We start from the raw sequence: 56605 nt of genomic DNA, 5'->3' as shown, positions 1-56605 counted from the left end.
CCGAGCCACCCCGCGAGCCAGGTGGCCCATCGGGTCAAGGAGGACCTGACAGCCTTCTTCCGCGCCGAGGCCGAACAGGGCGGGGCGAGCGACCCGGACCTGCTGGCCCGACAGCTGATCCTGGTCTTCGACGGCGCCAGCGCCCGCGCGGGAATCAAAGCCGACACACAGGCCGGGCTCATCGCCCCCACCGTGGCCACCCTGCTTGATGCGGCACGCATGCGCTGACGCATCGCGTGACGAGCAGCTGCGGCGAGTGCTGATCGACAGGCCGAAGGAGAGGCTCGGCGCCTGGGCTTGCGCGTTGGGCTTGCGCGAGAAAACCGATCGGTTTACGGTGGTGAAACTGATCGGTTTCTCGCCGTGGTGGCGAGTCTCGCACCCGAGTCACGAAGGAGAACGGATGACTGCCGCGCGCGATGCCGAGGGGCCCCCGACGGATCCCAGGCTTCCGGCGAAGCTGGCCGCCCACCCGTCGGTACAGGCCGTACTCGCCCGGCGCGCGGCCGGTGACGTCGTGCGCCCGCCGGCGGTGATCGACGCGGCCTGGCTGCGCGAACTGTGCCTGACGGCCGGGGCGGACGACGTCGCCGCGGTCAGCCTGGACCACCCCGACCTGGCCAGTGAGCGCGAGCACGTACAGTCCGCGCTGCCCGGCACCCGCACCCTGATCGCGATGGCGGTCCGGATGAACCGCGACAACTGCCGCTCCCCCGCCCGCAGCGTGGCCAACCAGGAGTTCCACCAGGCCGACGAGCAGGCCAACCACGCCGCCCGCAGCGTCACCCAGGCCCTCCAGGACGCCGGTTACCGTGCGCTCAATCCGTCCGTCGGCTTCCCCCAGGAGATGGACCGCTTCCCCAGTGAGCGGATCTGGGTGGTGGCGCACAAGACGGTCGCGGTGGCCGCCGGGCTCGGCGTGATGGGCCTGCACCGCAATGTCATCCACCCGAAGTTCGGCAGCTTCATCCTGCTCGTGACCGTCCTGGTGGACGCGGAGGTGAGCGAGTACGGGCAGGCGCTGGACTACAACCCCTGTATCGACTGCAAGTTGTGCGTCGCCGCCTGCCCGGTCGGCGCCATCGCCAAGGACGGCGCCTTCGACGCGCTGGCCTGCACCACGCACAACTACCGCGAGTTCATGAGCGGGTTCACCGACTGGGCGCAGACCGTGGCCGACAGCGAGGACGCCGCCGACTACCGCTCCCGGGTCAGCGACTCCGAGAACGCCTCGATGTGGCAGAGCCTGTCCTCGCCCCCCGGCTACAAGTCCGGCTACTGCCTTGCCGTCTGCCCCGCCGGCGAGGACGTTCTGGGCCCGTACCTGGACGACCGCAAGACGTTCATGGACACCGTGCTGCGACCACTCCAGGACAAGAAGGAAACCCTGTACGTCCTGCCGGGCTCCCACGCGCAGGAGTACGCCCAACGCCGCTTCCCCCACAAGCCCGTCAAGGAAGTCACCGGCGGCTGGCATCCCCCGGCGAGGCGCTCCGCGTCCACCGACCGAGAGACGCGCACATCATGAGCGGCAGTCATCCCCTCTACGACCCCAGAAACCGATCGGTTTTCATTTCGTCCATTTCGGGTTAACCTCGCGGTATGACCACCGAAGTGAAACTGAGCCCCAGGGAGCGGCTGCTGGAGGCAGCGGCCACGCTCACCTACCGCGACGGCGTGAGCATCGGCGTCGAGGCGCTGTGCAAGGCGGCGGGGGTGTCGAAGCGCTCCATGTACCAGCTGTTCGAGAGCAAGGACGAACTCCTGGCAGTGAGCCTGAAGGAGCGCGCCTCCGCCTACGTGGCAACTCTCCTGCCCGCGGCGGACGACGGCCGGTCACCTCGCGAGCGGATCCTGCACGTCTTCGAGCAGGTGGAATCGCACGCAGGGGCGCCCGAGTTCCGAGGCTGCCGGTACCTGGCCGTGCAGATCGAGCTCAAGGATCAGAGTCACCCCGCGAGCCAGGTCGCCCATCAGGTCAAGGCGAACCTGACCGCCTTCTTCCGCGCCGAGGCCGAGCAGGGCGAGGCAAGCGACCCCGATCTACTGGCCCGGCAGCTCAGCCTGGTCTTCGACGGCGCCAGCGCCCGCGCGGGAATCGGAGCCGACAAACTTCCGGGGCTTGTCGCACCCACGGTGACCACGCTGCTCGACGCGGCGGGCGTGCGCTGACGCGTCACCCGTCCAGAACACTCGCGCTTGCACTTGCACCTTGAAACCGATCGGTTTACGGTAGAGGAAACCGATCGGTTTCGAGCGAGCGCGGGAGTCCATGATGACGACAGATCGGCCGGTGGCACTCGTGACAGGTGCGTCATCCGGCATCGGGAAGGAAACCGCGCTCGCCCTGGTTGCAGCGGGTTTCGATGTGGTCGGCACAAGCCGTGACACCGCTCGCGTCACCCCGTTCGGCGGTGTGACCTTCCTCGACCTCGACGTGGCCAGTGACGCCTCGGCCGCCGCGGCGGTCCAGGAGGTGAGCGAGCGGTTCGGGAGGATCGACGTCCTGGTCAACAACGCCGGCGTCGGCTCGATGGGGGCGGCGGAGGAGACCTCTGTCGAGCAGGCCCAGTCCGTCTTCGACACCAACGTCTTCGGGGTCATGCGCATGGTGAACGAGGTCCTGCCGCACATGCGCGCTCAGCGACGCGGGCGCATCATCAACATCTCGTCCGTGCTCGGGTTCCTGCCCCAGCCCTATATGGCCGCGTACGCCGCCTCCAAGCACGCGATCGAGGGCTACACCGAGTCCCTGGACCATGAGATCCGTGACCACGGCGTCCGGGCACTCATCGTCGAACCCGCCTACACCAGGACCGGGTTCGAGGCCAACAGCGCGAAGCCCGACACCCCCCTGCACGCGTACGCCAAGCAGCGGCAGACCGTCGACCGCGTCATGGCGCAGGCCGTCAGGAGCGGCGACGCCCCCGCCGTCGTCGCCAAGGCGATCGTGGCGGCAGCGACCGACACGAAGCCGAGGCCGCGCTACACCGCCGGCCCCCTGGCCGGACGCGCACGCGTACTGCGCCGCCTCGCTCCCGCCGCGGTCTTCGACAAGCAGATCCGCAAGATGAACCAGCTGGCCGACTGACGCAGGCCTCCGGACAGCGAAAGGGCCCACCGACTCCGTCGGCGGGCCCTCACGAATGATCGAGGCTAAGGCTTGAGCACCGCCAGTACATCGTCGAGCGAAACGTCGGCGGGGTCACTCATATCGGAACCATCGAACGTCTGCCAGATATAGGACGCCGTCCCGCTCTCCCGCAGCGGATGCAGGTCGGCCAATTCCGGATCGTCCCGGAAGCTGTTGAACGCCTCTTCGGACTCCCATTCAACGAGGAACAGGACCTGCCGTGGCGTGAGGTCACCGGCCACGTTGTCCCGGAAGCGGCCGAACGCCACCATTCGGCCACCATACCGCGGAGCCGCTTCGGGCAAGCGGCTGAAATACGCAAGGTATTTCTCCACGTCGACCACGTCGAACATATTCAGGGCGTAAAACTTCTTCTTCTCTGCATTCTCACTCATTGCCAATACCCTCTCCGGTCTCAGAAAACTGGTGTTCACTGCTACTTGGCGAGCTGGGGGTACAGCCCTGACAGGTCGCCGGCCAGGCCCGCCTTGACCTGGCGGGAGATCTCGTCGGCGAGCACCTCGTGGGCGCCGGTCTCGACGCCGTCGAGGGCCAGGGAGGCGACGTCACGCGGGTCGGACTTGGGTGCGTCGACGTCGGCCGCGAGGTCCGTGTCGACGTAGCCGACATGCAGTCCGGTCACCGCGATGCCACGCGGCTGGAGTTCGAGGCGCAGGGAGTTGGTCTGCGACCACAGGGCGGCCTTGGACGCGCTGTAGGAGCCGCCGAGCGCGATCCAGGACAGCACGGAATGCACGTTGAGGAGGTGGCCGCCGCCGTTGCGCTCGATGACCGGCACGAAGGCCCGGGCGGCCAGGAGCGGGCCGTAGAAGTTGGCCTCAAACTCCCGGCGCACGTCGTCGACCGGGGAGTCGAGGAAGGACGCGCCGACCGACGCGCCGGCGTTGTTGATCAGCACGGTCACGTCCTGCGCCTGTGCGGCGGCGGCCGCCACCGAGGCCGGGTCGGTGACCTCCAGCGCCACCGGGACCGCGTCCGGGTGCGTCACGGTGCGCGGGTCGCGGGCGGTGGCGTAGACCTTGCCGGCACCGCGCGCGTACAGCTCTTCCACCAGCGCCTTGCCGATGCCGCGGCTGCCGCCGGTGACGAAGACGTTCGCGCCCTTCAAAACAGTCATGACTCTCTCCGGAGAATGAGAAACCGATCGGTTTTCAGAATGGTAAACCGATCGGTTTCACGACGCAAGCTCAACGAATGAAGAGTGGGCCCGGCTGAAGGTGCGTCTGCCGAAGGAGCCAGCTATCCATGAAACCCAGGTCAGCGGCCTGGGTTTGTTTATTGCCTTGGGGCGCTCCGGTCAGCGCCTCCGGACCGTTTGGCGCCGCACGTCGCCAAGCTGCACCATCTGCGCCGCCCGCTCGCGTCGAGGAACAGCCAGCCGCAGTCCTCGCTAGGGCAGCTGCGGACCGTGAAGTGCCGTGGATCCGCGAGCAGTTCGCCCGCGCTGCGGGCCACCGCCAAGAGGGGCAGCCGTAAGCCCGCGGAGGGTGAGGGCTGCCAGTGTCCGAGGCCGTCCTCGCCACGGGTGAAGACCGAGTGCCTGGCAGCGTCCTCCACCGTGCCTGCCACCACCTTGAAGGCACGGGCGTCCTCCGGGTCGGTCAGGCAGGCGTACAGGTTCGTACGAAAGTGGCGAGCATCGGTGAGCGCGGCGGCGGCCTCGTCGGGATGTCGTAGCGCCTGTTCACGGAGGCGGGTGACCGATCGCTCGTCGATCAGGTCGATATGGCCGGCCCATACGGCGAGGGTGGCGTAGCCGCGCAGCCACTCCGATCCCGGCAGCCGGTCCCCGCCCCGGCCCCAGCCCGCGTAGGTGTTGCAGAACTCCAGTGCGGGGTGTCCGCTCGTGCTCCATGGCAGCCATTGGTCGTCGACCCGCACGGCGTACACGGGTCCAGGAGGCCGGTCCAGCCGGTGGTCGCCACGCAACATGCGGTCGTGCAGCGTCTGCAGTTCTGCGCCCGGTTCGATGCCGAACTCGGTTACCAGCGCCTTATGCGTGCCGCGGTACAGCGTGAGGGCATCGGCCTGGCGGCCCCCGCGGTAGAGAGCGGTCATCTGGGCGGCGACCAGCCGTTCCCGCCCTGGATGCTCCTCGACCAGCGGTGTCAGATCCGCCACGACGCGGTCGTGAAGACCCATGATCAGCTGTGCCTCCGCTCGCGACTCCACGGCGGAAAGGCGCAGTTCGTCCAGGGAACCGCCGAGGCGAGTGCGCAGCCGGTCGTCGGCCACGTCGGCGAGCAGCGGGCCCCGCCACAGCCCGAGGGCCTGGTCGTAGAGGCGGACTCGCTCCGCGGGATCACCGGCATCCGCCGCCTGCCGGACGAGGAAGGTGAACTCCTGGGCGTCGATCGTATGGGGGCCCTGCTCGACGGCGTAGCCGTCATGCCGGGTCTCGACCGGCACTCCGTACGGCCTGAGAGCAGCACGCAGTCGACCTATGTAGGTGTGGAGGGTGCCGCGGGCAGAAGCGGGCGCGTCGCCGTTCCACAGCAGGTCGATGAGGCGCTCGGTCGTCACGGCACGGCCGGCGTGCAGCAGCAGCACCGACAGCAGGCACCGCTCCTGGCGGCGGCTGCCCACCAGCACCTGTCGTCCCTCGTGGCGGGCGGCGAACGGACCGAGCAACTGGAACTCCATGGCGCTCGGCAGCCTAGGCCAAGCCTCGGCCCTGTCGGGCCGGGTGTGCGCGGTCCGTGCCGGTGGTGGTCAGGGTTTGGTCAGAGACCGACGCGAGACTGGCAACCGCCTCTTCGGCGGAACCTTCCCATCAACCGTCTGACCAGGGAGAGAGTCATGCGACGAACCGTTCGTCTCGCACCGCTGGTGCTTGCCGCCGTGCTGCTCGGAGCACAGCCCGCGTCCGCCGGTGCCGGCACCGGCACCGGGTGGGAACCCGCACCTTCCGCACCCTGGGACGTGGATGCCGGGCTGCGGTGCGACTTCCCTGTTCACGGCGAGCCCGTCATCGACGAGGTGATGAAGCGTGTGCTGGACACCTACCCCGACGGTGCCGCAAAGCGCGTCGCGTACAAGGGCGATCTGGTCGTACGGGTCACGAACACCGGGACGGGTGCCTTCTACGACGCCGACGTGAGCGGCTCGGCCATCGTCGAGCAGCGAACCGACGGCTCCCAGTTCTGGGCCGTGCACGGACCGGTGCTCGTCGGCATCGGCGAGGGCAAGGGCAACCTGCCGCGCGGCCTCTACATCATCGACGGGGTGTACACCATCGACATCAGCTCCGCCGGGTACAGGACCGTGAGCCTGGCGCATGGGACGAAGGACGACCTCTGCTCCCGCGTCGACTGACGTCTGCCCGACGATGCCGCCGACCGACCTTCGGTTGCCGGCGGACGTGTGGCCGGTTCGGTTCCGAGGGCTGCGTTTCCCCGTCGGGCTCCTTGGCGTTTCTCTGCCGTAGACCTCTATCCAAGGAAGTCCGGTTATGCCCCGTTCTGCACATATCGCCATGGTCGGCACGCCTCTGATCGACCATGTGCTGCCAAGCCTGGAGATCATCCGTGAGCTGGTGGCCCGCGGTCATCGGGTGACGTACGCCACCGCCACCCCCGTCGCCGAGCTGATCACCCCCACCGGCGCCGAGCTGGTCGGCATCACGTCCACTCTTCCGGTCGCCGGCCGTGACTGGCCGCAGGATCCCATCGCCTCCGCCTCCCTCCTCCTTGACGAGGCGATGGCCGTACTGCCACAGCTGCACGCCGCGTACGACGACGATCCCGCTGACCTGTACCTCTACGACGTCGGCGCCTACGCGGGCCGCGCGCTGGCCGAGTCGCAAGGCCGCCGCCTCGTCCAGCTGTCTCCGACGCATGTGGCCTGGGAGGGTGCCCAGGAGGAGATCGGCGCGGCATTCGCCCAGCTGCCCGGAGGGCCCGCGTACCGAGCGCGGTTCGCTGACTGGCTGGTCCGGTGCGGCGCGATGACGACCAACGTGGAGGAGTTCACCGGCCGCCCGCAGCGCGTGCTGGCCATGATCCCGCGCGCCATGCAGCCGCATGTGGAGCGGGTCGACACCGACGCGGTGACGTTCGTCGGCCCGTGCTTCGGCGCCGGTCAGCAGCAGGGCGGCTGGCTGCGGCCTGCCGGTGTGCACAAGGTGCTGCTGGTGTCGCTGGCCGGCTCGGCCCACCCCGGGCCGCGGGAGATCTACCACCAGTGTGTGGCAGCCTTCGCTGATCTCCCGGGGTGGCATGTGGTGTTGCAGACCGTCAGTGGCGGCGATATCGCCGAGCGGGTTCCCCGCAACTTCGAAGTGCGGCCGTGGGGGGCGCCGTTGGCGATTCTCGAGCAGGCGGACGTATGGGTGACGCACACCAGTGTGCGCAGCAGCAGTGAGGGCCTGTACGCCGGCGTGCCGATGATCGCGGTACCGAACGGGCCCGACCAGCGCCTCTACGCCGACCGGCTCGTCGAACTGGGCGTCGCCCGCCGTATCGACACGGCGGACATCACGGCGGAGACGCTGCGTACCGTCCTGATGGAACTCATCGGCGACCCCCAGGTCGCCACGCGCTCGGCATGGCTGTGGTCCGAGGTGCGCACCGAGGGCGGTACCCGTCGGGCCGCAGATCTGATCGAAGAGCAGCTCGCTGAGAAAGAGGAAAGGGTGGGCCGATAGCGCGGGGCAGGTGCATCAAGGCAGCCGGGGGCGCTGTCCTCCCCCTCGGCGAGCGACCGGTGTTCGGGGTCGGGGTCGACGTACAACACGTCGGAGAGACCGCGCCGGCGACCCGTCACGGACCTCGGCGGTGCTGTATCCAGCAGGGCAGGGGCCCCTCAGCATCGCCCAGAGGCCCCTGCTGTTTTCCTCAGCTCATCACTTGGCGGGCTTGTAGAAGGTGTAGGTGGCGGAGTAGCGGACGCTGGTCTGGTCGGTGCCGGTGCAGGCGGTGGTGGGGGCGACGCCGCCATGGGTGTCGAGGCGCTGGATGTAGGAGACGTCGGCGAATATCCCGGTGCCGCGGGTGGCGGTGGACTGCAGGAGGAGTTCGGGGATGGTGCCGTCCTTGGGGGAGCTGGCGACGGCGGCGGCGTTGACGGCGCTGCCGTCCACCGTGGACACCCAGACAGGGCCGCGGGAGTGGAGGGCGACAGGGCGACGGGAGCGGTCGTTCTTGGCCCAGAGGGTGGCGGCGGGCTCCAGCAGCTTCCAGGCGCCGTCGGTGCAGGTGTAGGTCTGGACGCCCTCGGCGGAGAAGACGCCGGTGAGCCGGTTGCCGTCGGGGACCTTCAGGGCGGGGGGAGCGTCGACGCCGGTGCGGGCGGGCTGCGGAGTCGCGGCCTGGCCGGCCGTCGCGCCCATGAGCGTGCCGGCGGTCACGGCGGCGAGAGCTGTGGTGGTGAGGACGAGACGCTTGGTGAGCTTCATCAGGTGGGTCTCCAGAGAGGTTTCTGAACCAGCTTCGCGGCGTAGCCCTCCGCGTGGCCCCGCCAGGTCGGGGTGGCAGATCGCGGTCGGGTGCATGGACAGAGTGCTCGGAGGCCGTCCTGGTTCCACAGGAGCGCTACCGCTCTCCCCAACCTCCGCTGTCACACACCTTGTTGAGCGCCACTCGCGCCCCTAGCATTTCACCGCAAGAGCGGATTGAATCGTTTCAAGACGCAAAATTCAACGCACATTCCAAAGCGCCACAGCACAGCTTCGTTGTCCGCAACTTCGTTGTCCGCAGCGACACAGTGAGCGAGGAACACGCATGGGCCGACCATGGAACCGGAGACTCTTCCTGAGAGGTACGACGGCGGGAGCGGGTGCCGGAATCACCGCGTTGTCCGCCGGTCAGGCGACGGCCGCCGGGCCACCGGCGCGGGGCCCGGAGGGCGACGACCACACCGGAGCACTCCGCACCGGAGCACTCCGCATCGAGCGCACCACCGTCGAGTACGCCGAGCGAGCCCTCGGTACCGACGTCGAACACCCCCGCCTCAGCTGGGAGTTGTCCGCTCCGGGGCACGGCGCCCGGCAGAGCGCGTACCAGGTGCAGGTGGCCCTCACCCCCGGGGAGCTGACGGTTGGCACCGGGGTGGCGGCCAGGCTGGTCTGGGACTCGGGGAAGGTGACGTCCGACCGCAGCGTGGGTGTCCCCTACGAAGGGCCCGCACTGCGTCCCCGTACCCGCTACCACTGGCGGGTACGGGCCTGGGACAGTGCCGGGCGCCCCTCCCGCTGGAGCGAGCCCGGCTGGTGGGAGACAACGTTGTCGGAAGCCGACTGGCAGGCCCGCTGGATCGGCGCCGACGCGCCGCCGGAGCCGCCCTCCCTCTCCGGTGCCTCGTGGATCTGGTCGCCGGGCGCCACGTCCTCCGACGCTCCTGTGGGGCCCTGTTGGTTCCGTGCGGCACTGCGTCTGCCGGACGACGGCACGCGGGTGCGGCGGGCCACCGTGGTCGCCACCGCCGACGACGACTTCACTCTCCATCTGGACGGCCGGCAGGTGCTGCACGCGCCGCAGCAGCAGGACGGCTGGCGCACCGGCCGTGCGGTCGATGTCACCGGGCTCACCGAGGAGGCCCGCGCCGCCGGCCGCCCGGTGGTGCTCGCCGCCCGTGCCACCAACCGCCCCGGCCCTTCCGTGAACCCCGCCGGCCTGCTGGTCCGGCTGATCGTCGAGACGGAGGACGGCGACGTCGGATCGTACGAACTGGTCACCGGGCCCGACTGGCGCGTTACCGCCACCGAACCCCAACAAGGCTGGCAGCGGCCGGAGTTCGACGACACGGACTGGGCCGAGGCCGCCGTACTCGCTCCATACGGGCAGGGACCCTGGGGCAGCGGCGTGAGCGTCGCCGTGCCGGAGCAGCCCGCGCCCCTGCTGCGCCGCACCTTCACCGTGCGGCGGCGGATCTCCCGGGCCCGCCTCTACATCAGCGGACTCGCCTACTACGAAGCCGAGATCAACGGCCGCAGGGTCGGCCGGCAGGTCCTCGACCCCGGCTTCACGGACTACGACGAGACCGTGCTCTACGCCGTCCACGACGTCACCGAGTTGGTCAGACGTGGCGAGAACGCCATCGGCGTCACCCTCGGCCGCGGCTTCTTCGGCATGACCACCCCCAACGTCTGGAACTGGCACCGCCCCCCGTGGCACGGCGAGCCCCGGCTGCTGGCCCAGCTGGAGATCGACCACCCGGACGGCTCCCGCACCACCGTCGCCTCGGACGGCGAGTGGCGGATCACCGAGGGCCCGACCCTGTCCAACTCCCTCTACGCGGGCGAGACGTACGACGCACGCCGGGCCCCACGCGACTGGACCCGCCCCGGCTTCGACGACAGCGGCTGGCGGACGGCGGGTGTGCAGCAGGCACCGCGGGGCGCGCGCAGGGCGCAGCCGCACGACCCGATCGAGATCGTCGAGACGGTACGGCCGACGGAGATCTCCGAGCTCAGGCCCGGGGTGTACGTGGTGGACATGGGCCGCACCATGGCGGGCTGGACCCGCCTGACCGTCCACGGCGCCGACGCTGGCACCGTCGTCCGTCTCGTCCACGGCGAGAAGCTGAAGCCCGACGGAAGCGTGCACGCCGAGACCGGCCACGTTCCGGGCCGCTTCCAGACCGACGAGTACATCTGCGCGGGCGGCGGCGCGGACGAGGTCTGGGAGCCGAAGTTCTCGTACAAGGGCTTCCGTTACGTGGAGATCCACGGGCTGCCCGCACGACCGTCCCCCGAGCAGGTGCTGGGGCGGCTGGTGCACACCCGTGTCGAGGAGGTCAGCTCCTTCGCCTGCTCGGAGCCGTTCTACGAGTGGCTGGACGGTGCCATGCGCCGCACGGTTCTCAACAACCTGCACGGCATTCCGACCGACACCCCCATGTACGAGAAGAACGGCTGGACCGGCGACGCCCACGTCGGCACGCCGGTGATGACGTACGCCTTCGGGGTGCACCGCTTCCTGTCCAAGTGGCTGGGCGACCTGGCGGACAGCCAGAACGGCGCGGGGCAGATCCCCGTGATCGTGCCGAGCGGCGGCTGGGGCTACCAGGAGCTGGCCCCCTCCCCGGAGTGGACCACCGTCTACCCGTTCGTCGTCCGGGAGTTGTACCGGGTGTACGGGGACGAGCGCGCCACCCGCGAGCACTGGGCGACGCTGACCCGGTACCTGGACTGGGAGTTGTCCCGGCTGCGGGACGGGCTGGGGGTCACGGCGCTCGGCGACTGGGTGGCGCCCGGCTATGAGATTCCCCCGGAGGACACCCGGCTGACCGCGACCGCGTACCTTCACCGGGCTCTGCTGCACACCGCCGAACTGGGCGAACTGCTGGGTGACGGCGGGGTGGTGAAGCGGTACCGGGAGGCGGCCGAGAAGCTGAAGACGGCGTTCAACGAGGCGTTTCTGAGCCCGGAGGGCCACTACCGCACGGCGAAGGATCCCGGCTACCGGCAGACATCCAACGCCATTCCGCTGGCCTTCGGCCTGGTGCCGCCCGGCGCCCGTACGTCCGTACTGGACAGCCTCGTCGCGGACATCGAGGCGCGCGGCAACCATCTGAACACCGGCTGCCTGGGCACGAGTGTGCTGCTCAACGTGCTGTGCGCCCACGGCCGCCCGGACGTGGCGCACGCCGTCGCGACCCAGCGCACCTATCCGAGCTGGGGGTACTGGCACGACAACGGCGCCGACACCATGTGGGAGATGTGGCCGCTGGACTCCCGCTCCCGCGACCACTACTTCCTGGGCACCGTCGCGCAATGGCTGTACGAGAACGTGGCCGGGCTACGCCCGGGGGACGCCGGCTACCGCACCTTCTCGGTGCGCCCCGACGCCCGTACGGGAGTGAACTGGGCCCGTACGTCGATCCGTACGGTGCGCGGCGAGGCCGCCGTGGCCTGGTCACGGCTTGACCGGGAGCTGCGGCTGTCGGTGCGGGTACCGGTGGGCTCGACGGCCGAGGTGCATGTGCCGGGAGGGTCGCGCGACCGGGTGGCCGCACCCAAGGGCGCGGAGTTCCTGCGCAGCGATCCCGCGTTCGTCGTCTTCCGTGTCGGGCACGGGGAGTGGGCCTTCACGGGCCCGGCGTGACCGCGACTGGTAATGCTTGGGAGCTGTGGCCTGTCGTGTCGCCGCTCTCCGGGAGGTCGCCGACGCGTGGACGAGCTGCGGGAGGAGGCCGGCCGCGTCCAGGCCGAGCTGGCCGCGGCCGAGCAGGAGTGTGTGATCGCCCGCATAGACCCGCTGCCACGGCGGGAAGTCCCCGGGCATCGCCCGCCACTCGGTCCCGTTGCCCACGAGGCACGGTCGCCGCTTGAACCGTCCGTGGCGCGAGTACAACTTTCGGATGACCCGAGTCCGGTCGGTCGGCGGGGGTGCGGCTGCTGGTCGGCGGAGTGGATGTCTGGGGGAGTCGAGATGGGATGGAGGTGAGGGTCAGGACCACAAGGAGTACGTGAATGAGCGGAACCAGGCTCAAGGCTGCGACGGCGTTGGCGATCGCCCTGGCAACGGTGTCCGGCACCGTGTCGGCCGCCACAGCCGCCGACCCCGGAGGCATCCGGGCGGACATTCGTGCCGATGCGAACCGTGACGGTGCGGTCGATATCACCGGGGATTCCGATGCCGCGGGCAAGACGACGTGGAGCAGCGGGCGGGGCGCGATCTTCCTGCCGAACATCGGTGACAAGCAGCGGCGTTGCAAGACGAGGACGCCGGACGGCCGGTGGCTGTCCAATGCTCGGCTTGAGGCCTGCAACGACGCCCAGGGCAACGTCGTACGGGCGCCCGAGTACCTGGCGCCGCTGCGCACAGTCCCGGTCGACAACGTCTCGGACGCCGCCACCGGCAGCCTCCAGCTGGTCGGCGCGGGCAAGTCCAAGGTCCGGCTGTTCCTCAAGCGCGGCGACACCTGGACCTACGTCACCTCCGACACTCGCGTCACTGCCGCGGAACTGCGCGCCGGGCTCCAACTCGGCCTGGACGGGCGGGATGTCATACGGAAGGACTGGGACGGCCGGGTCACCGTCCGGTTCACCGTCACCGACGGCGACCGCACCTCCACGGACGAGGTGATGCTGCGCGCCGCTCCCGTCCTGACGCAGCATCATCTCCAGCGTGCGGAGCAGGCGTTGGTCGTGGACGGAAGCCGCCAGGACCCCAACCAGCGCAAGTTCGCCGAGCAGTTCGCCAAGGAGGTACGCAAGGCCGGTATCACCAAGCCGACGTACAAGTTCAAGGACGGCTCGGACATCTGGGCGCAGGACTTCATCGAACCCGGGTACGTCAGCATGCCCGGCCCCGGCGGCAAGCCGCGCGTCCTGCGGGTGATGATGCGGTCGGCGCAGATGGACCGCCCGGCCGGCAAGCAGGTCTTCGAGCTGCGCGGGCCAGGCGTCGGCGTCGTGCAGGTCAACAAGGGGAAGTACGACCAGATCAACTCCACGGGCAACCTGGAGACCATCCCGCCGTACGCCCACAACGGCAAGTCCTACCCGGCAGGCCGGATCATCACCGGCCGGCACGACTCCCGGCTGCCCGCGCACACGGCGTTCCTCGAGGCCCAGCAGGCCCAGGATCCGCTGGTGCTCGACACCGGCTGGCTCGGCATCGGTCATGTGGACGAGTTCGTGCAGTTCCTGCCCGCCGACACCCCGCGCGGCTGGAAGATCGGCATCGCCGACCCGGAGGGCACGCTCGCCCTGCTGCGCAAGGCACAGCGCGACGGGCACGGCCACACGAAGGTGTTCTCCATCCCGCGCTCCTACGCCAATGGCCGCATCCCCACGATCGACCAGGCCCTGTCCGACAAGAAGCTGCTCAAGGACAACGCCTACGCCGCCCGGAAGATCAAGGAGAACCTGGCGCTGCTGAAGCGCGAGACCGGCGTCACGGACGCCGAGATCGTGAAGGTCCCGGCGATGTTCGAGCGCTTCGGCTTCCCCGGACAGGGCGAGCCGTCGGACGGGGCCCCCAGGCTCGGCGCCTACTACCCCGGAGCCATCAACGGGGTCGTACTCGCCCCCCACAAGTACCTCGCCCCCAAGCAGTGGGGCCCGGTCGTGGCCGACAAGGACATCATCGCCGAGGCCGTGACCAAGGCGTACGCCAAGGTCGGCACCCGGGTGCGTTACCTGGACGACTGGCGCACCCACCACGTCGGCGGCGGCGAGGTGCACTGCGGCACCAACACGATCCGCGCCGCCGGCACCGCCTGGTGGAGCTCCTCCAAGTAGGCCCGGACCGCAATCCCCCTTACACAGGAGACCCGAGTGAGATATCGGAAGACTCTGCCCTTGCTTGTTGCCGTGGCCTGCTTCGCGACCGCCTGCAGTAGCGCGTCCGACACCGACCCGGCCGCCCCCTCGACCACGTCCGCCGCGGCCGGCTCGTCGTCAGCCTCCGAGGAGCGGAACAAGGCGCTTGTTCTGCGCTTGTACTCGGAGGCGTTCAACAAGGACAAGACCGACGTGGTGAAGGAACTCGTCGGCACCGACTACGTGCAGCAGGTCAAGCAGTTCAAAGACCTCAAGGCGAAGATTCCCGGTGCGGTGGCAACCGTCAAGCACGTGGCCACGGACCGTGACCTGGTGGCCGTGCACTGGCACGCGTCGGCCACCCCGGCGAACGAGGCGACCGGCGAGGCCAAGGCCGACCTGTACCGGGTCAGCAACGGCAAGCTGGTCGAGCACTGGGGCATCACGCAGACCGTGCCGGCGAAGACGGCCAACGGGAACTCCTTGTTCAGCGACGTGTACCGGTACCCGAAGGGGGCACCGACCCTGTCCGAGGAACAGGAGGAGAAGAACCGGAAGTTCGCGGTCGACGCGTACCGCAAGCTCTCCGACGGTGACGCGACCGTGATCGACAAGAGTTGGGATCCGCGGTACTACCAGCACAACCCGGCGATCGCGAACGGAACGGCTCCGCTGAAGCAGTTCCTGCAGCAGGGCACGCAGGCCGACGCCTCGCCCAGCAGCGCCCCCACCGAGGGCGGCGGGACCCGGTTCGGCAACACCCTCGCCGACGGGGACCTGGTGTGGGTTTTCAGCTCCGACTACGTGGTCGCGGACATCTTCCGAGTGGTCGACGGGAAGATCATCGAGCACTGGGACGTCGCCGCCGACGGACAGTAGCCCGGCCGGAAGGACTACTCAACGGCTTCTCCATGGGCCCGCAAGCAGTCGGCCAAGGACGCGCTCTTCTCACCACGTACGCTTAGGCAATCCTTAGCCAGCGGACAGTGGATACGGGAAGGGCGCATGTCAGGAGTCGCGAGCCGGCGTGTCGGCTGGATGGCCGTCGCCCTTCTTCTCCTGCTGCTGGCCGTGGTGCTGAGCCTCGCGGTCGGCAGTCGCACGATCGCCCCCTCGGCGGTCTGGGACGCGCTGCTGTACGGCGGCACAAGCGACGACGCTCAGGTCGTACGGGCGCTGCGGGTGCCGCGGACGGTCGTCGGTGTGCTGGTCGGGGCCGCCCTCGGCGTTGCCGGAACGGTTCTTCAGGGCATCACCCGCAACCCCATCGCCGAGCCCGGCATCCTCGGCATCAGCCAGGGCGCCTCGCTCGGCGTCGTCTGCGCCATCACCTTCTTCGGGGTGCACACGCTGAACGGATACGTCTGGTACGCCTTCGCGGGCGCGGCCGTCGCGGCGGTGTGCATCTACGTCGTCGCCGGCAGCGGACGCGGGGGCGCCTCGCCGGTCAAGCTCGCCCTCGCCGGTGCCGCCATGAACGCCTTTCTCGCCTCCGTCGTCACCGGCATCCTCACCACCGACGCCCGGGCCCTGGACGAGTTCCGGTTCTGGGACGTCGGCTCGATCGCCGGCCGGGATGCCTCGATCGTCGGGCAGACCTGGCCTTTCCTGGTCGCGGGGCTGCTGCTGGTGCTGGCCATGGCCCGCGGGCTGGACGCGCTCGCGCTCGGCGAGGACATCGCGCGGGGGCTGGGCCGCAACGTGGCGCTGCTGCGGGTGACCGGGGCCGTGGGCGCGACCGTGCTGACCGGGGTCGCGGTCGCCGCGGCCGGACCGATCGCCTTCACCGGGCTCGCCGTCCCGCACATCGCCCGGGCCCTCGTCGGGCCCGGGCACCGCTGGCTGCTGCCCATGGCCGCCGTGCTGGGGCCGGTGATGCTGCTCCTCGCGGACGTCCTCGGGCGGGTCGTCGTACGGCCCTCGGAGGTGCCGGTGGCGGTGATGACCGCGTTGGCCGGGGTGCCGTTCCTGGTGGTGCTGGTCCGGCGGAGGAAGCTGGTGGCGGCGTGACCCGGGACACTCTCCGGAAGATCCAGGACGCTCCCCGGAAGGCCACGGACACCCTCCGCCCTCCGGGGCACGCCGTCCTGCGCGCCAGGAAGAGCAGCTTCCTGCTCCACCGCAGGAGCCTTGTCGTCGCCGCCGTCCTCACCGTGCTGCTCGCTGCCACCGTCGTCGCGTCTCTGTGCGTCGGGGAGTCGTTCGTCGCGCCGGGCGAGGTCGTCCGCGTGCTGCTGGGCCTGCCCAGCCCCGACGAACTGGTCGTCGGCACGCTCAGGTTGCCGCGCCTGGTGACCGGGCTGCTGGTGGGTGCCGCGTTCGGGGTCTCCGGCGCGCTGATCCAGACCGTCGCCCGCAATCCGCTGGCCAGCCCCGACATCATCGGCGTGACGCACGGTGCGGGCGCGGCGACGGTCGCGGCGATGACGTATGGCATCACCTCGTACGCCGTACTCCCCTACGTTTCCGTCGCCGGCGGTCTCGCGGCGGCGCTGCTCGTCTATCTGCTCGCCTGGCGGCGCGGGCTGCACGCCACCCGGTTCGTCCTCATCGGCATCGGCATCTCCGTGGCCCTCGGCTCCCTGACCCGGCTGTTCGTGACCAAGGGCGACTACCTGGTCGCCCAGCAGGCCAAGGTCTGGCTCACCGGCTCCCTCAACGGCCGCGGCTACGACCAGGCCGCACCGCTCGCGACCGTACTCCTGCTGCTCGTACCGTTCCTGCTGTGGGCGGCGCGCGCCCAGCGCGGCGCGGGCCTCGACGACGACACCGCCACCGCCCTCGGCACCCGGCTCGACCGGGACCGGCTCGGGCTCGGCGCGCTCGGTGTGGTGCTGGCGTCCGTGGCGACCGGTGCCGCCGGACCGGTGGACTTCGTGGCGCTGCTCGCCCCCCAGATCGCCCGCAGGCTCACCCGCACCCCGCACATCCCCCTGCTGTGCTCGGCGCTCATGGGCGCGCTGATCGTGACCGTCGCTGACCTGCTGGCCCGCCGGGTCTTCTCGCCGACCGAGCTGCCGGTCGGCGTGTTCACCGCCGTGGTGGGTGCCCCGTATCTGATGTGGCTGATCGTCAGCTCCCGTAGCAGCCGTTCCGGAGGAACCGCGTGACCGGCAACCGTCTCACCGCCCAGGGGCTCACCCTCGCCTACGAGGACCGCACGGTCGTCGACGGCCTGGACCTTGAGGTCCCGGACGGGAAGGTCACCGTCATCGTCGGGCCCAACGCCTGTGGAAAGTCCACCCTGTTGCGCGCCCTGGGACGGCTGCTCAAGCCCAAGCGCGGCGTGGTGCTGCTCGACGGTACCGAGCTGTCGCGCATCCCGACCCGGCGGATCGCCCAGGCCATCGGCCTGCTGCCGCAGACGCCCGTGCCGCCGGAGGGCATCACCGTCGCCGACCTGGTCTCGCGCGGCCGGCAGCCGCACCAGAAGTGGTGGCAGCAGTGGTCGGACGCGGACGAGACGGCCGTGGCTCAGGCGATGGAGCGCACCGGGACCGCCGATCTCGCCGAGCGGCCGGTCGACGAGCTGTCGGGTGGTCAGCGTCAGCGCGTGTGGATCGCGATGGCCCTCGCCCAGGACACCGACGTCCTGCTGCTCGACGAGCCGACGACCTATCTCGACATCGCCCACCAGGTGGAAGTCCTGGACCTGGTACGGCAGTTGAACCAGGAGCGGGGCCGGACCGTGGTCGCCGTGCTGCACGACCTGAACCAGGCGGCCCGCTACGCCGACCACATCGTCGCCATGAAGGCGGGCCGGATCGTGGCGCAGGGCGTGCCGGCCGATGTCGTCACCGCGGAGCTGGTGCAGGAGGTCTTCGGACTCGCGTCGGTCGTCGTACCGGATCCGGTGACGGGTGATCCGCTGGTGGTGCCGGGACCGCCGCGTTCGACGCATCCGGCGGTGCCCGAACAGGCCGTACCGGGAACGTGATCGGAGCCACATGCTCCGGACGTTCCGGACGCACAGGCTTCTCATAAAGTAAGGCTCGCCTAAGTTTCATTCGTACGACGGGAGCCTTCCCATGTCTGCCAGCCGCCGCGGTACCGCCGCCGCAGCCCTCGCCCTCGCCGCCGCGCTTTCGCTGACGGCCTGCGGCGGTTCCTCCGGAAGCGGCGATGAGTCGTCCGCGGGCTCCTCCGCCGGATCCGGCGACAAGAAGGCGGTCGCCCAGGGCGGCGAGGACTTCTCGAAGGCGGCGGAGCAGACCGCGGCGATGGGCACCGACGCCAAGGCGGGTGAGTGGCCGCGGACCGTCGAACACGCCATGGGCGAGACCGAGATCAAGGACCGGCCCAAGCGCGTCGTCGTCCTGGACGTCGGCGAGCTCGACAACGTGGTGTCGCTCGGCATCAAGCCGGTCGGTCTCGCCCCCACCGAGGGCTCCCCCGAGCTGCCGTCGTACCTGAAGAAGGAAGCGGGCAGCCCGGCGGACATCGGCACGATCAACAACCTCAACCTCGAGGCCATCGCCGCGCTCAAGCCCGACCTGATCCTCGGCAGCCAGCTGCGCGCCGCCGACAAGTACGACGAGCTGTCGCAGATCGCGCCGACCGTCTTCTCCCTGCGCCCGGGCTTCACGTGGAAGGAGAACTACCTCCTCAACGCGGCCGCCCTGGACAAGGCCGCCGAGGCGAAGAGCCGGCTCGCGGAGTACGACGAGAAGGTGACGGCGCTGAAGACGAAGCTCGGCGCCGACAAGCCGACCGTCTCGATGGTCCGTTACCTCCCCGACGGCGTGATCCGCCTCTACGCGAACGCCTCGTTCATCGGCACGATCCTCAAGGACCTCGAGATCCCCCGCCCGAAGAACCAGGACATCGAGGACCTCGCCGCCGAGATCAGCGCCGAGAACATCGACCAGGCCGACGCCGACTACATCTTCACCGGCGTCTACGGCGAACCGAAGGCCACGGACAAGTCCACAGCGCAGGGCAACCCACTGTGGAAGAACCTCGACGCCGTCAAGGCCGGGCGCGCGTACGACGTCCCGGACGAGACCTGGTACCTCGGCCTCGGCGTGATGGCCGCCGACGAGGTCCTCGGAGACCTGGAGGAGCACCTCAGCAAGTAGGCGCACGGATGTCGGAGGGCCGCCAGATTTTGAGGCGACGCGCCCTCTGCGCGCCCTGAGTACGGCCGTCAGCCTGTGTCGGCTGCCGCTTCTCCTGCTCCGTTTCCCGCTCGGCCTTCGACGTCACGCTCCGCCGCCGATCTCGGGTACCGGTTTGCCCGGTGGCGTGAAGGCGGCGAGCACCGTGGCCGTGATGTGGTCGGCGGCGCGGTCGGAGGTGAGGCGGCCGGCGCGGATCTCCTCCGCGGCGCTGTGCATGACCGTGTGCAGGACATTGACCATCCAGGCGATCGGCAGGTCCCTACGGAAGGCGCCCTCGGCGCGGCCACGGGCGACCAGCGCCTCGACCCTGGCGGCGGGCCCGGCATGCAGTTCGCGGATGCGTCCCGCGGAGAGTTCCTTCTGCGCGGCGGCGAGCAGTGCCCGAGCCTGATCCACCAGGTGCCAGCCGGCCTCGATGTACCGCGCCAGGGCGAGCAGCGGATCACCGGTCAGGTCGACCGCGTCCAGCACCTCGTTGCCCCGGTCGAGGGCGCGGCTCATCGCCGCGTCGACGACCTCCGCCCGGGAGGCGAAGTGCGCATACAGCGTCACCCGGCCCACGCCCGCGGCCCGCGCTATCTCGCTCAGGCTCGCTTCAGGGTTGCGTCCGAGGCATTCCGCCGCAGCCTGCACGATCGCTTCGATGCTGCGCAGAGCGTCAGCGCGCTTGGCGGCCGTGGAGTTCTTGCTGCCCATGTGCCCAGAGTACCCCAGCAAGTCGTACAGCACTGTTTGCCTTACACCCCCAGGGCGTATAACTTGAACAGTACTGTACGACTTAGCGATGAGGGGTGAGTATCATGAGCGACCCGGAAACCACCGCCGCACCCGCACCGGACGCGCCGCATCCGCTGCGCTGGCCGGCGCTGGGGCTGCTCGGGCTGGCCCAGCTGATGCTGATCCTCGACATCACCGTGGTCGCGATCGCCCTGCCCGACATGGGCTCCGAACTGGACCTGAGCCGCGCGGCACTGACCTGGGTGGTCAGCGGATACGCCCTCACGTTCGGCAGTCTCATGCTGCTCGGCGGCCGGGCCGCGGACCTCTTCGGCCCCAAACGGGTCGTGCTGGCAGGGCTCGCCGTCTTCACCGCCGCGTCACTGGCCGCCGGACTCGCCACCGGCGCCCCGCTGCTGCTCGCCGCACGCGTCGCCCAGGGGGCGGGCGCCGCGATGCTCTCGCCCGCCGCTCTGTCCGTGGTGGTGCGGCTGTTCGACGGCGACGAGCGCAACCGCGCGCTGGGCATCTGGTCGGCGCTCGGCGGAGGGGGCGCCGCTCTCGGCGTGCTGCTGGGCGGGCTGATCACGGCGGGTCCGGGCTGGGCCTGGGTGTTCTTCGTCAACGTCCCCGTCGGGCTGATCGTCCTCGTCTCGCTCGCCCGGATCCTGCCTCGCCTGCCCCGCGCTGCCACCGGCTCCCTCGACATACCCGGCGCCGTCCTGGTCGCCGCCGCGACCGGTGCCCTCATCTACGCCCTGATCCGTGCCGGTGACCACGGCTGGCTCAGCACCGTCACCATTGCCCTGGTCGCCGCTTCGGCAGCCGCCTACGCGGCTTTCGCCCTCTGGCAACGCAGGGCGGCGACACCGCTGATGGACCTGCGTCTGCTTGGCCGGCGCCCCGTGGTGGCGGGGACCTTCGTGATCGCCGTCACCACGGCACTGATGGTGGGGGTCTTCTTCCTCGGCTCCTTCTACCTCCAGAACCACCAGGGCCACGGCGCTCTGCTGACCGGCGTGCTGTTCCTGCCGGTGGCGCTGCTGACCATGGCCGCCGCCGCTGCCGCCGGCCGCGTGATCGGCCGCCTGGGGGCACGGCTGCTGGCTGTGCTCGCCCTCGCTGTGGCAGCCGCCGGGTTCCTCGTCCCCGTGCTCTGGTCCGGAACCACCGCCATGGTCACCGGCGTGAGCGTCGCCGCGGCGGGACTGGGCGCCCTGTTCGTCGTCGCCTCCGCCACCGCACTCGCCACGGTCGCCCCCCACGAGGCCGGGGTGACGTCGGGCATCGTCAGCACCTTCCACGAGTTCGGCGCCTCAGCCGGCGCCGCCGCCGTCTCCAGCGCCGCCGCCACCAGCATCGCCACCCACACCGGCGCCCGAACCGCCTCCGGCTTCGACGACGCGTTCCTCGTCGCCACGGGCATCGCCGCAGTCTCCGCCGTCATCGCCCTGCGACTGATTCCCGCGAAGCACCGGTAAGCCCACGGCCCGCAAGGATCGGGGCTGGGGGATTCCCTGGTACTCCGTGCCTGCCGAGTCCCACGCCTACGGGCCCTCGCTGAGAGCGCGAGTTCGGTTCTCGTCCTCGCTCCAGCGAAACTCCCAGGTCAGCACCCCACCGCGGCGCGGAGTGATCCCGGCGTACTCGCCCGGGCCTCATCGGACGCGATTCGCCAGTTTGGTGGCGCCGTTGAGCAGGTGTTCCAGCGGTCCGCGGTGGGAGAAGCGGGACCAGAGAGCCGCGAACAGGGTAGCGCCGAGGATGAAGCAGAGCAGCAGCGCGGCGGAGGCGGACTGGGGTGGGGTGGCCGCTTCGCCGGGGAGGGCGAGGATGACCAGGATGTGGCCGACGTAGAGGGTCAGGGACATGGTGCCGACGGCGATGATCGGAGCTGCCGGCCGCCGCAGCCACGGCAGTCGGTCCAACGCCACCGTCAGGCACAGGAGCACGGTGATCGCGATCCCGATGCTGCCGATGAGGTCGAACGTCGATCCGGTGTGCGGCTCCGCCGCCAGCAATCCCCATGCGTCAGTGCCCCACAGCTCACCGCCGACCGGCATGTCGAAGGACCCCGATGCCGATCCCGATCCCATGCCGGGGTCCTTCATCGCACCGAGGTCCTTCATGGCAGGCATCCCGGCCATGATCTTCTGATCGCCGCCCGACAACCTGAGCGCCAGCCACGAGACGCCGTATCCGAACCCGATCAGCGCGGGACCGATCACGGCCAGCCGCCGCCGCACCGCGCCGGACGTCAGATCCAGCCGGCTCAACGCCATGCCGGTGACCACGAACGTCATCCAGGTGATCGCCGGGTAGAGGCCGGTGAGCAGGAGGTCGAGCACGCCCACGCCGGAGAGTCGCGCGATCGGGTCGTACGAGTCGATGCTCCTCACGATCGACTCGGTGAGCAGCGCCCTGAGGCCGTACGCCAGTTGCGGTGTGACGAGCGCGAGCGCGACCGCGATGATCGCGAGCGTCCTGGCCCGCAGCCGCAGCAAGGGCAGGGCCAGCAGGAAGTACACGGCGTAGAAGTTGAGGATCACGGCGCCGCCGAAGTTGGTCACCGCCAGCGCGCTGCCCAGCACCAGCAGGATCACGGCCCGGATCACGATCCGGGCCCTCGCCTGCCGGCCGGCCAGTCCCGTCTTCGGCTCACGGCGGCCGGCGATCAGCATCAGCGAGAACCCGGCGAGGGTGGCGAACAGCGCCGACGCCCGGCCGCTCGCCAGGCCCTGGAACCAGTCGCCGATGCCGCCACCGGGCGTGGGGAAGGGGCCGACGTGCACGGCGAACATTCCGAACACGGCCAGGGCACGGGCGAAGTCCACCGCGACCAGCCGTGCCATCGGGGCCGGCCGTTCCGTCGCCGTGGCGGACTCGGGTGCGGATAAGGAACGCGGAGGCGCCTTCTCGGCGCGTTCGATCTCAGTCACCGGGAACACGTTGCCGAGGTGTGGGCGCAGTCAACCATCCGACGGGTTGCGGGAGTTGCCCCGCCGGTCGGCCCCCGCCACCCCGCCGATCGGCGGGGTCCGGGCGGCCGTACACGAACCACTGCGGTCGCTGATCAACGCCCGTCAACGCCTGCCGCACCGCACCACGAGGTGACCTGAAGAAAGTTCCCGGCTCAAGGCAACCCTTTGCGTTCCCTGTGCCCACAAGGAGTCGGATCCGGCCAATCGGTAGCTGGACGCACCTTCCTCCGGTGAACGGCGTGAACGGCATGCAAGGAGAGCACTTCCCCATGAAGAACCCCACGAACGACGGGCGCCGGGGGCGGCACCGCCGTCGCTGGACCGCTACCGGTCTGCTGCTCGGCGTGCCCGCCATCGTCGTGCCGTATCTGCTGTTCGCGCAGGAGGACTCGCAGGCCGCGACGGTCGACAGCAATGCCTACTACCGGCTGGTTTCCGTACGCAGCGGCAAGGTGCTGGACGTCAACGCCTTCTCCACGGCCGACGGCACCCGCATCCAGCAGTGGACCGACCAGAGCACCGCCAACCAGCAGTGGAAGCTGAGACCCACCGGGGACGGCTACTACGAGCTGGTGAACCGCAACAGCGGCAAAGTGCTGGGCATAGCGGGCAATTCGACCGCCCGGGCGGCCGCCGCCGAGCAGCAGACCGACAGCTCGGCCACGTCCCAGGAGTGGCGGATCGACGGGGTGAGCGGTTCCGACGCCGTCACCTTCACGTCCCGCAAGAGCGGCCAGGTCCTGGACGTCTCCGGGGGCTCCAGGGCCGAGGGCGGCGCGGTCATCCAGTATCCCGGCAAGGGCAGCACCAACCAGCAGTGGAAGCTGGTGAAGACGGCCGGGACCCAGGCGGCCGGGACGGGCGCCGCGCAGACGACGGCCGCGGCCGGACCGTATGCCTGGAAGAACGCCCAGGTGGTGGGCGGCGGTTACGTCACCGGGCTGGTGTTCAACCAGCGCGAGAAGGGCCTGCTGTACGCGCGCACCGACATGGGCGGCGCCTACCGCTGGGACGTCGCGGCCGAGCAGTGGATCCCGCTGACCGACTGGGCCGGCGAGAAGGACTGGAACCTGCTGGGCATCGACTCGGTGGCCACCGACCCCGTCGACCCCGACCGGCTCTATCTCGGGGCGGGCACCTACACCAACAGCTGGGCGGGCAATGGCGAGATCCTGCGCTCCAAGGACCGGGGCCGCACCTTCCAGCGCACCGCTCTGCCCTTCAAGCTGGGCGCCAACGAGGACGGCCGCGGGGCGGGCGAGCGGCTGGTGGTCAACCCCGCGGACAACGGCACCCTGCTCCTTGGCACCCGTAAGAACGGCCTGTGGCGCAGCACCGACCACGGCGTGACATGGAGCCAGGTCTCCTCGTTCCCCGTCAAGGACGGCGCGAGCAGCGGCGCGGGCATCTCCTTCGTGACGTATGACCCGAAGAACAGCAAGACGGTGTACGTCGGCGTCGCCGACAAGTCCACCTCCCTGTACCGCTCCACCGACGGCGGCAGCACCTGGCAGGCCGTCTCCGGGCAGCCCACCGGCCAGCTGCCGCAGCACGGCGTGGTCTCCGGTGACGGCTCGCTGTACCTGACGTACACCAACGTCGTCGGACCCAACGGCGTGACCGCGGGTTCGGTGTGGAAGTACACGCCGGCCGGCGGCGCGTGGAAGAACGTCTCGCCGTCCCAGGGCAGTTACGGGTTCTCCGGCCTGGCCGTCGACCCGCGGAAGCCGTCCACGGTGATGGTGACCACCCTCGACCGCTGGTGGCCCGAGGACGAGATCTACCGGAGCACCGACGGCGGCGCGACCTGGAAGGCACTGGCCGACAAGTCGGAGCGGGACGCCTCCGCCGCTCCCTACGTCGGTACCGGCACCGGGCACTGGATGACCGCCCTCGCCATCGACCCCTTCGACTCCGGCCACGTGCTGTACGGCACCGGCAGCGGCATCTGGCGCAGCAAGGACGCGAACGCCACCGACAGCGGCGGCACCAGTCACTGGGCCGTGGGGGCCCGAGGCCTGGAGGAGACCGCCGTGCTGGACGCGGTCGCCCCGCCCGGCGGTGCCACCGTCATCTCCTCCATGGGTGACCTCGGCGGTTTCCACTACGGCTCCGCCAACTCCCTGACCAAGACGCCCGCCGGGCGGCTGAAGAACCCGATGATGATCACCAGCACCGACATCGACTTCGCCCAGTCCAACCCCGCGCTGATGGTCCGCGTCGGCCGTGGCGGCGATCAGGACGGCGCCTACTCCACCGACGGCGGCAGCAGCTGGAGCGGCTTCAAGTCGGAGCCGGTGGGCAGCGCCCACAGCGGCCAGGTCGCGCTCGCGGCGGACGGGTCCGCCATCGTCTGGACCGAGGAGGGCCAGGCCCCGTACCGCTCGACCCACAAGGGGGCGAGCTGGTCGAAGGTCAGCGGCCTGGGCAACGGCGCCGTGGTCGTCGCCGACCGCTCCTCGGCCAGGACCTTCTACTCGCTGTCCGGCGGCACGCTCCACGCCAGCACCGACGGCGGCGCGACCTTCACCGCCCGCGCCACCAACCTGCCCAGCGGCAAGCTCACGGCTGTCCCCGGCATCGCCGGTGACCTGTGGATCGCCGACGGCGGCAAGGGGCTGCTGCACTCCACCGACGGCGGCCGCACCTTCACCACGCTGGGCACGGTGAAGTCCGCCTCTGCCCTCGGCTTCGGCAAGGCCGCGCCGGGCGCCTCCTACCAGGCCCTCTACCTGATCGGCACCGTCAAGGACGTCACCGGCGTCTTCCGCTCCACCGACCAGGGCGCCACCTGGGTCCGCGTCAACGACGACGCCCACCAGTGGGGCAGCATCGGCGGCACCGGCGTCATCACCGGCGACCCCGACACCTATGGCCGCGTCTACGTCGGCACCAACGGACGCGGCCTCCAGTACGGCGACCCGTCCTGACCCTGACACCCGACCGGGGCCGCAGGCACAACAGCCTGCGGCCCCGCTGTGTCTGCCCGAAGAATCCCCAGTGTCGGAAAAGTGCCGCGGTCCTACGATGACAACGGGCGGCGCGCGCAGACAGGGAGCAGCATGATCCGTTCAGCCGACATCCGCGAGTGGCGCGACCATGACGTGGTCGACCTGAAGCAGCGCAAGATCGGCATGCTCGAAGCGATCTATGTGGACACCGCCACGGACGAACCGGCCATGGCCACGGTCCGCACCGGGCTGCTCGGCCACCAGCGGCTGGTCTTCGTCCCCGTCGACGAGGCGGTCCTCGGTCCGGGCTACGTCCAGGTTCCGTACGCCAAGGGGCAGGTACGCAAGGCTCCGGCGATCGGGACGGACGACATACTGCCCGCGGAACAGGAGGAATCGATCTTCCGGCACTACGACATGACGTACGAACCGGGTGCCTCCGGCGAGCGCCGGCTCGCGCGCCGTTGACCACCCACACGCGGCAGAAGGAGGCGTTCGGGTGATGGTGCTGTTCCTGCTGCTCGTCCTCGTGGCCGTCGTCCTGGGAATCATCGGCGCGGCGGCGGACGGCCTGGGTTATCTGCTGGCCATCGGCATCGTGCTCTTCGTGGCCGATGTGGCCTTCTTCTCGGTGCGCGGGGTCCGGCGTGCCAGGCGGCGTCCCATCCGCTGACGTCCCGGGCCCACCCCGGCCGGCGGCCGGCTGAGCTCTGCGGGGACGATGGCGGGATGATGGCCGCCATGCACGTCCGCATCGAGGCCGTCGACCTGCCCGGCCTCACCCGCCCGGCCTCCGTCGACGGCACAGTCCCCGCGTACGGCAACATCCACGTCGCCGTGCAACGCCGCGACCGCCCCGCCGAGCTGCTGGAGCCGCAGCCGGGCGACGCGCCGTCCGCGACATGGACTCTGGAGTGCACCACGAGCGCCTCGCCGACCGGCACCGAGATCAAGGGCCCCTACGTGCAGCACCGTCTGGGCCGGCGGTTCATCTACCTGTCGTGGGGCACGGTCGACGAGTCGGGCACCTTTACGATGTTCCGCCGCGCCAAGCTCATGCTCGACGTCATCCCCGCCGACGTCCTCACCGCCGCCGCACGCGACGGGCTGCTGGTCGGACGCCTCGGCCTGACCGACGCGCAGGGCGGTCCCCTGTGCGCACGCGTGGAGCCCCCGCGCATCACCTGGACCGCCGGCGTCCGGGCGATGTGACCTTTATTGCGATCGTGTGGTCTCGGCGCGTTCGCCGTTGTGCGCTGCGTTGAGGACGACAGCGGCGGCGGAAGGCTCATCGTCCGAGGTCACAGCCCTGCGGCCGACCGTACCCGGCAGGAACACTCCTCCCGCGCGGAGCAATATCTGTAGCCGTGAAGTAAGAAATAGGTGCGGTGCGCGGCGACTATTCCTGAACCGCCGACCACGGCGAAAATCATCGACCACACAGGGCCGGTCGCACCATGCTAATGTCGATCTCAGTTGCAGGTGTGGTTGCCAGAAGGTTCATTTTCCGACGGGGTAATCAGCACGGCGACGCGGAATTCGCACAGTGCGGATTCCGGACTTCGTCTCCGAAGGAGAATTGACATGGCTACTGGCACCGTGAAGTGGTTCAACGCGGAAAAGGGCTTCGGCTTCATCGAGCAGGACGGCGGCGGCGCCGACGTCTTCGCCCACTACTCGAACATCGCCGCCCAGGGCTTCCGCGAGCTGCAGGAAGGCCAGAAGGTGTCCTTCGACATCGCGCAGGGCCAGAAGGGCCCGACGGCCGAGAACATCGTTCCCGCCTGACACCCGCAGCAACGCATAACTTCGCAGCTGGGGCCCGCACCTTGGGGTGCGGGCCCCGGCTCGCTGCTTTTCAGGGCGCACGACGGGAAGACCCCACCACATCACCGAACGGTGATGCATTCCCCGTCGATCCGACTCGGCGCCCATCATCTCCGGCCCGTTCTCGTGATTCTCTGCGCCGTTCATTTTGCTGCGGAAATTCCTTGCTACGTGCCTACGTGCTCACATCGAGGAAGGTTCCGCTTGAACCGCGCACGCACCACCCGCACGACCCGTTCCTACGACCGCTCCAGGGGTTCCGCCCCCGCGCGCTCGGGAACTTCGCGGCGTTCCGCCGGCTACGAACGCCGACAGCCCGCGCTCCAGGGCGAGTTCGCCCTGCCGGTGACGATCACCCCCGCGCTGCCCGCCGTCGAGGCGTTCGCCGACCTCGCCCTGCCGGCGCCGCTGCTGGCCCAGCTCGGTCATGAGGGCGTGACCATACCGTTCCCGATCCAGGGAGCGACCCTGCCGAACTCCCTCGCCGGACGTGACGTGCTCGGCCGCGGCCGTACCGGGTCGGGCAAGACCCTCGCCTTCGGCCTCGCGCTGCTGGCCCGTACCGCCGGCCGGCGCGCGCAGCCGCGGCAGCCGCTCGCCCTGGTCCTCGTCCCCACCCGCGAGCTGGCCCAGCAGGTCACCGACGCGCTCACCCCGTACGCCCGCTCCGTGCAGCTGCGGCTGGCGACCGTGGTCGGCGGGATGTCCATCGGCAGGCAGGCCGGTGCGCTGCGGGCCGGCGCGGAGGTCGTCGTCGCCACGCCGGGACGGCTCAAGGACCTCATCGACCGGGGCGACTGCCGACTGGACGCCGTCGACATCACCGTCCTCGACGAGGCCGACCAGATGGCCGACATGGGCTTCATGCCCCAGGTCACCGCGCTGCTCGACCAGGTGCGCCCCGAAGGGCAGCGGATGCTCTTCTCCGCCACCCTGGACCGCAACGTCGACCGGCTGGTCCGCCGCTACCTGGCCGACCCTGTGGTCCACTCCGTCGACCCGTCGGCGGGTGCCGTCACCACGATGGAGCACCACCTGCTCCACGTGCACGAAGCGGACAAGTACCAGACGACCACCGAGATCGCGGCGCGCGACGGCCGGGTGATCATGTTCCTGGACACCAAGCACGCCGTGGACCGGCTGACGAAGCACCTGCTGAACAGCGGCGTCCGCGCCGCGGCTCTGCACGGTGGCAAGTCCCAGCCCCAGCGCACCCGGACCCTCGCCCAGTTCAAGACCGGACATGTGACGGTCCTGGTGGCGACCAACGTCGCGGCCCGCGGCATCCACGTCGACAACCTCGACCTGGTCGTCAACGTGGACCCGCCGAGCGACCACAAGGACTACCTGCACCGCGGCGGCCGTACCGCCCGCGCCGGCGAGTCCGGCAGCGTCGTCACCCTGGTGACACCCAGCCAGCGCCGCGGCATGAGCCGGCTGATGGCGTCGGCTGCCATCACCCCGCAGATCACCTCGGTACGTTCGGGTGAGGCGGAACTGAGCCGCATCACCGGCGCCCAGGCTCCTTCCGGTGTCCCGGTCGTCATCACCGCACCGCCTGCGGCACGTCCCGCCCGTGCCGGCTCGTCCGGCGCTTCCTCGTCCCGAGGCCGCCGCGGCCGTCCCGCCCGGGGGCGCACCGCCGCTGAAGCGGGGCGACGCAGGACACCGCGGCCGTCCGCCTTCGGCCCGGCGGCATAGTCCCGCGAACGGAAACGCTCACCCATCTCCGACGGAGGCAGCATTTGACACCGGTTCAGGCACAGCGACCGCGGGCGGTTCCCTCCCCCATGGTCGCCACAGTCGAAGACATGAACGCGTCCGGCCCCCGGGTCCGGGACGACATGACCGTCGAGGTCGCCCTGTCCGTCATGGCCAGTGCTCGTGTCGAGTTCCTCGTCCTGTGCGACGGGGACGACCAGTCGACGGGCTCGGTCACCCGGGCCGAACTCGTCGCTCACCGCGGCAGTTCCACGTACACGGGCCGAATCCGTCTACAGGACGTCCTCGCCGTCTCCTGCTGATCGACCTGCCGTGATCAGTCCGTTCTCCTTCTCCCTGTGGAGCATCATGCGCTGTGTCATCGCCCGGTACCCGTTCGACCTGACCAAGAGCGGAGTGCTGGACTCCATGAAGGGCGTCACGCCCGAGCTCATCACGGGTGAGTCCGTGACCATCGGCCGCCGTCGCTATCCCGTCAAGCAGGTGGGCCAGGTGCTCACCCGACAGGACCCCCGCGACTTCACCGGCGGCGAAGTCGTCCGGGCCATGACCGGCCTGGGCTTCACCTGCCACGCCCGACTGGAGGCCGCACCCGTGCCGGTCCCCACCGCGGTCCAGACCGCGTCGGCACTGCTCGGCTCCGCATCCCTGGACGCATGAGAACGGGCGGGAAACCGCCATCAAGATCCCGATGAGGGCCCTGCCGACACACGTCGGCAGGGCCCTCATCGCTGTCCCGCCGTCCGTTCTCCTGGCGATCTGGTCCCCCGGACAGCTGAAATCTACTTTCGTCAGAGTAGACATTGGACTCTGCCGCGGTTAGCCTTTTTCTCGTAGACACGGTCAAGTGAGGCCCGGCAGACACGAACTGGCGGGTAGCAAGTAGTTGTTCAGAGTGGTCAGAGGAAGGACGGAGGAGCAGACGCCATCAGGATCGCCCGGCCGAGCACCACTGGTCCGGGTACCGCAAGACTCCGGATTGGAAGGTGGTCCCCGGTCACGCAGCCGCGATCCCCGCACTCCCTTCTGCAGGGCTGGTAGCGGAAACAGAAGGTCGGCAGAGCATGAGGGCCGACAGATGGTGTTCAATTTCCTTCGGGGCCCTGGTGCCGTACGGCACCGGGGCCCCTCGACGCGTTGTACTACGAGGTGACATGACAGCAGATACCCCTCTCAGTGGTCGTCTGGACGACGACGACTACCCCGCCTACACGATGGGGAGGGCCGCCGAGATGCTCGGCACCACCCCGGCCTTCCTACGAGCCATCGGCGAGGCTCGTCTGATCACTCCGCTGCGCTCGGAGGGCGGACACCGCCGGTACTCCCGCTACCAGCTGCGGGTCGCCGCCCGTGCCCGCGAACTCGTCGACAAGGGCACCCCGATCGAGGCTGCCTGCCGCATCGTCATCCTTGAGGACCAGCTCGAGGAAGCGCAGCGCATCAACGCCGAGTACCGCCGCCGTGCCGGGCACGAAGCGCCCGGCAGTTCCGGCTGACGCCCCGGACGAGGTGTCCGGGGCGTCGGCGCCGCGGTGGCCGCTTTCCCTTACACCGCGGCGATGCCCTCCATGCCGGAGTCGGCGAAGGCGGGCAGTCCGGTGGCGGTGGTGACCTTGGTGAGGGAGCCGTTCCGGCCGATACGGAAGCCGTCGACGGTGCCGGAGACGGCGTTCTGCACGTAGAGGAACTTCTCGTCCTGTGTCACCGCCAGGTCGATGACGCCCTGGGACTTGGCCGACGGGGGCGTGGCGACGCCGACGTCGTTGGTGAGGGCGAGCCGGCCGCGGGCGTCGGTGCGGTAGCCGGTGACGGTGGAGTTGCCGGTGTTGCCGCCGTAGAAGAAGTCGCCGGCGCGCTCCAGCCAGCACAGCGTGTCCTGGCCGTTGGCCAGGGGTCGCTGGACCACCTTGAGGTGGCCGTCGGCTCGCACCTTGTACGTGCTGACCGTCGACTTCTCGGCCTCGGCCACCAGCATCCGGCCGCCCTTGTCGAAGGTGATCGCGAACGGGACGCCCCCGGCGGAGTCGTTGACCACCGGCCGGGGTGCGGGGCGACCGTCGGACCGTAGCGGGAAGACCTCGATGGTGTTGGAGGACTTCGTGGTCACGGCCAGGGCCCGGCCGTCCGGGGTGAAGGCGACCTGGCCGGGTGAGCTGGAGAACAGCGGGACCTTGTCGTTGTCCAGGCCCAGGGAGCGGTGCGCGTCGCGCAGGGGCTTCAGCCCCTTGGCCGTGATCCGGAAACCTTGGACGCTGCCGGCGCCGCCCGCGTTCATGACGTAGGCGAGGTTCCCGTGCACGGCGATGGAGGCCGGGAAGTCACCGCCGGAGTCGACCACCTGGCGGCGCGTCAGCTTCTGCCCGTCGACCTGGAAGGAGGTCACGGTGCCGCTGCCCGCGTTGACCGCCAGCAGCAGGCCCGAGGTGTCGTCGTAGACGAGGGAGCCCTGCGAGGCGAGGGAGTCGGTGGGGGCGTCGATCTGGTCGCCGCCCTTGCCGCCGGTGGCGTAGCGGCCGGCGGCGCTGAGTGTGCCGTCGTTGCCGCGTTTGAAGGCGTGGATGGTGTTGCCGTCGAGTTCGTTGCCCTGGACGAACACGGCGTTCTCCGCCCCGGCCCTGAGCGGCTGCGCGGCCCGGCCGCCGGGCTGGTCCGCCGAGGCGACACTCACCGTCGCGACCGCCGCCGCGACGGCGACGACGCCGGCCCCGGCCGTGAACAGCCGGACCTGTAGCGGGGACCTGCGCCTGGTGTGCCTGCTCATGTGCCACTCCTCGGGGCTCGGGCCGCCACCGCGGGCCGGCGGCGGACGGGACCAGAGTTGCCCGTGGGGCAGACGGGGGAGAGCGGTTTCACGGCCGCGTCAGGCTCTCGTAAGGACTACGGCCTTCGTAAGAACTACGGCCATCGTAAGGACTACGGCCCTCGTCAGGACTACGGCCGTCGTCAGATCACGCGGAAGAGATCCGCGGCGGCGTGGACGTCGGTGAGGTCGTCGATGGAGCGGAGGTTGTCGCACAGGGCGTGCAGGACGGAGTCGGAGGCGGCGACGCGTGGGGTGCCGACGGCGATGCCGAAGAGGCGGAAATCCAGGAGGTGCTTGGAGTCGTTCCAGTCGCGCATCCACTGCTCGGTGACGCCGCAGTCGTCGTCGGTGAGGATCACGATGTCGCCGCGTGTACGGGTGGCGTCGTTGAACTCGTCCCGCAGGAGTTCCAAGGCGGCTGACAGGGGGCGCTGGTAGCTGGTGCCGCCGCCCAGGAAGGTCTCCGCGAAGTCGAGGGTCCGGGTGATGTCGGCGGGCCCGTCGGCCGGGAAGCGGAAGATCTGGAGCTTGTCGGCGGCGGAGAACAGGATGCCGACGAAGTCGCGCCCCGCGTGGCGGGCCTGGTCCAGCAGGGCCAGAGCGCACGCCTTGGCCCACGCCTCCCGGGTGATGCCGCCGGGCCCCGCCTCGTACATGGAGTGCGAGGTGTCCACGCACGCGATGACGGCGCCCTGGCCGGTGGTCTGCTCGCCCTGGCTGTCGTAGAGCATCAGCTCCCCGGCGGCGTAGCGCGCGGCGAAGACCGCACGCAGCTCTGGCAGGCCGAGGCTGGCCAGCTCGGAGGGGATGACGCGGGAGAGGTCGTCGCCGAGCGTGACGCCGATCAGTTCACCGGCGGTGTTCTCCATCTTGCGGGCGCGCTCGCCGCTCGCCATCTGCCGGAAACGGCCGATCAGTTCGGCCCACTGGGCGAGACGGCCGGTGCGCAGCCGCTCGGCGAGCCGGGCGCGCTGCTCGAACGGCATCCGCTCCAGCTCACCGGGGCCAACACCCCACGCGCGCATCAGCGTTGCCTCCCCCCGAACGGCCTCGACGGCCTGTGCCGCGGCGTTCCGCGCGGCGGCACGGATGCCGGGCACCGCCGCCGCCCCGAGGGCCTGCGCGGCCTCCCGCTCAGCAGCCTCCGCGGCCTCTATCGCCCGTTGTACGGCGTCGGCGTCCGCGGGCGACACCGTGCCGTCCTCGTCGGCCCCGTCCGCGGCCTGCTGGAGCGCCTCGTCCACGGCGGTCGCCGCGTCTACGGCGGCCTGCTGGGCCTTCTTCGCCTGCTCGGCCCGTTCCCGGTCGTCCCTGGTGCGCTCCAGCATCCCGCGCAGTGCGGCGGCCTGGGCGAGTACGGCCATGGCGGCGGCGTAGGGGTCGCCGGCCGTCTCCCGGTGCAGCTCGGCGAACTCCGGTGACTCCATCAGTGCGGTGATGACCTGGTGGTTGACCAGCCGGGAGGGGTCCATCTCCGCGCGCTCGCGCACCCGCGGCCCGACCTTGTACGCGGCCAGGAACACGTCGGTCAGGAGGTCCGTGGCGGTGTCGTCGTAGCGCTGGATCAGTTCCTCGGCCAGGTCGCGGAGCCCGGCGGACTGCTCGTAGGTGTCGCGCCAGGTGAACCGGTCGAACCGGTCCGCGACCACGGCCGCGGTGTGCCGCTCGGGAGCGGCGGCGGGGAGGCCGTCCAGCCACTTCCCGGCTTGGCTCGCCAACTCAGCGAGCGTGCGGGGTGTGTTGGCCATGGTCCTGATTCCCCCGCGTGCTCAGAGCTGGGCCTGCACCATGCTCGCGTCCACGCCGAGTGCCTCGGTGAGGACGCGGGCGCGGACGGCGCGCTGGCGGGCGGTGACCCGGTCGATGGCGGTGGTGGAGCGGCCGGCGGTCACCGCCTCCTCGCGCAGCTTCTCCAGCCGCTTGCCCGCGGTGGCGAGCTGGTTGTGGGCCTTCTTGATGACCCACTCGCTCAGCGCCTCGCGGGACTGCCCGGCCATGGCGTCGAGCTGGGCCTCCAACTCGTCGACGACGTCGGCCAGGTCGAGCGCCTCCTTGGCGTCGGGGTTGACCAGGTGCAGCACCTCGCGCTCGACGGTGGGGCGTTCGGCAGGGGAGTCCCACAGCACATGGGTCAGCACCGACAGGTCGTTCTCGGCGACCGCCGGGCGCCCGTCGAGGTACGCGGACGCCTGGAGCAGGCCCACCGCCTGCCGCCAGCGGCGGTCGGAGACGACGAGTTCCTTGCGGCGCAGGGCGGCCCGCAGCGTGCATACGGCGTCCACGATCGCGTCGGAGACGTCCACGGCGGGGACAGCCTCGGTCACGGCGTGCTGCAACGCGGCCAGTTCGACGGTGGTCCGGGTCGGTGGAGCCGGGCGGCTGACGGCGGAGCGGACCAGGGCGGCGAAGTTGGAGGGGTCCTCCAGATAGCCGACCTCGATCCGGACCAGCAGACGGTCGTAGATCGCGGCGGAGTCCTCCGCGCTGGGCAGTTCGTTGCTGGCCGTGATGGCCCCGATCAGCGGGCAGCGGATCGGCTCGCCGCCGCTCTCGGGGTGGTAGATCCGCTCGTTGAGATAGCCCAGCGTCTCGTTCAGCGCCGCCGTGGAGCACTTGAAGATCTCGTCGATGAACGCGATGTGCGCGGTCGTGGCGCGGCCGTCGTAGACCTGGCGGTACTCACCCTGGGCCAGCGCGGCGACATCGATGGGGCCGAACATCCTTGTCGGCGCGGTGAACTTCGACAGCAAGATCTCCCAGTACGACGCCCCCTCGACCCTGCCGGTCAGTTCCCGGGCCATCTCCGACTTCGCCGTTCCGGGCGGGCCGAGCACCAGTGAGTGCTGTCCGGCCAGCAGGGTCACCACCAGGGTCCGCACCACGTCGGCCCGCTCGTAGAAACGGTCGGACAGCTCGTCGCTGATCGCGCGCAGCAGCTTGGCCGTGCCCTGTGCGTCCATGTTCAACTCCCTTCTTGTTCTGTCCTGTTGGGCCGGGCGGGAACGGTGCGCGTGAGTTTCGGTGTGGCGACCGGCCGGACTGCGGACGCGGAGCCGATGACCGAGAAGGAGCTGCCGGTCTTCACGCTGGTGAAGAACCACTTGGCGTCGGCCGCGTCCAGACTGACCCAGCCGCTGGTGGTGTCGTACTTGCCGATGCCCTTCGTTTCGTAGGCGAGGATCGCGCCTACGTAGAACGGCTGGTTGTCGGCGTCGCGCAGTTCGACGGCCAGTGAGACGTCCGTGTTGTAGCGGGTTCCGTCGGTCGGGTTGATGACGGGCAGAGCCGTGTTGTCGAGCTTCCTGTACACGGTCAGCGGCCCCACCGGCCCGGAGCTGTCGGCGACGCCCGACGTCATCGTCATGACCCGTTTCCCGACGGTCAGGGTGAGCCGGTCGAGGTCGACCGTGCCGGAGGTGGGCAGGGCAGGGGTCGGCTCACCGGAGGTGGCAGGGGGTGGTGACGGGACGGCGGGCGTGGCGGCCGGGACCTGGCGGTGGTTCCCCTCCCCCGCGGGGTCAAGGGTCAGCGCGAAGGCCACCAGGGCGAGGGCGGACGTACCCGCGGCCAGCGCGCCTGCCCTGCGGCGGCGCGCCCGGCGGACGGCACGGCCTCGGACGTCGGCGCCGGAGAGGACCGGAGGGGTCTCGTGACGTTCGGCGAACTCGTGGAGCACGGTGGAGAGTTCGGCGGACGATGGGGTGGAGCGTTCATCCGACACGGCCGCTCTCCTTCCGCACCGGTCCGTTCGCGTGGGCCTCTGCCTCTGTCTCGGCCTCTGTCTCTGCCTCGTCCACGGCCAAATGCTTCGCCAGCGCGGCCCTCCCCCGGGCCAGTCTGGCCTTGACCGTCCCCACGGGCGCACCCGTCTCGGAGGCTACCTGCTCGACACTCAGGTCACACAGATGGTGCAGGACGATCGCCATCCGCTGGACCTTGGGCAATTGGCGCAGCGCCGCGACGAGCGCCGTGCGGTCGGGGCCGGGTCCCGGCGTGAACTCGGGCGGCGGCGTACGGCGCACCAGTTCCAGCCAGCGCTTGGCCCGGCGCCAGCGGCTGACCGCCAGCCGCATGGCCACCGTGCGGATCCACGCCTCGGGCGCCTCATCCGCGAGGAAGCTCTTACGCCGGCTCCAGGCCCGTACGAACGCCTCCTGAACCACTTCCTGCGCCTCCTCGCGATCCCCGGTGAACGCGGCGAGCTGGCCGGTCAGCCGGGGAAACGTGGCCGCGTAGAAAGCGTCGAACTCGTCCTCGGTCATACCCCCACCGGAGTTTTGGATTCCGTGCAACCTGGTCGCCCCAGTGGTGCGTACAGGTCCCGTAGGTCGCGTACATCGGAACACGCCCCACAGGAAAGACGATGAACTCGAGTCTCCGGATCCACTGGCCCGCTCGCGGGCCTCACATCGGCTTCGCCGCGTACGCGCGTGCGGGCCGGCCCCGGCTGGTCAGCACCGCGCTGCTGCTCTGCGGCGATCCTCGCGAAGCGGCGGAGCTGGTGCGGAACACGCTGGTGGGGGTGTGCGCGCGGTGGCGCCGGATACCGCGGGACGACGTGGACTTCTATGTACGGCGCTCCCTCGTCCGGGAGCATCTGCGCCGGGCGCATCGCCGCAAGGCCCGGGCCCAGGAGGGGTTGGGGGCGTTGTCCGCGCGGCAGCGGGCCGTGCTGGTGATGCTGCACTGGGAGGGGCTCGGCGAGACGGAGGTCTCCCAGACGCTGGGCTGTTCGGCCGGCGCGGTCAGGAGCCATGCCCGGCGCGGACTGGCGGCCCTCGGGGGCGACGCCGAGCGGCTGCGCGGGCTCTTCGCCGAAGCCGCCGACGTCCTCAAGGGTGCCGAAGTCACCGAAAGCGCCGTCCCGTTCGCCGTACAGCTCGGTGCCATTGAGGAGCGGGGCCGGGCCCTGCGCCGCCGCCGTGTCGGCGTGGTCGCGGCCGTCTGCGCGCTGCTGCTCGCCCCGACCGCCCTGTTCGCGACCAACCGGATCGGGGGCGACGGCGGCGCGGGCGAGTCGGGCGCCGAAGCTGTCGGCATGGGGTCGAGCCCCATACGGGTCGTCGCGCCCGGCGAGCGGGTGAAGGCCGTGCCGGGGGTGCAGGTCTGGCTGACCGCCGACGGACGGCACTGGTCGACGGCGCAGGGGCCCAACCAGTTCAGCCGCCTTCCCGAGAACAGCACCGAGAGGCGACAGCCGGGCGTCTCGGTGCGGCCGGAGCCGGTGAAGGGCGCGTACTTCCTGTCGGGCCTCTACTACGGCTTGTCCGCCGACCCGGCTCTTGTCGAGGTGACCGTCAACGGCCGTGAAGTCACCGGAAGCGTCCTCACGTTGGCGGGCAGCCCGGGCTGGGGCGTCTGGTATGCGCCCGCGGCGCTGTCGACGGCGGAGTTGAAGGCGAGCTATGTCGAGGGAGGTCCGATGGTCACGGTGTACGACGCGGGCGGCAAGGTCGTCGCGCGGTCCGGCGGTGACGGGTGAAGCCCGATGGCCACCACTCGCCCCACTCCTGGCGCTCGCCCCTTCTGAAAGGCCTCCCGTGCACGAACCCCCCACCGCTCAGGAAACGCCCGCCGCTCCTCGGCGTGGGAAACGCCCGGCGGGCTCGCACCGTCTCCGTCTGCGCATCCCGCTCCGCCTCCGCCTCCGCCGCACGCGGGGCCGCCTGCTGCGCCGGCTGAGCATCGCCTTCCTGGCGCTGACCGCGGCGCTGTGCACGGCCGCGGTGGTCGCGTACCAGCTGACGGAGATTCCCGAGCCGCATCCGGAGACCGTCACGCAGAGCACGGTCTTCATCGACGACAAGGGCTCCTATCTGGGCCGGCGCGGTCCCGTCGACCGCCAGGAGGTACCTCTGTCGCAGGTGCCGCGGTATGTCCAGGACGCGGTGATCGCGGCCGAGAACCGCTCGTTCCGTACGGACAACGGCGTCTCGCCGCGCGCCGTCGCCCGCGCGGTGGTGGCCTCGCTGACCGGCGGAGCGCCGCAGGGCGGCTCCACCATCACCCAGCAGTACGTGAAGAACGCGCTGCTCAGCCCGGAGCAGACGCTGTCGCGCAAGGCACGCGAGGCGCTGATCGCGATCAAGCTCGACCGCACCCGCTCCAAGGACGAGATCCTGGCGGGCTATCTCAACACGGTGTACTTCGGCCGGGGCGCCGCCGGCATCCAGGCCGCCGCGCGCAACTACTTCGACGTGGACACCCGGGACCTGACGGTCTCGCAGGCCGCCGCCCTGGCATCGATCGTCAACATCCCGTCGTACTACGAGAAGGCGGGCTCGGATCCCAAGGTGACCGCGAAGCTCAGGGACCGCTGGGAGTGGGTGCTCGACGCGATGGCGGCGAGCGGCAGCATCACGGCGAAGGAGCGCGCCGAGGCCGCCTTCCCGGCGTTCCGCTTCTATCCGCCGGGGACGACCGAGGGGCAGCGGCAGTACATGATCGACGTGGCCGCGGAGGAGGCCGCCGACCGGCTCGGCATCACCGAGGACCAGCTGGCGCGCGGCGGCTACACCGTGCACACCACCTTCGACCTGGCGCTCCAGGACGCCACCACCGAGCTGGTGAAGGACCTCAAGGGCCGTAAGGGCACCCGGCTGCACACCGCCGTCGTGGCGATCGAGCCCGGCGACGGGGCGGTGCGGCTGCTGTACGGGGGGTCGGACTACGCCCGGCAGCCGTTCAACGACGCGGTGGGCGGCGCGGTGGAGGCGGGGGCGGCGCTGGAGCCCTTCGGCAAGGTCCTGTTCGGCACGCCGCTGGCCACGCTGCCGAAGAACCCGGCGCCCACCCCGCTGAAGCTGGCCTCGGCGTACGCGACCGTGGCGGCGAACGGGGTGTACGCGGCCCCGTACACCGTCACGAAGATCACCCGGGACGGCCGGGACGTCTACACCGCACGCTCCGGCACACAGCGGGCGCTGAACGAAGGGGACGCGTTCATGGTGAAGGCTCAGATGTACGGGAGCAAGGAGAGTTCCCGGGCGGCAGAGGCGGCCAAAGGGGTGGTGGTGCCTTTCGATCCCGCCGCCGATCCCGCCGCCCGGAAGCCTTCGCCGGTCTTCTTCACGGCCGGAGCGGGCGGCGGGATCACCCGCCGGACCGTATGGTCCACCGCCCTGGACTCCCGGCTCACCCTGACGCTCGCCCTCTTCGCCGACGAGCCCGGCGAGAAGAAGAACACGACCGTCCCCGCCCAGCTCCCGAACGATCCCCCGCCGACCGAGTCCGCCGAGCAGACCGCGACGCAGATCTGGCGGCTGGCCACCGCCTGATCAAGTCAACGTGCGGGTGCGCCGAGTGCCTCCATTTCCCTCTCGGCGGTCATGCGCGTCGGCGCGCCAGCACGGCCGACACCACCGTGGCGACCACGAACGAACCCGCCGCGATCCCGATGTAGCCGTGCACGCCCGCGGCCGAGTTCTCCTCGGCACCGTCCACGACCACGGTGGTGGACGTGAGGACCGCCGCGCCCACCATGTTCATCAGCACGGAGCCGATCGCGAGCATGACCTGGACGAGGCCGGTCACGACGCCCTGTGACTCGGGCGGTGCCGTGCTGGTGGCCATGTTGAAGGCGGAGGTCACGATCGCTCCGGCGGTGAAGCCCAGGAGGCCGGCGAAGACGACGGCGGCGGGGAAGTGTGAGATCGACAGGTACATCCCGAAGGTGGCCAGCATGCCGATCGCCACCCCGCCGGCCAGCGTCGACGCCGGTCCGATGCGGGACGCCAGCCAGCCGGCCAGCGTGCCGCCGGCCATGATGCCGATCGACGGCAGGGCGAACAGCAGGCCCAGCGTGCCCTGGTCGGCGAGTCCGTAGCCGAGTCCGTCGGCGGGGGCGATGTCGGCGATCAGGCTGAGCAGCTGGAGCATGCTCTGGTAGGCGCCGGTGGAGAGGAGGACGACGAGGAGGGTGAGCACCAGTGGTCTGCTCAAGTTCCCGATGTCGATCACCGGCTCCGGGGTCCGCCGTGAGACCACGACCCAACGGGCCAGTACGGCGGCTCCCCCGACGAGGAGCGCCAGCGGGCCCGCACTGAACCAGCCGTACTCGGACCCGAGGCTCACATAGCTGAGCACCGCCGCCAGACCTCCGCCGAGCAACACCGCCCCGACGACGTCGAGCCGGCCGCCGGTCCTGACCGGGGACTCGGGCAGCAGACCACGTACGCACACCGCCGTGACGGCCGCGACCATCGCGGAGACGACGAACACGCTGCGGAAGCCGAACTCCTCGGCCAGGGCCTCGAAGAGGAACGGCGAGACCGCACCGAGGATCGCCGAGCCGGACGTCACGACGCCCACGGCCGTCATCGCGATCCGGGGAGCGCAGATCTGCCGGATGAGCGCGACCGAGAGGAACATGGCGCCCACGGCCGCGCCCTGCAGCAGCCGTCCGGCGATGAACACCCAGATGTTGGGGGCGATCAGGCAGAGGAGGGCGCCCGCGCCGCACAGGAGCAGGGCCGTCACGAGCACTCTGCGCGTCCCGTGGAGGTCGGCGCTCTTCCCGAGCAGCGGCGCCCACATCGCTCCTGCCAGCATCGCGCTGGCGTTGAGCCATGCCGCCTGGTCGGTGCCGAAGTGGTCGAGCATCTCGGGCAGCACGAGGAGCGGTGCCCCGATGACCGTGTCCACCATGACGTTCACCAGCATCAGGACGGCCACCCGGCGGACGAGCCGCGGGGTCCATGCGGTGTGCCGGTCGCCGCTCGGCGCCTCGGTACCGCGTGTGGGGAGGCGGGATGTCACGTCAACTCCCTGAACCGGCCGAGGTGGTCGGCAGCCTCCGCTTCCCGGCCAGCCGGGATGCGGGCCGCGATGTGTCCGTCGGGCCGGATGAGGATGAGTTCGCCCCTGTGCGGCTGATAGACGCTTCGGAACTCGCCCTCGGTGTCGTCCGACCGGCTGATGAGGCGCACCCGCAGGCGGGCCGGGTCGGTGCCGTCGATGACCAAGGGTTCGGGACGGTCGTAGACGAGCAGGGTCCAGTGCGGTCCCCGCAGCAGGTCGAAGAGGCCGGCGGTGGCGCGCGTGCCTTTGAGCCCGCTGACGTTCGGTGCCCGGTCGCCGGGCTGCGGGCCGGGCCCGGCGAGCGGGCCCGTGCGGTAGTGGATGCCCAGTCCGGTGGTCGTCTCGCCGTCGGCGATGCTCGAGAGTGCCGCGCCCAGTCCGTTCTCACTGCCACGGCCCGCCTGCTCGGTGAACCTCCGCATCTTGTCGGTGCTCGACGCCAGGACCCGGCGGGCGACCGGGATGCGTTCGGCGGCGTAGGTATCCAGCAGGTCCGGTTCGGCGCCCTCGATGACGTCGGCGAGTTTCCAGCCGAGGTTGTAGGCGTCCTGGATACCGGTGTTCATGCCCTGGCCGCCGGCGGGCGAGTGCACATGGGCGGCGTCCCCGGCGAGCAGGACGCGGCCCTTGCGGTAGTCCCGCACCATGCGGACGTTCACCCGGTACACCGACAGCCAGGTGGCGGTCTTGAGTACGACGGTGCCCGCGCCGGCGCGTTCGTCGAACAGCCGCTGGTAGAAGTCGAGTGACGGGATGCCCGGGTTTGTGTGGGGCAGGATCGGGCTCTGGAACTGCCACAACTCGCTGCCGGGGAGCGGCGTGAGGCCGAGCATGCCGTGCTCGGACGGCCAGATGTGCATGTGCTCGCGGTCGAGGTCGGGTCCGGTGACATCACCGAGGTACCAGCGCTGCCGCTCGTACGTCTCGCCGATCAGGGGGAGCCCGAGGAGTCCCCGGGTGCCGCTTCTGCCGCCGTCCGCCGCCACGACGTAACGGGCACGGACGGTCCGTATGCCGTCCGGTGCGCGCAGGGTGACGGTGACGCCGATGTCGTCCTGCTCGAGGCCGATCGCCTCGGTGCCGAACAGGACCTGTCCGCCGAGTTCTTGGTGCCGTTCCCGCAGAGCGTGCTCGACGTCGAACTGGCCGATCCAGAGCGCGTCGGGATACGGCGTGGAGAACGACTCCTTCGCCCGGACCGAGATCGCCGGCCGGTCGACGACCCTGCCGCTCGGCTCATGGAACCTCACGGGAAGCCCGGCGACTCCGCGCCGCAGGACGTGCTCCACGGCGCCCAGGTCGTCGAGCACTTCGAGGGAGCGGGACTGGATGGTCTTCGCCTTCGAGGCACGGTTCGGCACCGGGTCCCGCTCGACGATGCGGTGGGCGATCCCGCGCCGGGCGAGATCGCACGCGAGGGTGAGGCCGGTGGGACCGGCTCCGATGATGAGGACGTCGGTGTGGGGTACGTCGGTCATGGGGTCCTTCCAGGAGATGTCGGCCTCATATGTCGCGGACGCGAAGGGCGGTGTGGCCTGCGATGACGACACCCGCGGCGGCCACGGCCAGGACGCCGAGCCCGAGGCCGGGAGCGACCGCCCCGTCGGCCGGGACCACGGTGTAGGCGGCCTGGCCTGCGGTGACGGGCCAGTACCGGGCGAACCAGTCGCCGATCGCGCCCGGCAGGCCCGGAGCGATGGCGGGGACGAGGAGGGTCGCGCCGACGAGCACGGCGAGACTCCCGGCGGTGGACCGCGTCAGCACGCCGACGGCCACCCCTATGAGGGCGATGAGCGCCAGATAGACCGTGCCGCCGACGAGCGCGCCCAGGACACCGGGATCGCCGACGCCCGCGGCGGGCAGACCGGAACCGCTCAGCATCGCCTGTACGGCCGTAAAGCTGACGAGCGTCGTGACGAGGCCGGTGGCGAGCGCGACGGCCGCCACGACGGCGGTCTTCGCCGCGAGCAGATGGGACCGCGACGGTACGACGGTGAGGCTGGTGCCGATCGTTCCGGTGGCGTACTCGGATGTGACGCCGAGCGCGCCGAGCATCCCGATGACGAGCTGCGCGAAGAGGAACCCCTTGAAGGCGGTCGCGGTCGGATCCCAGTCGGCGGGCAGGTCGGAGGGCGACGTACCGAGCACGTCGGACGCTCCGAGCACGCTCAGGGCCGTACCGGCGGCGACGGTGCTCAGGGCCGCGATCCAGGTGCCGCGGACGCTGCGGAGCTTGGTCCATTCGGAGCGGAGGATGTTCATGCCGCATGGCTTTCGTACTCGGTGACGTCATGGGTGAGCCGGAGGAAGACGTCCTCCAGGGATTCGCGGACCTGCGTCAGCTCGTCGAGGGCGATCCCCTCGACGGCGGCGATCTTGCCGACCGTGGACGAGTCGACCCCGGTGACGAGGAGACGGGGGCCCGCTGTCCGGTCGTATGCGATGCCCGCTCGGCTCAGCGCCCGTGCCAGTTCGTGGAGTTCGGCCGCCCGGACCACGACCGTCCGCGTCGTACGGGCCGCCACGAAGTCCTCGAGCGTCGACTCGGCGATGAGCCTGCCCTGTCCTACGACGATGAGGCTGTCCGCGGTCGGCTCCATCTCGGACATCAGATGGCTGGAGAACAGGACGGTGCGCCCCTCGGCGGCCAGTTCGCGCATCAGGGTGCGCAGCCACCGGATGCCCTCGGGGTCCAGGCCGTTGAGCGGCTCGTGGAACACCAGCACCCCGGGGTCGCCGAGGAGGGCCGCCGCGATGCCCAGGCGCTGCTGCATCCCCAGGGAGAACTCGCCCGCGCGGCGCGTGGCCGCGTCCGTCAGTCCCACGAGGTCGAGCACCTCGTCGACCCTCCCCCAGCCTTCGGCCGGGGGACCCCCATCTCGCTTCGCTCGCCGCCCAGGCCCGCCGTCCGCGCGAGGGCGAGGAGGTGGTCGGACGCGGTGCGCCGCGGATGGACCGCGCGGGCGTCCAGGAGCGCGCCGACTGTGCGCGCCGGGTCGGCGAGGTCGGTGATGTGGCGGCCGCCGATCGTGATGGTGCCCCGCGTGGGCCGGGTCAGCCCCAGCAGCATCCGCAGGGTCGTGCTCTTGCCGGCTCCGTTCGGCCCGACGAATCCGGTGACCACGCCGGGCTCCGCGGTGAAGGACAGCTCGCTCACCGCGGTCTTGCTTCCGTATCGCTTGGTCAGGCCGTCCGCCCGGATCGACCTGGACGCCGACCGTTCCTCTTCAGCAGGCACGTGCGCTCCTTCCAGCAGTCACGTGTGCGCCCCGAAAAGTAAACTACACCGTGCAGTTTCAATTCGCCGTAAAGGTAGGCTGCGTGCATGGCGACGACGAGAGCGACCGTTCAAACCCCTGGTCGCAGGCAGCGGTCCGAGAACAAGCGGGCGGCCATCCTGAGCGCTGCCGAGGCCCTGTTCGTCGCCGACGGATACGAGCTCACCAGCGTCGACGCCATCGCCGCCCGCGCCGGAGTGTCAAAGCGCACCGTCTACGACCACTTCGGCGACAAACAGACCCTCTTCGCGACCGTCCTCACCCGCGTCACCGATGCCTTGTCGGCCACCGTCCGCACGGCGATCGAGCAGGAACTCGTGGCGGAACGCGACCTGCGCGAAGCGCTGCTGGCCTTCGCGTCACGCGTGACGACGGAGGCGTTCCCCTCCTCGGACTACGTCACCTTCCGCCGGCTGACCTCGCAGGGGCGGTCGGCACCACGCCTCCCGGAGGCGGTTCGTGAGCGACCGGAGCGGATGCTGGAGGAGCGGTTCGCTCAACTGGCGGCGGACGGCGAGATCCGGACCGCCGATCCCCACCGCGCCGTACAGCACTTCACCGCCCTCACCGTCCTCCTCGCCGTCGACGCGCTGCGGGACGACGGCGAGGAGAGCACGGCGGCGGACTCGGAGATCCTCGCGATCATCGCCGACGGGGTCGACGCGTTCCTCCGCGCCTACCGCTGACCTCGCGGGCCGCGGCGCATGGAGGCGCTCGCCGCCTCGGTGATCACAGGGGCAGAGATGTTGACATAGTCGGTTAGTGTGCATGGCGAAGTGGCGAGGGGGGCTGAGCAAGGCGGAGGAGAAGGCTGTGTCGGACGAGGGGCGGCTCGTCGCCGGGCGGTACCGGCTCGTCGAGCGCGTCGGCCGCGGCGGCATGGGCACGGTGTGGCGGGCCGAGGACGAGGTGCTCGCCCGGCAGATCGCGCTCAAGCAGCTCCACACGCAGCCGCATCTGTCCGACGCCGAGGTCGCGACCCTGTACGAGCGCACCCGCCGCGAGGCACGGAGCGCCGCCCGGGTCGTCCACCCCAACGTGGTCGTCGTGCACGACGTCGTCGAGGACGACGGCCGGCCCTGCATCGTCATGGAGTACGTCCCCGCCCCCACCCTCGGCGACTTCCTCAAGGGCGGCCGGACCCTGCCGCCAGAGGAGGCGGCGCGGATCGGCCTCGGCATGATCGCCGCCGTACGGGCCGCGCACGCCGCCGGTGTCCTGCACCGCGACATCAAACCCGGCAACGTCCTGCTCGGCGCCGGGGGCCGGGTCGTCCTGACCGACTTCGGCATCGCGCAGACCGCCGGGACGTCGACGCTCACGCAGACCGGGGAGATGGTCGGCTCCATCGACTTCATGGCCCCGGAGCGGATCCGCGGCCAGAAGCCCGGCCCGTCCTCCGACCTGTGGTCGCTGGGCGCGACGCTGTACCAGGCCGTCGAGGGACGTCCGCCGTACCGCCGCGACAGCCCCATGGAGACGGCGTACGCCATCGCCGTCGAGCCCTTCGCGCCGATGCGGCAGGCCGGTCCGCTGGAACCGCTCATCGAGGTCCTGCTGTCCCGGAACCCCGAGGACCGGCCCACGGCGGAACAGACGGAACGAGCCCTGCGGGCCACCTGGTCCGGCGGCCCGACGGCCACGGTGTCGACCGCCGTCGCCCAGGAGGTCCCGGTCGGCGCCCCGGACACGGCACGGACGTCTCCGATATCCCCGACGCCCCCGACATCCGCGACTGCGCCGACCCCGCCCCCTCCCCCGTCACCGCCGGAAGGCAGCACTCGGGGCCGCAAGCGGGTCTCGCGCGTCCTCGTGCCGGTGGCCGCCGTCCTGGCCGTGGCGGCCGTGGGCGGCACCCTCTACGTCACGTCGAGCGACGACGGCACGCCGGACGCCCGGCGGCCCGGCGCGGCGACCAGCGCGCCGGCGGCCACGCCCTCGCCCGTCCCCGACGGCTACCGCCTGGTCCACGCCAAGCAACTCGGCGTCTCCTTCCCCGTGCCGGACGGCTGGAAGCAGAAGAAGGCGGGGGGCGGCGAGGTCACGTACGTCGACCCGACCGGCCTGGCCGGCGTCACCGTCGGCGTGGTGGACCCCGCGGGCTCGCACCCCGTGGAGCACTTCAAGGACATCGAGGCGAACACCAAGGTCAACTACCCGACGTCGTACCGCAGGCTGCGCATGCAGAAGACGACGTTCCGGGACCAGCCGGCCGCGGTATGGGAGTTCACCTTCCAGGGCCGCGCCCGCGCCTTCCGCGCCATCGACCTGGGCTACGGCTCGGCAGGCGGCCGGGAGTACGACATCTACCTCTCGGCCCCGGACGCCCAATGGGACACGTACCGCCCCGTCTTCAACGCCGTGCGGGACGGGTTCCGTGAATGATCTCGAACTACGATCTCGAACTGCCACGCGTAGATCTTCAGAATTTCAGTAACTCTGAATCTTAGTCCGATCCATAAATAATCGCCGCTGGCCAATATTCCCCCGAATGCCCGATGCCTAGCGCCCTGGGACGCTCGTTAGGTGGACGTGACTTGGGAGGAAAGGCATGCAGAAGAGGCTCACCCGCACTGCTCGGACCTGTTCGAGGACTTCCTTGAAGCGATCAGCAGCATCAAAAGTGAATATCTGCGGGCTACGCTGGACGGGCTTGACACCGCCACCACAGTCCCCGCTTCAGCCCGAGGCTCACACTCTGGATGAAACAGCCTGAGCCGGAGGAAGGAGTGGATCAATGGACAGGATTCAGGACGAGAACCTGCTCTATGCGGTGACGACCCAGAAGCCTGAGGACACTCAGCCGCTCGAGGCCCAGCACCTGTGGCAGCTCTCCGACCCCGGGATCCCGTCGGACGGCTGGGATCTGGACCAGGAGCTGGCGCAGATGCTCAGTACGACGCCCAGCGTGGATCCCGTCCCTCCCCCGCTGGACAGCCACCGGCGCCCACGCCGCCCAGTGAATCGACGCCGGCCCCGTCCGGGGATTCAGCTCTTCACCGGAAATCCGCGGGTGATCACCGTTGCGATCTTGGTGGCCATAATCACCATGTGCGCGGTGACGATGTTGTACTGGTCGATCTCCTATTCATATGACCAACTGCGCACCATTGCCCTGCTGGTGGTCTCTGAGAATTTGGCGCAATGGTGGCCGCTCACCGTGTACGGACCGTGGCTGGTGGCCGGTTTATCGATCTTGCGGGCATCCGTTCAGCACCGCACCGCCCGGCGGTCCTGGGTGGTGATGCTGATCTCCTCCGGCACGGCGGTCGCCCTGTGCATCGGCCAGTCCCCGCATTCTCTGCTCGCGATGGTCATCGTCGGGATTCCGCCGATCACCGCCCTGGTCTGTTTCCGTGAACTCGTCGGCCAGTTCTCGTCCCGGGGACCCAAGCACGCCGCGGACACTTTGAAGGGGCCCAAGCAGACACGGCCGTAGGCGGACCGGCGGGCCCCGCGCCCGTCCGCCCGTCTGCCCCGCGCGTCAGCCCCGCTGGAAGAACTCCACCTCCGCCAGGGCCAGATGACGGCCCTGGGCGAGTCCGACGGCGGACCGCAGCACCAGCCGTACCTTCCGCACATCGCTGTACCCGGTGGCGATCGTCTGGTCGCCCGGCTTGTCGCTGAGGGTGAGTTCCTTCTTGTGCGTGGTGCCGTCCTCCGCCGTCACCTCCAGGTCCACCTGGAGCGCGCGCGCCTGGAGGGCGTACTTCTCCGGCTCCTTCGACGCGCCGTTGGTGATGATCACGTCGACCAGCCGGAACGGCTTGCGGAAGGTGTACGTCACCGAGGCCCCCGTCGCGGGCGCGCCCCAGTAGCGGTTGCTCAGCCCGTCCGTGGTGTTCTTCGCCGGGTGCCCCGGCACCGACGCGCTCGCCTCGGTGCTCGCCGGCGTCACGGGCTTGGCCTTGCCCAGCTTGTCCCGGGTGTCCTCGATCAGGGCGCGTCCGGCCGGCATCAGCAGGAAGCCGCCCGCGCACAGCGCCAGCACGACGAGCAGGATCACCAGGAACCGCGTCATCCCGCCCGAACTCGCCCGCACCCGGCGCCGGAACGGCCACACCGTCCGCCACCACGGCAGCGGGGCCGCCTTCGCCGTGGGCCTCAACTCGGCCGCACAGCGCCGGCAAAACCGGCGCTCCGGCAGGTTCGGCGTCCCACACGCCGGACACGGCACGCCCGCCCCTTCGTCCGGCACGGCCACGGGCCGTACGACAGGACGCGCGGCCACGGGCTTCGCGGGGCGCACGGGCACGATGGCGTCCGGGTCCGGTGACTCGGAGGCGGCGGGGGTGCGGGGGCGGGGGATGCGTTGGGCGGGGGGCGCGGGGGCTGTTGGGGGGACGGGTGCTGTTGGAGGAACGGGTGGAGTGGTGGGGGGTGTTGCAGGCGTGGCAGGGGGAGCGTCGTTGGTGCGGCGGGGCTCGTCGGCGCCTGCGTCAGCGGTCGTCCCGTTCGTGGCCGAGCCCGGCGCCGGGGCGGCGGACCCGGTGCTGACCTCGTCCGGCCCAGACTGAGCTGGGGAGTTCGTCCGCTCGTCCTGGCCGGGGTCGGCGCCGGAGCCGGTGTCCGCGGGCGGCGTCGTGCTCGGCCTCCTCGGCTCGCCGCGGCCGAGGCCGGTCAGCCGGGCGCGGAACGACGAGGGGCGGGGAGGTGCGGCGGACTCGGGCTCGTCCGCGGAGGGTGCCGCGGGCGCGGGTGCCGGAGGCTCCGGAGGTGCTGCGGACGCGGGTGCCGGAGGCTCCGGGGGTGCGGTCGGCGTCGGCGCGGTCGGCGTTGGCGGTGCGGTGGACTCCGGTGGCGTCCGCGAGGGTGGCGTCGGTGAGGGCATGCTCGGGGTTGGAGCGGCCGGTTCCGACCAGCCCAAGTACGCGCCGCAGTTGCCGCAGAAGTCGTCCGTCGAGCCGTTGGACGCCCCGCACGCGGGACATGCGCGCATGGCGTCACCTCCCTTCGTCGGCGGGCGGGCCGGGGAGGACCTCCACCCGGAATGCCGTGTGCACCGGGCACATGGCCCGGACGATCTCGCGGACCCTGGCCGAGTCCACCCGCGCCTCGCGGCCCGGCCAGACGCGGACCAGGATCTCGGCGGCGGGCGGGGGCGGCAGGTCGGTGCCGGCGGTGTTCGACCACCACGAACCGCCGTCGCCGGTCACGTCGCAGTGCGCGCCGAGCGCGAGTTGGAGGGCCTCGGCCAGACCGCGTCTGGTGCCGCGCCACCGGTGCAGCTCCACCGCGCGGACGACCGCCTCGCGGCGAAGCTCCACGGGCCACTGGGGGTCGTCGGCGGCGCCCACCCACGACGCCAGCCAGGCCAGGAAGTCGACGGGCGTGACCCGGGGGTCGAGGTACGAGGTGAGGTTGTCGAGGGTCGCGAACACCGGGGCGAGGACGGTGTCGAGGCCGGCGGTGAAGCGCTGCGCGAAGTCGTCGTCGGCGTACAGCGCGGGCAGTTGCTCACCGATGGGGAAGCGGCTCGGCAGGCCGGGTACGGCGGCGCGGCGGCTCATCCCCGTACCTCCGGCGCTACGGCGGTATCGGCCACGACGACCCCGCTCATCCCCGCCCCTCCGCGTCCATCGCCGTCACGACCACCTGGTGCTGGTAGGAGAAGACGAGCGCGCCCGCGGCCACGTCGATGCGGTCCGCCGGGGCACCGCGGCGGCCGGTGATGGGGTCGGCGGGGAACAGGAGGATCTCCTCGACCAGGGCGTTGCCGGTGGCGCGTTGGAGGATGCCGAAGATCTCGCCGTACTGGACGGGCCGGCCGAAGGGCCAGCCGGTGCCGTCCGGGCCGCCGCTCAGCGGGTTGAGGTGGCGGAACAAGGCGTCGAGGGCGGCGTCGCGGACGCGGTCGGTGTCGGCGGCTGCCGTCGCGAGCCGGGCCACCACGGTGACGCCCTGGTAGACCGGCGGCTCGACGACGAGGCGGGTGCCGATGAGGCGGCGCTCGTCGAGGCTCGCGGTGATGGCCTCCAGTACCTGGTCGGAGGGGATCAGCTGCTCGAAGCGGAGGCGGTCGTCGCCCTCGTCGGCCACGGCGTCCGGCACGACGAGGACCCGTACCGCGCCCGGTTCCTCGGCCGCGGGCAGACAGCGGACCCGGCGTACCGAGGGCGCTGCCTGGCGGCTGATGATCTCGTAGTCCTCGGCGGTCACCGCGCGCTCCTGCATGCGCAGCACGTCCGGGGCCCGCAGCTTGGCGTTCTCCACCGTCTCGCCCGCGACGCCGCCGCGTGCCGCCTCCCGGTTGGTGACCTGGGCGATGTACGGAACGGAGCTGAGCAGCACGGAGATCGCGCCGCGGGCGACGTTGCCCGCGGGGCCGCCGCCGGTGCGGTAGCGGGCGACGCGTATGTGGGCGCCCTTGGGCGGTACGGCGCCGCACGGGCGCATCGTGCCGTCCGGTTCGCGCAGCACCGGCGGGAAGGCGAACTCGCCGTTGGTGGCGTCCACGCGGACGTGCCGGTCGGCGGGGCCGGAGCGGCCGAAGTGGTCGACCACGTCCCAGCGTTGCCAGCCCTCGGCCGAGGACACCTCCACCACCGGGGGCTCGCCGTCGAGGAGGACCGGCGGGCGGCCGAGCCGGAACGTCTGTCCCGCGACGCCCTCGGAGGTGCCGAGCGGTACGTCGGTGACGGTCTCGGCGTGCTCGACGGACATGGTGCCGCCGACGGTGAACACCTCCGCCTCGCGCACCGTCGGGGACTCCGAGTAGAACGGCTGGCCCGGCTCCGCCTCGGTGACCCGGCAGCGCAGCCAGCCGGCCCGGGTCCCGCCGATCACCGACGCGGTGTGCCCGGCCGGTACGTGCACGATGACCTCGCCGGGCCGGTTCAGACCGCCGGTGGTGTCCGTGCTGGTCTCGCACAGCTGCCAGCCGCTGCCGTCCCACGCCTCCCACACCAGCGGGGGCTGGCGCGGGTCCACGCCGACGCCCTCTACGCGGCTGTCCAGGCGCACCGCGACGATGCAGCGCGGCACCGCCGTCGGCAGGCCGAACAGCAGGGCGTCGCCCGGCTCCGGTGCGGCCTGGAAGCAGGGGATGTCCTGGCCGTCGGCGAGCGTGCCGGTCATGTCGGTCTGCTCACCGGTCTTTGGCGCGGTCACCAGGCGGGTCAACTCGCTGGGCACGATGCGCAGTTCGTCCCTGGTCGCGAACACAACGGGCTCGTCGCTCTCGCCGCCCGCGGTGGTCACCTCGGTGCCGGCGGGCAGCGCGACGGTGTCGGGCTGCGGTGCCGACAGCCAGAAGTCGACGTCGGCCGAGGCGGCGGCGGGCGGGAACAGGCTGATGCCCAACAGGTCCAGGAACGCGGTGTAGTTCTTGTCCGGGACCCGGTTCAGCCGGTACAGCAGCTGGTCCACCATGTAGGCGAACGTCTCGATCAGGGTGACGCCCGGGTCGGAGACGTTGTGGTCGGTCCACTCCGGCGTGCGCTGCTGCACATACCGCTTCGCCTCGTCGACGAGTTGCTGGAACCGTCGGTCGTCCAGGTTGGGGGAGGGCAGCGCCATCAGTCCGCGACCAATTCCTCGGCCCCCTCCTCGGAGGGGATCGTGTAGAAGGGAAAGACCAGGTTGCGCCGGTCGTTGGTGGAGCGCAGTGTGTAGTGCACGTCGATGTAGAGGGTGCCGTCCTCGACGGCGTCGAAGGCGACGATCACGTCCTCCACGGCGATGCGCGGCTCCCACCGCTCCAGGGCCTCGCGCACCTGCTGGGCGATACGTCCGGCGGTGGCGCCGTCTCCGGGGGCGAAGACGTACTCGTGGATGCCGCAGCCGAACTCGGGGCGCATGGGGCGCTCACCCGGCGCGGTGCCGAGCACCAGCCGGATCGCCTCCTCGATCTCCCGCTCCCGCTCGACCATGCCGATCCCCCCGGTCGGCCCGACGCGCAGTGGGAAGGCCCAGCCGCGACCGATGAACCGCTCACTCATCACGCACCTCCGGTAGGGAAGTTCGGGCCGCCGGGCAGCAGCATCACGCCGCCGCACGCGGCATGCCCGCCCCGCAGCCGGAGCAGAGAGCCACGCCGAATGGACCGCTCGCTCATCACACGCCCCCGATCAGGACGTTCGGGGCGCCGATCATGATCATCGCGCCGCACGTGGACTGGTCCCGCTGGCGTGCGGCCGGGAGGCCGCCGATGAGGACCTGGCCCTTGGTGAGCGAACTCGGGTCGGGCTTGATCACGTTGGCCGGTCCGAGTGCCGCGTGCGGCGGGATCGGGCAGACGACCAGGCTGCCCACGACGGCGGCGGGCTTGCCGCCGATCCACACGGTCGCCACCGACCTCGCGGCGGCGGGCGGCGGGGTGCCGACCGTGCCGCCGTGGTTGGTCTGGTCACCGGTACGGGCTGCCATGGGCATGCGGTCCTCCTTGGGAAGGTGAAGTCGGGGGTCAGTTGATCCGGATGAGCTTGGCCTTGAGGACGCCGAGCAGGCCGCCGTCGACGGTGACCCCCGTGCGGCCGGTGACGTTCACGCTCGTGCCGCTGATGTCCACCTTGCGGCCGCCGATCGTCACCCCGACCCTGCCCTGGATGTCCACGTTCCGGCCGGACACGCTCACGTTGCCCCGCCCCGCGTCGACGGTGATGCCCTTCTTGTCGAGCACGACGGAGCTGAGCGGCCGGACGCCCCCCTTCGCGGCGTACACGGTCAGCTCGATCGTGCCCTTCCGCTGGTCGACCTTTATTTCGAGACGCTCGTCCGCGGATGCGAGCCTGAGCCCGGACAGACCCGGTGCCCTCGCGTCCAGAAGCTCCAGCCGGTGCCCCAGACGGGACACGATGGAGCGGCGGTTGACCTTGCCGGTGGTCTTGTCGATCAGCGGGACCTTGTGGGGCGAGGGCTTGTCGACGCCGTTGTAGAGCCCGCCGATGACGTACGGGCTGTCCAGCAGGCCCTGTTCGAAGCCGACCAGGACCTCGTCGTTGACCTCGGGGCTGACGACGCCTCCGCCGCCCTTGCCGCCCCACTGCACGGTGCGCACCCAGTCGGTGGTGTACGTGTCGTCCAGCCAGGGGAACTTCAGCTTCACGGCGCCGCTCTCGGCGCGGCCCAGCTCGCGTACATCCGTCACCACGCCGATCGCGAGACCCGGCATGCGCGGGCCGCGGGCCGGCGCGTTGGCACCGGTCACCAGGCCGGTCAGGGAGCGGTCCGGGCTGGCGCTCACCCACACCGTCGTGCGGTATCCGCCGTCCGGTTCGAGGACGTGCTGCACCGCCGTCGCCGTGTACTTGCCGGAGAACGCCTGCCCGACGTTGCCGAGCGTCACGGGCTTGCCGGCCCGCAGCAGGGGGTTGCCCTCAACCACCGCTTCCAACTCACCGAAGCCCGCGCTGACCTGGTCGGCCACCGCGTCGGCGACCGCCACCGTCTCGGCCTTGGTGCGGTACGGGGTGTCGGTGACGGTCAGCTTCGACGACTTGCCGAACCGGGCGGCGAGCGCCGGGCTCAGGCCGGGCACGACCGTGTCACTGGTCACCGACGCCTTCGGGGACACCAACGGCCGCTTCGTGGTGACGTCCCAGCCGCGCACCTCCACCTGCTGCGCACCGTCGGCGGCCGACAGGGAGGCCCGTAGCGCCAGCAGGTTGCGGCCGTACTCCAGCACCATCGCGTTCTTGGCGGCCGAGGTCGTCGGCGCGGGCGCCCCGGACGCCTTCGTCGGCTTGGTGAACTGCAGCAGCCCCTTGTCGTCGACGCGCACCTGCGCGCCGCTCTCGGCGGCAAGGAACTGCAGGAAGTCCCAGTCGGACACGTTCGCCTGGGAGAGTTGCTTGTAGGTGACCGGCGCGGCCTGCACGGTGCCGCAGGCCAGCCCGGCCCCGGCGGCCACCTTGCGGACGATGGCCGAGGCGGTCATGTTCCGGTACGCGACCACCTTCCGGCCCCGCTGCAGCCGGTGCGCCTTGGAATAGGCACGCACCACCGTGAACGAGCCCGTGCGGTCCCGGTCCACCTCCAGCGCGGTCACCTCGCCGTTGAACAGCCGCTCCTTGGCCTGCCCGGTCACGGTCATCACCGAGACCTTGAGCGGGGTGCCGATGGTGATGCCGGTCTTCTTCAGGAACTCGTGGTCGGGGTCGCGGAAGGTGAGCACCGCCGCGTCCGGCAGGCCCACGTTCTCGTCGACCACACAGCTCACCAACTGGGCGGCCCAGACCGGCGGAAGCTCACTCGGCGCCTCCACGATGGGGTCCGCCGCGAAGGACCGGCCGTCCCGTGCGCCGCCTGTCACTGTTCCTCCTCAGCGCCCGCGTCGCTCAGTGCCGGCACCACGAGATCGGTGCCGGGTACGAGCGTCATCGGGTCGTCGATGTCATTCGCCTCCGCGATGACCCGCCAGGCCGTCGCGTCGCCGTACTCCTGCCAGGCCAGCAGCGCCAGGCTGTCGCCCGCCACGACGGTGTGCGTGGAGCGGGCGGTGCGCGCGCCGGACGTGGGGTTCTGGCCCGCCGGACCGACGCTCGCCTCCTCGATCGACAGCTGGCAGGTGGCCCGCAGCGGCTTGCCGTCCACGTCGAACAGCGTGTACGTCACGGACAGGCTGGTGAGCACCCCGTCGAACGAGGTCGTCCGCGCGGTGCCCCACTCGAACCGCACCCACGGGCTGGCCGGCTTCTTGCGGCCCAGGCTGGCCTTGGTCGGCACGCAGGCCTTCATCAGCTTCTCCACCGCCTGCTCCACGGAGTTGTCGTGCTTGGCGGTGGCGTCCAGGAACACCTCGAGGCTCAGCGTGCGCGGGCCACTGCCGACGAACTCGGGCAGCGCCGACTCCGCCGCCATACGGGACGGGGTGCGCCGCCACTCGGTGGTCTTGCTCAGCTCCAGGGTGGAGGGGTTGAACTGGAGGTTGAGCCGCGCGAGCGTCCCGCCGGGCTTTGCGCCGACCGAGGCAGGAGGCTCCTTCAGGGTCAGCTGAGCCCTGACCCGACTGGTGCGGGACGTTTTGGGCATGCCGGGTTCCTTTCCGGGACGATCACTCGGGCGGCGGACGGTTCATGACGGCGGGTCAGGAAGGGCTCAGCCCCTCGTGGGCGATCTCCAGGGTTTCCACCGCCGCCTCCGAGTTGCTGGGGTCGAAGGACGGACCCTGCCAGCGCACCGGCACGATCCCGAACACCTGCCAGCTGATGATCCGGGTGAGGTCCGGTTTCAGCGCCACGATCTCGCCGTCCTTGGGCTCCACCCGCTTCAGCGTCTCGTCGAACCAGCGGGCGATCTTCGCCGTGTCCTTGGTGACCGGGCGGGTGAACGTGATGTTCGACCAGGTCACCCGCCCGGGCAGGTTGTGGGTGAAGCCGTTGTTGCCGCCCTCGGCATAGGTCTCGATCTCGAACTCGGCGCCCATGCCGGAGCACGTGTGGAACGCGCCCAGGTCGTTGCCGCCGATCACGAGCTTGAAGAACACGCTCGTCGCGAAGATGTTGTCCGTCATTGGTCCGTCATCCGTCCGTCATCCGTTCCGTGCCGGGCCTCAGCGGCGTCCGTCGTAGGGGCGGCCTGTACGTTCCCGTCCACGCCGCAGCTCGGTACGCAGCAGCCGGGCCACCGGGTCGATCAGGCGACGCGCCAGCTCGTCCAGGTCCATACCGGGGTCCTGCGGTGCCTCCGCACCCTGGGCCGTGCGCTTGGCGGAGGCGGAACGGCCGTTCCCCGTCCGGGACTTGGCCGGTTCGGCGAGATCACCGGCTGCGGAGCCCTGCTGCCGGGGGCGCGTCGGTCGCGCCTTGTCCATACTCCCCGGGAGTGCGGAGTCGTCCGCGCTGTGGGCGCGCTGGACGGGGGGTGCGGAGGTCCGGGGCCGGACCACGGGGACCGGCCCTGCCGATGCCGGGGCTGATCCGTGGGTGGACGCCGAGCGGTCCGCGAGCGGCGGCGTCTGCGGGGCGGTCACCGGCAGGGACCTCGCCGGGGCGGCGGCGGTCGGGCCGGGCCCGCCGGGGGTCCCGCGGTGGGGCGGCGCAAGTTGTACGACGGGGACGCGCTGGACTGCGGCGGAGGAACCGGTCGTTGGTGCGCCCGAGTTC

At 70.7% G+C, this 56605-nt stretch carries 51 protein-coding genes and 3 pseudogenes (1 of these 54 cut by a window edge); 28 read left to right on the top strand and 26 right to left on the bottom strand.

Going from position 1 to position 56605, the window contains the following annotated elements; genetic code table 11:
• The 4 genes from AB0I98_RS15325 to AB0I98_RS15310 form a co-directional block, all read left to right on the top strand.
• On the top strand, positions 1-228 hold the 3' portion of the coding sequence (locus AB0I98_RS15325; protein ID WP_362940902.1) for a TetR/AcrR family transcriptional regulator. The gene continues 342 nt to the left of window position 1, outside the view; 228 of the gene's 570 nt are visible here — the last part of the coding sequence; its start codon lies beyond the left edge, outside the window; its stop codon occupies positions 226-228.
• Between the two features lie 175 nt (positions 229-403).
• Positions 404-1528, top strand: a complete 1125-nt coding sequence (locus tag AB0I98_RS15320) for a 4Fe-4S binding protein (protein ID WP_362940899.1) — start codon at positions 404-406, stop codon at positions 1526-1528.
• A gap of 74 nt (positions 1529-1602) precedes the next feature.
• Positions 1603-2172: a TetR/AcrR family transcriptional regulator gene (locus AB0I98_RS15315; RefSeq protein ID WP_362940896.1), complete on the top strand. Its 570-nt coding sequence runs from the start codon at positions 1603-1605 to the stop codon at positions 2170-2172.
• 103 nt (positions 2173-2275) lie between these two features.
• Positions 2276-3091 (top strand): oxidoreductase, encoded by an 816-nt coding sequence (locus AB0I98_RS15310; protein ID WP_362941294.1) that lies wholly within the window; start codon positions 2276-2278, stop codon positions 3089-3091.
• Between the two features lie 65 nt (positions 3092-3156).
• Here the strand turns inward: AB0I98_RS15310 and AB0I98_RS15305 are convergent, their stop codons facing one another.
• The 3 genes from AB0I98_RS15305 to AB0I98_RS15295 all read right to left on the bottom strand — a co-directional run bounded on the left by AB0I98_RS15305 (position 3157) and on the right by AB0I98_RS15295 (position 5797).
• Positions 3157-3528 carry a DUF1330 domain-containing protein gene (locus tag AB0I98_RS15305; protein WP_362940893.1) on the bottom strand — a complete coding sequence of 124 codons (372 nt, stop codon included), beginning with the start codon at positions 3526-3528 and terminating at the stop codon, positions 3157-3159.
• 41 nt (positions 3529-3569) lie between these two features.
• The gene (locus AB0I98_RS15300; RefSeq protein WP_362940890.1) at positions 3570-4271 is read right to left on the bottom strand and encodes an SDR family oxidoreductase; all 702 of its coding nucleotides are present in this window, start codon (positions 4269-4271) and stop codon (positions 3570-3572) included.
• Positions 4272-4429: 158 nt separating this feature from the next.
• Positions 4430-5797, bottom strand: a complete 1368-nt coding sequence (locus AB0I98_RS15295) for a BTAD domain-containing putative transcriptional regulator (RefSeq protein WP_362940887.1) — start codon at positions 5795-5797, stop codon at positions 4430-4432.
• A gap of 156 nt (positions 5798-5953) precedes the next feature.
• On the opposite strand from AB0I98_RS15295, the gene AB0I98_RS15290 reads away from it, so the two are divergent.
• Positions 5954-6469: a hypothetical protein gene (locus AB0I98_RS15290; protein WP_362940884.1), complete on the top strand. Its 516-nt coding sequence runs from the start codon at positions 5954-5956 to the stop codon at positions 6467-6469.
• A gap of 136 nt (positions 6470-6605) precedes the next feature.
• Positions 6606-7799: a macrolide family glycosyltransferase gene (locus AB0I98_RS15285; protein ID WP_362940881.1), complete on the top strand. Its 1194-nt coding sequence runs from the start codon at positions 6606-6608 to the stop codon at positions 7797-7799.
• A gap of 198 nt (positions 7800-7997) precedes the next feature.
• On the opposite strand, the gene AB0I98_RS15280 is transcribed toward AB0I98_RS15285, so the two are convergent.
• The gene (locus AB0I98_RS15280) at positions 7998-8549 is read right to left on the bottom strand and encodes a DUF3455 domain-containing protein (RefSeq protein WP_362940878.1); all 552 of its coding nucleotides are present in this window, start codon (positions 8547-8549) and stop codon (positions 7998-8000) included.
• Between the two features lie 325 nt (positions 8550-8874).
• On the opposite strand from AB0I98_RS15280, the gene AB0I98_RS15275 reads away from it, so the two are divergent.
• The 7 genes from AB0I98_RS15275 (at position 8875) to AB0I98_RS15245 (ending at position 19441) form a co-directional block, all read left to right on the top strand.
• Positions 8875-12198: a family 78 glycoside hydrolase catalytic domain gene (locus tag AB0I98_RS15275; RefSeq protein ID WP_362940875.1), complete on the top strand. Its 3324-nt coding sequence runs from the start codon at positions 8875-8877 to the stop codon at positions 12196-12198.
• A gap of 368 nt (positions 12199-12566) precedes the next feature.
• Positions 12567-14342, top strand: a complete 1776-nt coding sequence (locus tag AB0I98_RS15270) for a protein-arginine deiminase domain-containing protein (RefSeq protein ID WP_362940872.1) — start codon at positions 12567-12569, stop codon at positions 14340-14342.
• Between the two features lie 36 nt (positions 14343-14378).
• Positions 14379-15242 (top strand): ester cyclase, encoded by an 864-nt coding sequence (locus AB0I98_RS15265; protein WP_362940869.1) that lies wholly within the window; start codon positions 14379-14381, stop codon positions 15240-15242.
• Between the two features lie 126 nt (positions 15243-15368).
• Positions 15369-16373, top strand: a complete 1005-nt coding sequence (locus tag AB0I98_RS15260) for an iron ABC transporter permease (protein WP_362940866.1) — start codon at positions 15369-15371, stop codon at positions 16371-16373.
• Positions 16370-17473 (top strand): iron chelate uptake ABC transporter family permease subunit, encoded by a 1104-nt coding sequence (locus tag AB0I98_RS15255; protein ID WP_362940863.1) that lies wholly within the window; start codon positions 16370-16372, stop codon positions 17471-17473. The genes AB0I98_RS15260 and AB0I98_RS15255 overlap by 4 nt, the downstream gene beginning before the upstream one ends.
• A complete protein-coding gene (locus tag AB0I98_RS15250) occupies positions 17470-18300 on the top strand; it encodes an ABC transporter ATP-binding protein (RefSeq protein ID WP_362940860.1) in 831 nt (276 codons plus the stop codon). The genes AB0I98_RS15255 and AB0I98_RS15250 overlap by 4 nt, the downstream gene beginning before the upstream one ends.
• A 91-nt stretch (positions 18301-18391) precedes the next feature.
• The gene (locus AB0I98_RS15245; RefSeq protein WP_362940857.1) at positions 18392-19441 is read left to right on the top strand and encodes an iron-siderophore ABC transporter substrate-binding protein; all 1050 of its coding nucleotides are present in this window, start codon (positions 18392-18394) and stop codon (positions 19439-19441) included.
• 123 nt (positions 19442-19564) lie between these two features.
• Here AB0I98_RS15245 and AB0I98_RS15240 read toward each other — a convergent pair whose 3' ends face one another.
• Positions 19565-20179 carry a TetR/AcrR family transcriptional regulator gene (locus AB0I98_RS15240; protein ID WP_362940854.1) on the bottom strand — a complete coding sequence of 205 codons (615 nt, stop codon included), beginning with the start codon at positions 20177-20179 and terminating at the stop codon, positions 19565-19567.
• 104 nt (positions 20180-20283) lie between these two features.
• On the opposite strand from AB0I98_RS15240, the gene AB0I98_RS15235 reads away from it, so the two are divergent.
• Entirely contained in the window at positions 20284-21681 is a 1398-nt protein-coding gene (locus AB0I98_RS15235; RefSeq protein ID WP_362940851.1) for an MFS transporter, read from the top strand.
• 177 nt (positions 21682-21858) lie between these two features.
• Here the strand turns inward: AB0I98_RS15235 and AB0I98_RS15230 are convergent, their stop codons facing one another.
• The gene (locus AB0I98_RS15230) at positions 21859-23139 is read right to left on the bottom strand and encodes a DUF418 domain-containing protein (protein ID WP_362940848.1); all 1281 of its coding nucleotides are present in this window, start codon (positions 23137-23139) and stop codon (positions 21859-21861) included.
• 311 nt (positions 23140-23450) lie between these two features.
• Here AB0I98_RS15230 and AB0I98_RS15225 point away from each other — a divergent pair, with 311 nt between their 5' ends.
• The 9 genes from AB0I98_RS15225 to AB0I98_RS15185 all read left to right on the top strand — a co-directional run bounded on the left by AB0I98_RS15225 (position 23451) and on the right by AB0I98_RS15185 (position 31177).
• The gene (locus AB0I98_RS15225) at positions 23451-26111 is read left to right on the top strand and encodes an RICIN domain-containing protein (RefSeq protein ID WP_362940845.1); all 2661 of its coding nucleotides are present in this window, start codon (positions 23451-23453) and stop codon (positions 26109-26111) included.
• 132 nt (positions 26112-26243) lie between these two features.
• Positions 26244-26600, top strand: a complete 357-nt coding sequence (locus AB0I98_RS15220) for a PRC-barrel domain-containing protein (protein WP_362940842.1) — start codon at positions 26244-26246, stop codon at positions 26598-26600.
• 31 nt (positions 26601-26631) lie between these two features.
• Positions 26632-26805: a hypothetical protein gene (locus AB0I98_RS15215; protein WP_362941318.1), complete on the top strand. Its 174-nt coding sequence runs from the start codon at positions 26632-26634 to the stop codon at positions 26803-26805.
• Between the two features lie 68 nt (positions 26806-26873).
• Complete coding sequence (locus AB0I98_RS15210; protein ID WP_362940839.1) at positions 26874-27344, top strand: DUF5990 family protein; 471 nt, start codon at positions 26874-26876, stop codon at positions 27342-27344.
• A gap of 372 nt (positions 27345-27716) precedes the next feature.
• Positions 27717-27920, top strand: coding sequence for a cold-shock protein (locus tag AB0I98_RS15205; protein WP_030224351.1), 204 nt, complete (start codon positions 27717-27719; stop codon positions 27918-27920).
• 243 nt (positions 27921-28163) lie between these two features.
• Positions 28164-29660, top strand: coding sequence for a DEAD/DEAH box helicase (locus AB0I98_RS15200; protein ID WP_362940836.1), 1497 nt, complete (start codon positions 28164-28166; stop codon positions 29658-29660).
• Positions 29661-29749: 89 nt separating this feature from the next.
• Positions 29750-29983 (top strand): hypothetical protein, encoded by a 234-nt coding sequence (locus AB0I98_RS15195; protein WP_362940833.1) that lies wholly within the window; start codon positions 29750-29752, stop codon positions 29981-29983.
• 46 nt (positions 29984-30029) lie between these two features.
• Positions 30030-30341 (top strand): SCO5918 family protein, encoded by a 312-nt coding sequence (locus tag AB0I98_RS15190; protein WP_362941291.1) that lies wholly within the window; start codon positions 30030-30032, stop codon positions 30339-30341.
• A gap of 494 nt (positions 30342-30835) precedes the next feature.
• Positions 30836-31177, top strand: coding sequence for a MerR family transcriptional regulator (locus AB0I98_RS15185; RefSeq protein ID WP_362940830.1), 342 nt, complete (start codon positions 30836-30838; stop codon positions 31175-31177).
• Positions 31178-31227: 50 nt separating this feature from the next.
• Here the strand turns inward: AB0I98_RS15185 and AB0I98_RS15180 are convergent, their stop codons facing one another.
• From AB0I98_RS15180 to AB0I98_RS15160, 5 genes are all read right to left on the bottom strand, one after another.
• The gene (locus AB0I98_RS15180) at positions 31228-32442 is read right to left on the bottom strand and encodes a beta-propeller fold lactonase family protein (protein ID WP_362940827.1); all 1215 of its coding nucleotides are present in this window, start codon (positions 32440-32442) and stop codon (positions 31228-31230) included.
• Between the two features lie 182 nt (positions 32443-32624).
• Positions 32625-34232, bottom strand: coding sequence for a VWA domain-containing protein (locus AB0I98_RS15175; RefSeq protein WP_362940824.1), 1608 nt, complete (start codon positions 34230-34232; stop codon positions 32625-32627).
• Between the two features lie 21 nt (positions 34233-34253).
• Positions 34254-35444, bottom strand: a complete 1191-nt coding sequence (locus AB0I98_RS15170; protein WP_362940821.1) for an AAA family ATPase — start codon at positions 35442-35444, stop codon at positions 34254-34256.
• Between the two features lie 2 nt (positions 35445-35446).
• Positions 35447-36205 carry a L,D-transpeptidase gene (locus tag AB0I98_RS15165; protein WP_362940818.1) on the bottom strand — a complete coding sequence of 253 codons (759 nt, stop codon included), beginning with the start codon at positions 36203-36205 and terminating at the stop codon, positions 35447-35449.
• Positions 36195-36746 (bottom strand): SigE family RNA polymerase sigma factor, encoded by a 552-nt coding sequence (locus AB0I98_RS15160; RefSeq protein ID WP_362940815.1) that lies wholly within the window; start codon positions 36744-36746, stop codon positions 36195-36197. The genes AB0I98_RS15165 and AB0I98_RS15160 overlap by 11 nt, the downstream gene beginning before the upstream one ends.
• 101 nt (positions 36747-36847) lie before the next feature.
• Between AB0I98_RS15160 and AB0I98_RS15155 the strand changes: the two genes are divergently transcribed.
• Positions 36848-37966, top strand: a complete 1119-nt coding sequence (locus AB0I98_RS15155) for a sigma factor-like helix-turn-helix DNA-binding protein (protein WP_362940812.1) — start codon at positions 36848-36850, stop codon at positions 37964-37966.
• Between the two features lie 58 nt (positions 37967-38024).
• Complete coding sequence (locus tag AB0I98_RS15150) at positions 38025-39761, top strand: transglycosylase domain-containing protein (RefSeq protein ID WP_362940809.1); 1737 nt, start codon at positions 38025-38027, stop codon at positions 39759-39761.
• A gap of 49 nt (positions 39762-39810) precedes the next feature.
• Here the strand turns inward: AB0I98_RS15150 and AB0I98_RS15145 are convergent, their stop codons facing one another.
• The 5 genes and pseudogenes from AB0I98_RS15145 to AB0I98_RS15125 all read right to left on the bottom strand — a co-directional run.
• The gene (locus AB0I98_RS15145; RefSeq protein ID WP_362940806.1) at positions 39811-41241 is read right to left on the bottom strand and encodes an MFS transporter; all 1431 of its coding nucleotides are present in this window, start codon (positions 41239-41241) and stop codon (positions 39811-39813) included.
• Positions 41238-42761 carry an FAD-dependent monooxygenase gene (locus AB0I98_RS15140; protein WP_362940803.1) on the bottom strand — a complete coding sequence of 508 codons (1524 nt, stop codon included), beginning with the start codon at positions 42759-42761 and terminating at the stop codon, positions 41238-41240. The genes AB0I98_RS15145 and AB0I98_RS15140 overlap by 4 nt, the downstream gene beginning before the upstream one ends.
• A 25-nt stretch (positions 42762-42786) precedes the next feature.
• Positions 42787-43545 carry an ABC transporter permease gene (locus tag AB0I98_RS15135; protein WP_362940800.1) on the bottom strand — a complete coding sequence of 253 codons (759 nt, stop codon included), beginning with the start codon at positions 43543-43545 and terminating at the stop codon, positions 42787-42789.
• Positions 43542-44246 (bottom strand): annotated as a pseudogene (locus AB0I98_RS15130) (AAA family ATPase); the annotation flags it as partial. The gene AB0I98_RS15135 and the pseudogene AB0I98_RS15130, both read right to left, overlap by 4 nt.
• 23 nt (positions 44247-44269) lie before the next feature.
• Positions 44270-44407 (bottom strand): annotated as a pseudogene (locus AB0I98_RS15125) (ATP-binding cassette domain-containing protein); the annotation flags it as partial.
• A 201-nt stretch (positions 44408-44608) separates the two neighbouring features.
• Between AB0I98_RS15125 and AB0I98_RS15120 the strand changes: the two are divergent.
• The 3 genes from AB0I98_RS15120 (at position 44609) to AB0I98_RS15110 (ending at position 48000) form a co-directional block, all read left to right on the top strand.
• Positions 44609-45247, top strand: a complete 639-nt coding sequence (locus tag AB0I98_RS15120) for a TetR/AcrR family transcriptional regulator (protein ID WP_362940797.1) — start codon at positions 44609-44611, stop codon at positions 45245-45247.
• An 82-nt stretch (positions 45248-45329) separates the two neighbouring features.
• Positions 45330-46946, top strand: coding sequence for a serine/threonine-protein kinase (locus AB0I98_RS15115; RefSeq protein WP_362940794.1), 1617 nt, complete (start codon positions 45330-45332; stop codon positions 46944-46946).
• A 352-nt stretch (positions 46947-47298) separates the two neighbouring features.
• Entirely contained in the window at positions 47299-48000 is a 702-nt protein-coding gene (locus tag AB0I98_RS15110; RefSeq protein WP_210579600.1) for a DUF2637 domain-containing protein, read from the top strand.
• Positions 48001-48045: 45 nt separating this feature from the next.
• Here the strand turns inward: AB0I98_RS15110 and AB0I98_RS15105 are convergent, their stop codons facing one another.
• The 10 genes and pseudogenes from AB0I98_RS15105 to AB0I98_RS15060 all read right to left on the bottom strand — a co-directional run.
• Positions 48046-48810, bottom strand: a complete 765-nt coding sequence (locus AB0I98_RS15105; RefSeq protein ID WP_362940791.1) for a zinc ribbon domain-containing protein — start codon at positions 48808-48810, stop codon at positions 48046-48048.
• Positions 48811-49000: 190 nt separating this feature from the next.
• Positions 49001-49492, bottom strand: a complete 492-nt coding sequence (locus tag AB0I98_RS15100; RefSeq protein ID WP_362940788.1) for a hypothetical protein — start codon at positions 49490-49492, stop codon at positions 49001-49003.
• 12 nt (positions 49493-49504) lie between these two features.
• Positions 49505-50071, bottom strand: coding sequence for a phage tail protein (locus AB0I98_RS15095; RefSeq protein ID WP_362940785.1), 567 nt, complete (start codon positions 50069-50071; stop codon positions 49505-49507).
• A gap of 46 nt (positions 50072-50117) precedes the next feature.
• A complete protein-coding gene (locus tag AB0I98_RS15090) occupies positions 50118-52079 on the bottom strand; it encodes a putative baseplate assembly protein (RefSeq protein WP_362940782.1) in 1962 nt (653 codons plus the stop codon).
• Positions 52079-52501 (bottom strand): GPW/gp25 family protein, encoded by a 423-nt coding sequence (locus AB0I98_RS15085; protein WP_362940779.1) that lies wholly within the window; start codon positions 52499-52501, stop codon positions 52079-52081. Before AB0I98_RS15085 ends, AB0I98_RS15090 begins: the two co-directional genes overlap by 1 nt.
• A 115-nt stretch (positions 52502-52616) precedes the next feature.
• Positions 52617-52934 (bottom strand): PAAR domain-containing protein, encoded by a 318-nt coding sequence (locus AB0I98_RS15080; protein WP_362940776.1) that lies wholly within the window; start codon positions 52932-52934, stop codon positions 52617-52619.
• Positions 52935-52965: 31 nt separating this feature from the next.
• On the bottom strand, positions 52966-54813 hold the full coding sequence (locus AB0I98_RS15075; protein ID WP_362940773.1) for a VgrG-related protein: 1848 nt from the start codon (positions 54811-54813) through the stop codon (positions 52966-52968).
• On the bottom strand, positions 54810-55532 hold the full coding sequence (locus tag AB0I98_RS15070; protein ID WP_362940770.1) for a LysM peptidoglycan-binding domain-containing protein: 723 nt from the start codon (positions 55530-55532) through the stop codon (positions 54810-54812). Before AB0I98_RS15070 ends, AB0I98_RS15075 begins: the two co-directional genes overlap by 4 nt.
• A gap of 55 nt (positions 55533-55587) precedes the next feature.
• A complete protein-coding gene (locus tag AB0I98_RS15065; protein ID WP_210573025.1) occupies positions 55588-56013 on the bottom strand; it encodes a phage tail protein in 426 nt (141 codons plus the stop codon).
• Between the two features lie 39 nt (positions 56014-56052).
• Positions 56053-56605: pseudogene (locus AB0I98_RS15060) on the bottom strand (hypothetical protein); the annotation flags it as partial.

The sequence above is a fragment of the Streptomyces sp. NPDC050211 genome (assembly GCF_040656035.1).
Classification (GTDB): domain Bacteria; phylum Actinomycetota; class Actinomycetes; order Streptomycetales; family Streptomycetaceae; genus Streptomyces.
Note: the sequence above shows the minus strand (reverse complement) of the source record. Positions and strands in the feature narration are given on the sequence as shown.

Coding starts and splice junctions, on each gene's coding strand:
- AB0I98_RS15320 (WP_362940899.1), top strand. CDS start 404: ATGACTGCCGCGCGCGATGCCGAGGGGCCCCCGACGGATCCCAGGCTT.
- AB0I98_RS15315 (WP_362940896.1), top strand. CDS start 1,603: ATGACCACCGAAGTGAAACTGAGCCCCAGGGAGCGGCTGCTGGAGGCA.
- AB0I98_RS15310 (WP_362941294.1), top strand. CDS start 2,276: ATGACGACAGATCGGCCGGTGGCACTCGTGACAGGTGCGTCATCCGGC.
- AB0I98_RS15305 (WP_362940893.1), bottom strand. CDS start 3,528: ATGAGTGAGAATGCAGAGAAGAAGAAGTTTTACGCCCTGAATATGTTC.
- AB0I98_RS15300 (WP_362940890.1), bottom strand. CDS start 4,271: ATGACTGTTTTGAAGGGCGCGAACGTCTTCGTCACCGGCGGCAGCCGC.
- AB0I98_RS15295 (WP_362940887.1), bottom strand. CDS start 5,797: ATGGAGTTCCAGTTGCTCGGTCCGTTCGCCGCCCGCCACGAGGGACGA.
- AB0I98_RS15290 (WP_362940884.1), top strand. CDS start 5,954: ATGCGACGAACCGTTCGTCTCGCACCGCTGGTGCTTGCCGCCGTGCTG.
- AB0I98_RS15285 (WP_362940881.1), top strand. CDS start 6,606: ATGCCCCGTTCTGCACATATCGCCATGGTCGGCACGCCTCTGATCGAC.
- AB0I98_RS15280 (WP_362940878.1), bottom strand. CDS start 8,549: ATGAAGCTCACCAAGCGTCTCGTCCTCACCACCACAGCTCTCGCCGCC.
- AB0I98_RS15275 (WP_362940875.1), top strand. CDS start 8,875: ATGGGCCGACCATGGAACCGGAGACTCTTCCTGAGAGGTACGACGGCG.
- AB0I98_RS15270 (WP_362940872.1), top strand. CDS start 12,567: ATGAGCGGAACCAGGCTCAAGGCTGCGACGGCGTTGGCGATCGCCCTG.
- AB0I98_RS15260 (WP_362940866.1), top strand. CDS start 15,369: ATGTCAGGAGTCGCGAGCCGGCGTGTCGGCTGGATGGCCGTCGCCCTT.
- AB0I98_RS15245 (WP_362940857.1), top strand. CDS start 18,392: ATGTCTGCCAGCCGCCGCGGTACCGCCGCCGCAGCCCTCGCCCTCGCC.
- AB0I98_RS15240 (WP_362940854.1), bottom strand. CDS start 20,179: ATGGGCAGCAAGAACTCCACGGCCGCCAAGCGCGCTGACGCTCTGCGC.
- AB0I98_RS15235 (WP_362940851.1), top strand. CDS start 20,284: ATGAGCGACCCGGAAACCACCGCCGCACCCGCACCGGACGCGCCGCAT.
- AB0I98_RS15225 (WP_362940845.1), top strand. CDS start 23,451: ATGAAGAACCCCACGAACGACGGGCGCCGGGGGCGGCACCGCCGTCGC.
- AB0I98_RS15220 (WP_362940842.1), top strand. CDS start 26,244: ATGATCCGTTCAGCCGACATCCGCGAGTGGCGCGACCATGACGTGGTC.
- AB0I98_RS15210 (WP_362940839.1), top strand. CDS start 26,874: ATGCACGTCCGCATCGAGGCCGTCGACCTGCCCGGCCTCACCCGCCCG.
- AB0I98_RS15205 (WP_030224351.1), top strand. CDS start 27,717: ATGGCTACTGGCACCGTGAAGTGGTTCAACGCGGAAAAGGGCTTCGGC.
- AB0I98_RS15195 (WP_362940833.1), top strand. CDS start 29,750: ATGGTCGCCACAGTCGAAGACATGAACGCGTCCGGCCCCCGGGTCCGG.
- AB0I98_RS15190 (WP_362941291.1), top strand. CDS start 30,030: ATGCGCTGTGTCATCGCCCGGTACCCGTTCGACCTGACCAAGAGCGGA.
- AB0I98_RS15185 (WP_362940830.1), top strand. CDS start 30,836: ATGACAGCAGATACCCCTCTCAGTGGTCGTCTGGACGACGACGACTAC.
- AB0I98_RS15180 (WP_362940827.1), bottom strand. CDS start 32,442: ATGAGCAGGCACACCAGGCGCAGGTCCCCGCTACAGGTCCGGCTGTTC.
- AB0I98_RS15175 (WP_362940824.1), bottom strand. CDS start 34,232: ATGGCCAACACACCCCGCACGCTCGCTGAGTTGGCGAGCCAAGCCGGG.
- AB0I98_RS15170 (WP_362940821.1), bottom strand. CDS start 35,444: ATGGACGCACAGGGCACGGCCAAGCTGCTGCGCGCGATCAGCGACGAG.
- AB0I98_RS15160 (WP_362940815.1), bottom strand. CDS start 36,746: ATGACCGAGGACGAGTTCGACGCTTTCTACGCGGCCACGTTTCCCCGG.
- AB0I98_RS15155 (WP_362940812.1), top strand. CDS start 36,848: ATGAACTCGAGTCTCCGGATCCACTGGCCCGCTCGCGGGCCTCACATC.
- AB0I98_RS15140 (WP_362940803.1), bottom strand. CDS start 42,761: ATGACCGACGTACCCCACACCGACGTCCTCATCATCGGAGCCGGTCCC.
- AB0I98_RS15135 (WP_362940800.1), bottom strand. CDS start 43,545: ATGAACATCCTCCGCTCCGAATGGACCAAGCTCCGCAGCGTCCGCGGC.
- AB0I98_RS15120 (WP_362940797.1), top strand. CDS start 44,609: ATGGCGACGACGAGAGCGACCGTTCAAACCCCTGGTCGCAGGCAGCGG.
- AB0I98_RS15115 (WP_362940794.1), top strand. CDS start 45,330: ATGGCGAAGTGGCGAGGGGGGCTGAGCAAGGCGGAGGAGAAGGCTGTG.
- AB0I98_RS15110 (WP_210579600.1), top strand. CDS start 47,299: ATGGACAGGATTCAGGACGAGAACCTGCTCTATGCGGTGACGACCCAG.
- AB0I98_RS15100 (WP_362940788.1), bottom strand. CDS start 49,492: ATGTCCCGCGTGCGGGGCGTCCAACGGCTCGACGGACGACTTCTGCGG.
- AB0I98_RS15095 (WP_362940785.1), bottom strand. CDS start 50,071: ATGAGCCGCCGCGCCGCCGTACCCGGCCTGCCGAGCCGCTTCCCCATC.
- AB0I98_RS15090 (WP_362940782.1), bottom strand. CDS start 52,079: ATGGCGCTGCCCTCCCCCAACCTGGACGACCGACGGTTCCAGCAACTC.
- AB0I98_RS15085 (WP_362940779.1), bottom strand. CDS start 52,501: ATGAGTGAGCGGTTCATCGGTCGCGGCTGGGCCTTCCCACTGCGCGTC.
- AB0I98_RS15080 (WP_362940776.1), bottom strand. CDS start 52,934: ATGCCCATGGCAGCCCGTACCGGTGACCAGACCAACCACGGCGGCACG.
- AB0I98_RS15070 (WP_362940770.1), bottom strand. CDS start 55,532: ATGCCCAAAACGTCCCGCACCAGTCGGGTCAGGGCTCAGCTGACCCTG.
- AB0I98_RS15065 (WP_210573025.1), bottom strand. CDS start 56,013: ATGACGGACAACATCTTCGCGACGAGCGTGTTCTTCAAGCTCGTGATC.